Raw genomic sequence first — 54,082 nt, 5'->3', positions numbered from 1 at the left:
TAAAACAGCTCCTTGATGGTGGCGATCTTATCGAGCGAGCCGGGGTTGGCGAGTGCGTCCCGATTGACGATCGGGTCGCCGCTCAACAGCTTGGCGACGGCGAGCTCGACCTTCTTGCCACTGCGTGTATAGGGAATCTCATCGAGCTGGACGATCTTTGCCGGTACGTGGCGCGGACTGGCCCATTCGGAGATGCGTTGGCGTATCTTGTCGCGCAGCGCGTCGGTGAGCTCGTGGCCTTCATTGAGCACGACCATCAGGACTACCCGAATGTCCTCCCGCCAAGGTTGCCCTACCACGAGGCTGTCTGCGATCTCCGGAATCGTCTCCACCGGCCGGTAAATCTCCGCGGTTCCGATACGCACGCCGCCAGGGTTGAGCGTGGCATCGGAGCGGCCGTGAATCGTCGAGCCCCCGTGCGCATAGAAGGTAATGTAATCGCCATGGGCCCAGACACCGGGGTACGTGTCGAAATAGGCCTTACGATAGCGCGTCATGCCCGGATCGTTCCAGAATCCGATTGGCATGCTCGGCGCCGGTTGAGTGCAGACGAGCTCCCCTGGTTCGCCCACGATTTCATGCCCATTCGAGTCGAAGGCTTTGACGTCCATACCAAGCATCTTGCATTGGATCTCGCCGCGGCGAACCGGCAGGGTCGGGCTCGTGCCCACGAAGCAGGAGACGATATCGGTTCCTCCGGCGATCGAGCCGAGCAGCACATCGGTTTTGATGGCTCGATAAGCGTAGTCGAAATCCTCGTGGAGCAAGGGTGAGCCGGTGGAAAAAATCACTCGAAGCCGCTCGAGCTCGTGTGCTTGGCCCGGTCTCTGACCAGCATTACGGCAACTGCCGAGAAATTTGGCGCTGGTGCCGAAATGCGTTATGCGCTCGCGCTCGGCCAGCGCCCAGAGGACATCCAGGCTGGGGTAGGCCGGCGAGCCGTCGAAGAGGATCAATTCCGCCCCCGTCAGTAGTCCGGAGACGAGCCAGTTCCACATCATCCAACCCGTGGTCGTGTAATAGAAAAACGTCTCCCCTGAGCCAATGTCAGCGTGGAGTATCAGCTCCTTGCTATGCTGCAGCAGGGTGCCGCCGGCGCCGTGGACGAGGCATTTCGGTACCCCGGTGGTGCCGGAGGAGTAGAGGATGTAGAGCGGATGAGCGAAAGGCAGCTGCTCGAAAGTCGGCCGATGCCCCCGTCCCTCGGCCAGCGCGTCGTCCCAGCGCAGGAATTGCGGCTCTTCCGGAAAGGGCGGACCGGATAGGTTGTCGATGAGAACGACGGCCGTGACCGAAGGCATCCGCCGCTGCAGGGCGCGCACCTGGTCGAGGCGGACGAATGCCTTGCCACCGTGAACATAGCCGTTGTCCGCTATCAGGAGTTTTGGCTCGATCTGACCGAAGCGGTCCAGAATAGCGTTGACGCCAAATTCCGGCGAGACCGACGACCAGATGGCCCCGAGCGCGGCCGTGGCGAGCATCGCAATCAGCGCCTCTGGCGTGTTGGCGACGATGCCAGCGACGCGGTCGCCCGTTTTTACCCCTTGCGCCCGCAGAAAGCTCTGAAAGGCACCGACCTCGCCAGACAACTCGCCATAGGTCAATTGTCGCCGGGAGCGGGATTCGGAGAGGGCCGTAATCGCGGGTCTGCCCGGGTCGCCGTACAGCGCCTCGCGCAGGAGATTTTCAGCGAAATTGAGCTTTGCTCCGGGGAACCACTCGGTGCCGGGCATATGCCGCTCGCCGAGCACGCGGCTATGGCGCTGGCTTGCGAGCACGCCGGTAAAATCCCAGATGCTCTCCCAGAATCGCTCGAGATCGCGCACAGACCATTCATGGAGTTCTTGATAACTCTGGAATGGCCCATGACCCTGCGCCGTGAGCCAGTTTTGGTACCGCGCTATGTTGCTGTGCTGGAGATCCCGCGCCGTGGGTTGTCTGAGAATCGGGGCATCCACGCTCATGTCCACCTCTCGATCCCGGCGGCGTGCGCGGTCGGCTCGAAGGCGCTGCAAACGCCGGCCGCGGGGCTGAATCGGCGTTTGCCGCAACGAATTATAACAGCCATGCCATCACCCCGGCTCGTCGCTGCGCGACCCTGCCTTTCGCAATTCGTGCTTTTCAGCAATCGCGCGATGCGTGGTGACAATCAGAGCCGCTGCTCGATTTGCTGTCGTAGGCGCACGATGCGCGCGGTGTTGGCACCGAAATCCGCCGCCCCTATACGCGACGCCGAGCGCAAGCGCAGCGCGCTATCAGCGTTTTCGGTCGTTTTTACCCAAACCTCGACATCGTCTTTGAAACGCCACAACGGTGTCATCGCCACCGCGTGCAGGTAATGATTCCCGGGATCGATGCGGCGTATCTCCCAGCCGTTGGCGCGTGCGGCGGCAACGGCGGCTTCGAGCACGGCTTGCGCGGGGTGGGGGTAAACCTGCAGTCTTCGTTCGGGATAGGCCGAATCGGCCTCGGTCTGCACGACATGGCGGGTGAGGTAGGTGTGCAAGCGGGCCAACGGCCCCGGGCTCGAGCGCAACGGCGGGTGATTGTAGGCAATGACGGCAAGCGGCGTGCCCACCCCGAGGAGTAGCAAAGCCAGCAACAACCGGATCATAGCCGGCATGATTCGCCCATGACCATCGTTACCAGTCGGTGGGCTGGCCGTGTTTCAGAAATGCGCCGCTTGGCCCGTCGTCGCCCAGCGTTGCCGCTTCGACCACCCATTCGGCCGCTTCAGCCGGGCTGTACGTCGCTTGTGCGCCTCCCATGCGAGTGCGCACCCAGCCGGGGTCTACCGAGTTGACCTTGATGTTCTCGGACTCCAGTTCCGCCGCGACCAGGCAGGTGACGACATTGAGCATCGCCTTGGATAGGCGATAGGCGGGGAAGCCGCGCTCCATGCGTGCGAGTTGGCCGTAGCCGGAGGAGATGTTGACGATGCGCCCGTAGTCACGACGGCGCATTATGGGCACAAATGTCTGGATCAGACGCAGCGCGCCGAGCGTATTGGTCTGAAGGTTCTCGCGCAGCGATTCCAGAGGCATTTCGAGCACGCTCGGCGCGCCGCGAGCGCCCTGCGCGAGCGCCTGTTCCGGGAAAATGCCGGCATTGTTGATCAGTATATCGAGCCGCCCGAACGCGTTGTCCAGGAACTCGGTGAGGCGCTGCACGCTATCGGCGCGAGTGACATCGAGTGGGTGGTAGCCAACGCCCAGGGCCTCGCCCTGGAGCTTGTCGGCCGCCGCTTTTCCCTGTACGGCATCGCGGCTGGTGAGCACGGCCTTATAGCCGCGCCGCGCCAACTGTCGTGCGGTTTCCAGACCCAGCCCGCGGTTGGCGCCCGTGATGACGGCGATGCGGCGGTTTTCAGTCATGGTTGCGGTTTCCGGCTCAAATCCAACGTGAACTTAGTCGCCCCCTGCCGCGTGGTCAAGCGCGTCTCGCCGCTACCCGCGGCGCATCGCCCCATCATACGCACTCGCGAAGATAATAGCTTTGCAGCACGCTCAGATCGTCCCGGAGCTCATAGACGAGCGGCTCGCCCGTGGGGATTTCCACCCCGGGGATCGCCTCGTCGCTGACCGTGTCGAGGTGTTTGATCAGGGCACGCAGGCTGTTGCCGTGGGCGGAGACGAGCAGGGTCTTGTTCTCCCGCAGGCGCGGTATGATGCTGCCCTGCCAATACGGGAGCACCCGCTCCAGAGTACTTTTCAACGATTCGGTCGAAGGCAGCACTTTCGGGCGCAGCCCTGCATAACGCGGCTCGAAGCGGGGGTGGCGTGGGTCGTCCTCGGTCATCGGTGGCGGTGGAGTGGCGTAGCTGCGCCGCCAGACGTGAACCTGCTCGCTGCCGTATTCCGCGGCGGTTTCGGCCTTATTGAGGCCGGTGAGCGCTCCGTAGTGCCGTTCATTGAGCCGCCAGTCGTTGGTGATGGGTGCCCACATCTGATCCAGTGCGTCGAGCGTAATCCAGGTCGTGCGAATCGCCCGCTTGAGAACGGAGGTGTATACCCAGTCGAAGCGGAAATCATGACCGGCAAGTAACCGTCCGGCCTCGTATGCTTCTTCCCGGCCTTGCTCGCTCAGATCGACGTCTTGCCAGCCAGTGAAGCGGTTCTCCAGGTTCCAGGTACTCTGGCCGTGCCTGAGCAAGACGAGCTTCTTCATCGTCAGGCGACTCCTTCGGTTATAAATAGGCGTTGGCCTGGCGGCCCTCCTGCCCTTTGGCCATTTGCCCGCGCGTTCGAGCGCGGGCCGCGAGGCAGGCGCCGAGGCCGATTGCATCATACCAACTGTGAGCGCCGAGCGTCCCGCCTGCGCGGCGACGGATCACGCCATTTCCACGCTCGGTGGAGGCAAAGGAGCGAGGCGACGCCACCTGCGCCGGGCGCGTTGCTTCGCTGTGCGCTGGCCGCTAACGTTGCCTCGCGGGAGCGTTGTGGTCCTGATGCCGGCCGCGATTCAGCCCCGTGCGCCTTCTTCCCGATTCGATGCTAAGGGGCGAAGCAGGGCGCGCGCCGGCGCGCCGTCGGCGCCGGCAAGGCGAAGCGGCAGGCAAAGAAGCTCATAGAGGCCGGCTTTTACCGGGCGCAAATCGAGGCCTTCGATAATCCATATGCCGGCGGCCAATAGCGCACGATGCACTTCGTCACCCTCCTCGTTGCAGGGACCCACTGACAAGTAATCGATACCGAGCAGCCGTATCCGTCGCTCGGCGAGCCAGCGCGCCGCGGCAGCGCTCAATGCCGTGAAATCGGCAGCGAACTCGCGCCGGGGCCAGGGATGGTCCGAATTGCGCGTTTTGAGCAGCAGCCGTTCGCCGGCTTGGATGTCGGCGGATTCCAGCAAGTGCGGCGAAATCGGGCCCGGCGTGTCGAGCACCACCACTCGCGCTCGCCCAATGGTCGCCGCAAACGGAAGCGCATCCATGGTGGATGCGCCGGGGAGGTAGTGGACGGGTGCATCCATGTGCGTGCCGGTATGCGCGCTCATCGAGAGCTGCATCAGATTGACCGGGTCGCCGCGCTCAATAGCGTGTGATCGGCGCACCCGCACGTCCGGATCACCCGGCCAGTGCACCATCCCGTCGTGGACAGGAACCGAGACGTCTATCCAATCGGTGGGGTTCATGTCCTCACTTCCAGCCGGTGATCCTGGCTGCGCGGCGCGAGAACAATGCAAATTCCCGCGCCGGGCGCGCTCACGATACGCATCACCCACCGTTTGGCATAGCCATAGTACGCTCGCCACGAGCGCCTGCCGGCGTTCGGTCTTTCCGCAAACCCGGTCTTTCCGCAAACCCATGGCGATTGCAGCGCTTGGCTTGTCAAAGGCCTTACTTATTTCATGCGAACAACCAGCGCCCCGCCTCGGTGCGCCCGGTAGGGGTACCCGGGAATCCGCCCGATGCGGGGTCTTCGTTGCTCGCGCCTCGCGAACCGGGCGGGCTGCACTTTCGCGTGTACCGGTTAGAATAGGCTGAGTTGCCGATCGCGCAATAGGGAGGTGTCAGTGGCCACGGAGATTGAGCGCAAGTTCTTGGTGGTTTCCGACGACTGGCGGCGCGAGTCCGACGATGGGGTGACCTACAAACAAGGCTACCTCATCGGCTGCAGCACCTGCAGCGTACGTGTACGCATCGCCGGAGAACAGGCTTGGCTCAACATCAAAAGCGCTACGATGAGCGTCTCCCGTCGGGAATATGATTACGCGATCCCGGCCCGCGACGGTCACGAAATGCTTGCAGAGCTCTGCCACAAGCCATTGATCGAAAAGGTGCGCTACAGGGTCCGCGTGGGAGTTCACGTCTGGGAGGTGGACTGCTTTGAAGGCAACAACGCGGGGCTGGTCGTCGCTGAGGTCGAGCTGAATCACCCTGAGGAGCATTTCACGGTTCCTGCCTGGGCCGGCCACGAAGTATCCCATCTGCTGCGCTACTACAACGTCAACCTGGTGGACTATCCGTATCGTGACTGGACAGAGGCGGAGCGAGCCGGGTTTTAAGGGTGACGCGCGCTGGGTCCGTGTCGAGATCGGTACCCAGCAGCTTCATCTTTACCGCGCAAGTCAACGGCTATGCAGCTACTCCATATCAAGCGCGCGGAACGGGGTGGGTGAGCGCAACGGCAGTGGTTGTACCCCGCGGGGTTGGCATGCGGTCCGCGCCCGGATCGGGGCAAACCAGCCGCTGGGCGCCGTATTCGTCGGCCGCCGGCCAACGGGCGAGATTTATACCCGTGAACTGGCCGTGCGCCACCCCAAGCGCGACTGGATCCTGACCCGGATTCTTTGGCTAAGCGGTCTCGAACCCGGCTTCAACCGCTTGGGGGAGGTGGACACGATGCGCCGCTTTATCTATATCCATGGCGCAGCGCCCGATTCGGCTTTGGGGTCGCCGGTCTCCAAAGGTTGCATTAGAATGCAAGGCGCTGACATCGTTGAACTTTTCGAGCTTGTAACGCCGGGCACGCGGGTTTTGATCGAAGGCTAGTTGTTGGTTCAACATGTTATCTTGATGCGCATTCAGCATCCTGTATAGAGAGAAGGTCAAAATGAACAGGCAAGCGGCGGATCACTACCGCTTGCGCAGGCTCAATGATTCGTTCCGATTACGGTGGCCTATTGGACTGAGGTCGAGCTTTTCCGGCCCCGGGTGGGCGGAAACTCAGGAGGGAATAGCATTATGCCAACCCAAGAGAATCCTGGTGGCGTTTCACCTACGGAGCTCGGCAAACCTTACGGTCTGACCCCTCGGCAGGTGAATGAAATCCTGGTCGAGGCCGAGCTCCAGGAACGACGTGCCGGGCAGTCTGGCTGGGCGCCCACCGAGGCTGGGGCGGCGTTTGTTCATGAACCGCCGTCCAGTGGAGCCAAGCCCATCTCATGGCTCCCATGCGTGCACGACTTCATTGCCGATGCCGTCAGCCCGGTGATCCGGTTCATCGAGACTCAGTGCTATCTGTCCCAACATGCCAGAACACCGTTGCCAGAGCTTTGGGAAGCGTATCAGCAGTGGTCGCAGAGCGAGGGTATAGATCGCCCGCTCAGTCGCGGTATTTTTGACCAACTCGTGGCCAAGCACGGTGCAAAGTGCTACCCGTGCCCGGAAGGCCGGGTTGCCGTCGATCTCGCGCTGGTTGACGAGGCCTCCGAGCAGACGCGATTGGATGCCACTCAGCAGCAGGCGGCGTTGGATCAGATCGCCCAGTTCATCGAGACCCAGTGCCGCCGGTCTGCCACCAGGCGGACCCCGGCCGAGGTGTTCTACGATGCTTACAAGGATTGGACGCGGACCGAGAACAACGATCGTGCTGTCGGGTGCGAAGCATTTCTCGAGCGGTTGGAGTATTACGGCTATCCGCAGGAGCGGGATGCCCGCGGCGTACGGGTTGTGGTCGGCCTTCAGCTCATCGGCAGGCGACCGCGGCTCAAAGTCGTCTGAGCGCTAATCCGTTCACCGATCGTTGCATCACTCGCTGCCCGGATTGCGCGATGTCGGAGCGCAGGGTTTGCATGGCCTCACCCCACCGCCACAGCCGCGCGGGTGCTCGCACGCCGGCTGCCAAGCACTCACGTCAAAATGAGCTAATGCAATGACTTGCGTGTCACTCTTCATAAGGATTATACGCTGAGCGCTAGGAACATCATGCCCTTGGGGCCTGTGATGGTCGGTATTCGCGGTCTCTCGCTGAGCCCGGAGGAGCGCGAGCTGCTGGGTGATCCCCGCATTGGCGGCGTGCTTTTGTTCACCCGCAACTACGCCTGCCGGGAACAATTGAGCCAGCTTACCGAGGCCATTCACGCGATCCGCCGCCCGCCGTTGCTTGTTGCGGTCGACCAGGAAGGTGGCCGTGTTCAGCGCTTTCGCAACGGATTCACGGCGCTGCCGGGGGCCGGCCGTCTCGGCAGGCTCTACGAGCAAAACCGCGCTGAGGCGGTTGCCGCCGCCGAATCGCTTGGCTGGCTGATGGCTGTGGAGCTTCGCGCCAGCGGCGTCGATTTGAGTTTTGCTCCCGTGCTCGATGTCGAGCGTGGGGTGAGCCAGGTGATCGGCGATCGGGCGTTTCACCATTGCCCGCAAGCGGTCTCGGAGCTTGCGCTTGGCTGGATACGAGGGATGCGCGAGGCTGGGATGGCTGCGGTTGGCAAGCACTTCCCCGGTCACGGGGCCGTCGTTGCCGATTCCCACCATGAGTTACCCGTGGACGAGCGTTCCCTGGAGGCCATTGTCAGGGAGGATCTAGTCCCATTCGACCGGCTGATCGCGGCCGGATTGGAAGGAGTCATGACGGCCCACGTATGCTATCCACGGGTGGACCAGCGGCCAGCCACCTTCTCCCGCTTTTGGATAGGCGATGTGCTGCGAACAAGGCTCGGTTTCGCGGGGGCCGTTGTCAGTGACGATCTGGGCATGGAGGCCGCGGCTGGCGAGGGCGATGTGCACCAGCGCGTCAGCGCGGCTCTCGCCTCGGGTTGTGATTTGTTGTTGCTCGGCAACGCGGTGGACGCCGCGGCAGACCTCCTGGAGCGCATTCCGAATATCGAGCGTGCGGATTCCTCCGCGCGCCTGGCCGGCCTGCGTGGTAAGCAACGAGACGATACCCTAGCGCGGGAACGCGGCCCGCGTCGGCGTTCGGCGGTGACACTGGCGCTGCGGCTTTGCGAAGACTCGCCGCAATAAGGGCAGCGGCGGCCGCGACTGGCCTCAGGCGGTCCACACGCGCCTCGGAGCAAACGGCGGTGGGGACCGCGTCACGGGGGGTGGTTTCCCAGCAACGCGACACCTATAATTCTGGCTCTTTTGGCCAGGGCGTAAGCGTTGGGGGAAGCCTCGGTGGCAAATAAGCTGCTCATAATCATGGTGAATACCGACCCGACGAACGGCCCTGAGCTCGGGGCACCGGTACTGCAGGCGGCGGTCGCTGCAACGATGGAGTATGATGTGGAGGTCGTTTTCAGCGGAATCTCCGGACGACTTGCCTTGCGTGGCGTGGCCGAACATCTGCGCATCCACCAGAGTGCGGACAAGACCGTCTACGATTTGATTCGTGAGGCGGATACCGCGGGAGTGGTATTCAAAGTCTCATCCACCACGATCGATATGTGGGGCAGTGATTTGATCCCTGAAATCAGCGAGACGGTGGGCGGCGCCTATGTCATCAGCGAGGCCATGGACGACGATACAGTTGCACTTTCCTACTGAACAGCGGGACGGTTAAATGGCGACGCAGCAGCAGGTGACCCCTTCGCGCCTGGATGAGGTGCTCCGGACCGCTGACCGGATTCATACCGAGGCAGACGTCGAGCGGGCGCTCGACCACATGGCCGAAGGAATCGAAGCGGAGCTCGGCGGATCCATGCCGGTGATTCTCGGGGTGATGATCGGTGCGCTCGTCCCACTCGGCAAGCTGTTGCCGCGCCTGCAATTTCCGCTGGAAGTGGATTACATTCACGCAACCCGCTACCACCGCTCGACCCGCGGCTCGGATCTGGTCTGGCTCGCGCGGCCGCAGACGTCATTGCGCGAGCGTACGGTGCTCGTCGTCGATGATATTCTCGATGAGGGGCGCACTTTGGCCGGAATCATTGACGAATGCTATGAAGCCGGCGCGCACGAGGTGCTCGCAGCCGTGTTGGTGAACAAGCGCCATGACCGTCGATTCGAAGGGTTCGAGGCCAATTTCTACGGCTTGAATGTCGATGACCGGTACGTATTCGGTGCCGGCATGGACTACAAGGGCTATTTTCGGAACCTGACCGGAATTTACGCCGTCAAGCGGGAACTCGAGGACTGAGCCGTCGTCTGTCGGGCCGGAAGTGTCGCCTCCTGCTTCCCATCACAGCGCAAGGAGCCCGTGTATGACGCTTGCCATCATCGGCGGGACGGGGTTGACTTCTCTCAATGGGCTGGAGATCGAACGCCGTGAAATGGTGCACACGCCCTATGGCGAGCCTTCGGGGCCCATCACCCACGGCGTGCTGGACGGTAAACCGGTCATGTTTCTCGCCCGCCATGGCTCCGGCCACACCATTCCTCCCCATAAGGTCAATTATCGCGCCAATATATGGGCGCTCAAACGCCTGAACGCCAGCTGGGTCCTGGCCGTTGCGGCCGTTGGAGGCATTGCCGAGGATATGGCCCCGGGGCGGCTGGTATTTCCCGATCAGATCATCGATTACACTTATTGCCGGGATCATACGTTTTTCGGCGAGAACCTCGCGCAGGTCGTACACGTCGATTTCACGCAGCCCTACGACGCCGGACTGCGCGCGTTGCTGGTCGAATCCGCACGCGTTGTGGGAATCGAAGCAGTGGAGCGGGGGACTTACGGAGCGACACAGGGTCCGCGGCTGGAGACCGCTGCCGAGATTCGTCGCATGGCGCGCGACGGTTGCTCGATGGTCGGCATGACGGGTATGCCGGAGGTGGCACTGGCGCGGGAATTGGAGCTTCCCTATGCGACCTGCGCGGTCGTGGCGAATTGGGGGGCGGGGCTGCACGGGCAGAAGGTGGTCGAGATGGCGGAGATCGAGAGCACCTTGCGCACGGGAATGGGGCACGTGCGCCGACTGCTGACCGAGCTGATCCACAGGCTGTGACGCGCGGCAGCCGGCGGCGATACCTACGCTGGATCAACGATCGCGGTGGCTGTTGAATACTTACGAGTCAGCCACGCACGCCCCGTCCAGGCGATTGGCTCGCCCGCTTCTCCAGCGATGCGCTCGCCGCTCAATTGTGTTTGAGATCGCGCTCCGGATTTAGCTTCCGTGCCTGTACCATGAGACCGAGCACGGGATGGTCGAGATAGTGGATCTCTCCCGGGCGCATGCGGCGGCTTTGGGTCATTGAATAGACCTGCGCCGCTTCCTCCGCGGCTGCCCCGCCGATGCCGTCGCGGCGATAGCGCAAATCCGCCTCAAAGTGCAGATAGCGTTTTTGGACCAGTCGCAACGTTCCCCAGAGCCGAGTGCCTTGCGGCAGATGATCGAACGGGGATTGGCTCGAGGGTGTCTTTGAGGCGCTGGTTTCCACCGCAGCCGACGGGGGTTGGGACCCATTCAGCGGCAGCAGGATCGCAGCGGAGCGGTCGGCTTGCGAAGCCGGTTGCCGCCAGCCGATGTGCAGTAGGACCTCGTAATCCGAGGAGTCCGTCAGGCGTTCATGGATTCCGGCGAGATGCAGCTTCGCATCCGGCAGTCGGCTGAATGCCGAAGTATCGCGATCGTCGACTGTGGGCGGGCCCAGCGTGATCAGGCGTTGCGTTGCGAGACGCACGATCGGCGGTGGGCGGTCGGGCCAAAACTCCGCATCGTCGCCTGGGGCTTCCCAATGGCGGAAGATGACCACCTCCACGGCGTACGCATTCTGCGCGCTGGCTGGGGCGCAGACCACGACGAGGCCTAGTGCGAGCGTTGCCGCGAAGCGGTGGATGAGATGGCGTGGGTGATCCATAGGCTTAGGCGGCTTCCCGCTCCGCCAGCGTGTCCAGGAGCTTCGTGACGATCGTGATCCGCTGTTCGGCGTCTTCCATCGGCTCACGGAACTGCAATCGTTCCTGGCCTTCGAGGCGATAAGTCTTAGGATTTTCATGGATCAGCCGGACGAGTGTTGCCGGGCTGACATCGGGCTGCGCGCCGAAGACCAAGGCCCCACCCCGCGGGCCAGCCTCGACCTTGATGATTCCGATGCGCTCGGCACGCAGCCTGATCTCAGCTTGGCGAAACAGATTTTTGACCGGCTGGGGGAAAAGACCGAAACGATCGATCATCTCCACTTGCAACTCCCGCAGCGCCTCCTCGCTCCGTGCGCTGGCGATGCGTTTGTACATCACCAGCCGGGCATGAATATCCGGCAGGTAATCCTCCGGCAGCAGCGCGGGGATGCGCAGATCCACCTCGGGAGTGCCTCCGCTCTGGCTATCGAGCACGGGCTCGCGCCCGGCACGTAGGCTTCGCACGGCACGTTCCAGCAGCTCGGCATAAAGAGCAAACCCGACCTCCTGAATCTGGCCGCTTTGCTCATCGCCGAGCAGTTCGCCGGCACCCCGGATTTCCAAATCATGGCTGGCGAGGGAAAAGCCGACGCCGAGATCCTCCAGCGAGGCAATGGCTTCCAGGCGCTTGACTGCGTCCGGAGTCATCAAGCTCTGCGGCGGGGCGATGAGGTAGGCGTAGGCGCGATGATGGGAGCGCCCGACCCGACCGCGCAGCTGGTAGAGTCGCGCCAGCCCCAGGCGATCGGCGCGGTTGATAATGATCGTGTTCGCGCTGGGGACGTCGATGCCGCTTTCGATAATGGTCGTACAGACCAGCACGTTGAATCGTTGATGGTAAAAATCCGACATAACGCGTTCGAGCTGGCTCTCGCGCATCTGACCGTGGGCGATGCGCACACGGGCGTCGGGGATCAGGTCGCTGATCTGACGCGCGATGCGCTCAATGCTGCGGATCTCGTTGTGCAGGAAGTAGACCTGACCGCCGCGATGCAGCTCGCGCAGGCAGGCTTCCTGTATCAGCGCGTCGTTCCATTGCGTGACGGATGTCTTGACGGCGAGCCGACGTGCCGGGGGCGTTGCGATGATCGACAAGTCACGGATTCCCGAAAGCGCCATGTTCAGGGTTCGCGGAATCGGCGTCGCGGTCAGCATGAGCACGTCCACGTTCGCCCGCAGGCTCTTTAGCTTCTCCTTTTGCCGGACCCCGAAGCGATGCTCCTCATCGATGATCAGCAAGCCCAGGTTTTTAAAACGCACGCTGTCCTGCAGCAGCTTGTGGGTGCCTATGACGATGTCCACCTTGCCTGCCGCCAGGTCCTGCAGTGCGGCCGCTTGTTCTTTGTGATTGCGAAAGCGCGAGAGCTGTTCGATCCGTACGGGCCAGTCGGCGAAGCGGTCACGGAAGTTGCGGTAGTGCTGCTGAGCAAGGAGGGTGGTGGGAACCAACACCGCGACTTGGCGACCGTCCTGCACGCCCATGAACGCGGCGCGCATCGCCACTTCGGTTTTGCCGAAGCCGACATCGCCGCAGACGACGCGATCCATGGGCTGGCTTGATTCCAGGTCGCCGAGCACGGCGTCGATGGCTTGCTGCTGATCAGGGGTCTCCTCGAAGGGAAACTGGCTGGAGAAGGCCTCATATTCGTGACGGGGGCAGTGGAAGGCGTGTCCTTGCGCCGCGGCCCGTCGGGCATAGATTTCCAGCAGCTCGGCGGCGACGTCACGGGCGCGTTCCGCGGCGCGTCGGCGCGCCCGCTCCCATTGTTCTCCACCGAGGCGGTGCAGTGGTGCGTTCTCGGGATCCATCCCCGTATAACGCGAGACCAGGTGCAGCGCCGAGACCGGAGCGTAGAGCTTGTCGCCGCCGGCGTATTCGATCGTTAGGAACTCCGTGGCCAAGCCGCCCACTTCGATGATCTGCAGCCCGCGGTAGCGACCCACGCCGTGGTCTTTGTGTACCACCGGCGCGCCGAGGTGGAGATCGGTCAAATCACGGATGATCGTTTCCGGGTCGCGCTCGGCGGGCTGACGGCGGCGCCGTTGCTGGACCCGGCCGGCAAACAGGGCCGCCTCCGGAATCAGCGCGAGCGGCGGTTCATCGAGCTGCACGCCGGCCTCGAGCGGGGCGACGGCAATCGCGAACCGGGCCTTCTGGTTCAGGAAGTCGGACCAGCCTTCGACGGGCTGAGGTTGGATCGCAATGCCTTGCAGGCGGGCCAATAAATCCTCGCGCCGACCGGCAGATTCGGCAATGAACAGCACTCGCCCGGAATAGCCCTGCACGAACTGCTTCACTCGCCCCAGCGGTTCGGCCTGTTGCGGTTCCATGCGCAGGTCGCCCAGCGCAGTGGCGGCAAATCGGATCCGACCGGAGCGGCCGTCCTCGGGCGCATGCTCATGACAGCCCACCCGGCGGAAATGCTTGAGCCGCGCGCGCAGCTCGTCGGGCGCGAGATAAAGCGAGCCGGGCGGAAGCACGGGGCGCTCCCGGTCATGGCGGCGTTGCTCATAGCGTTCCTGAATATGCCGCCAATTCGCTTCGAGTTCCGCGCTCACCTCCCCGACGAGCACGGTGATCGTGTCGCTGGGCAGATAGTCAAAGAGCGTTGCCGTCTCGTCGAAAAACAGCGGCAAGTAGTACTCGATGCCGTTGGGCAGGCGCCCGGCGCTCACTTCCCGGTAAATCAGGCCGGCGGTGGGATCGCCCTCGAAGAGCCGGCGATAATTGCCGCGGAAGCGGGTGATCGCCTCCTCGTCGGTGGGGAACTCGCGCGCCGGCAGCAACTCGATGTGATCGATGCGCTCGCGGCTGCGCTGGCTTTCCGGATCGAAGGTGCGAATGGAGTCGATCTCATCGTCGAACAGATCGATTCGAAAAGGCGCATCGCTGCCCATGGGGAACAAATCCAGGATCGAGCCCCGCGCGGCGAACTCGCCATGCTCCATGACCTGGGAGACGCACCGGTAGCCGGCGCGCTCCAGGCGCGCGCGCATGTCATCGAGCACCATGTTCTCGCCGGCGCGAAGAACAAAGGCGCGCCCCTCCAAGTAGTTCGCCGGGGCGATGCGCTGGATCAACGTCGCGACGGGGACAATGAGCACCGAGCGTCGTACGGCGGGCAGGCGGTAAAGCGTGAGCAGGCGTTGCGAGACGATATCCTGATGCGGCGAGAATACGTCGTATGGGAGGGTCTCCCAATCCGGCATGATCTGCACATCGAGCGATTCCCCGCCGAAGAAGCGCAGCTCCGTTTCCAGTTGCTGCGCCAATTGCGAGCTCGCCGTGGCAACCAGCGTCAGATTCGGCCCGGCCGCATTGGCGATGGCCAGTGCCGGCGCGGCGCCGGGCAGATCGTACCAATCCAGGCGTTGCCCCGGTTTGTCCGGTAACTGCGGTGTCAACAGGGACACAAGATTCGAGGTCATGGTCCGTTGGATGGTTTACGAGTAAGACCGGTAGCGTCGCGCTTGGCGAGGCGAATGCCGAGGCTGGATGCGCAATGCCGGGCCAAGTGTAATCAATCAGCGTCCCAGGGGGAACCGTGTAATCCGCGCCACGTGATCTTGGTACACTGTCGGTACGTCGTGCTGTGAGGTTAGAGTGGTTCAATGCCGAATCGTTTCACCCGCTTGGATGGACGTGGTCTGAGGCGGCGCAGCTCGAGCGCAAGCGGCGAGCCGAGCGAGGGAGCTGCAAACAAGTAATGACGAAAGCCATGCGTGATGAGGGGACGCTGGCGGCCGTAGCATGCTGCCGCGGTCGGGATTGGTCGGCGTTTACCCGATTGTACGAGCAAGCCTTTCCGGTTTGGGAACGTGAGCCGCTGTCCAGGATTGCGAGCCGAGTCTGCAGTGGGCGCTATCGGCTCACGGTGTTGCGTTGCGCCGATGAGCCGGTTGCCGGCTTCCATCTGCTCGATCAGGTCGCGGTACTGAACTACGCTGTGCTGACGTTTCTGGCCGTGCGCGAGCCACTGCGCGGCCGCGGTTTGGGGCAAAGATTACTGCGCGATGCGGTTTGCGGCTTTCGGAGCCGGCCCGCCCCGGCCTGGTTGTTCGTCGAAGCCAAGGCAGGAGCCGCGCGATTTTACCAGTCATTGGGATTTCGTCGGCTGGCGTTGGACTATGAAATCCCTCATTACGGCAGCGCAGTGGCGATGCAGCCCATGACACTGCTCGCGCTGCACCGTGACGGTTCGCCGGGGGGCGTAGACGGCGAGCTGATCCGCCGCGTCATCGGGCACCTTTTCACTGACGGCTATGAAGTCCCTCCGACAGACCCACGCCTGACGTTGCAGCTGCGGCGCGTGCCGGACGCCGTGGGAGTGCTCTGAGCATGTTGAGCTACAGCCAGAACAGCGATGATGGCGATCGGGTGACCCGCCCGATTGTCGAGGTGCTCGCTCAGGGGCGGACGGATTATCAGGAGTACCTCTTTTTCCGTTCCCCGGCGCACGGGATTTGCGTCGTACTCGACGGTGACATCCAGTCCTGCGAGTCCGACGAAGCCATCTATCACGAGGCGCTCGTTCATCCGGCGCTACTTGTTCACCCGGCGCCGCGCGACGTGCTGATCATGGGAGGTGGCGAAGGGGCGACGGCGAGGGAGGTGCTGCGGCATCGGAGTGTCGAGCGGGTGGTCATGGTGGATATCGACCGGGAGTTCGTCGAGCTCTGCCGGCGCCACCTCGGCGAGTGGAACCGGGAGGCGTTCGCGGATCCCCGCCTGGATCTGCAATGCCGCGATATCAACGACTACCTGCGCGAGAGCGGCGCGCGCTTCGATGTCGTTATCGGCGATTTGGTCGATTTCTCGGACCGGCATTCGCCGGCGGCCACGCTCTATAGCCGCGAGTTCTATGCCAAGTTGCGTGATCACCTCAACGACGGGGCGGTGCTCGCGACTCAGGCGGGCGGTCTTAGCGCCAGCCAAGTCGAAGGTCACCGCTGGGTTCGTGCCACCCTGGAAGCGGAATTCCGCCATGCGGCAAGCTACGCCATCGTGGTGCCGAGCTTTTACCATCTGTGGAGCTATGTGATTGCCTCCGACGAGCCGCTGCCCAACCCGGATGTGCCGCCGCTGCAGCTTTTTGACGAGCGCGGGAGGCAGCGGCGACTTGCGCTGCCGGCAACTGGGCCGATGGCGCTGGCGGGGGCTTTCTCCTTCCCAGCGCGGCTTCGTTCGCGGATCTTCAACGCATCGGATAGGAAGTGAGATGCCCGAACCGCGCTACCAGCTGTTGCCGAACCGCTCGCTCGAGGACACCGATGTGGTCGTGTTGCCGGTCCCTTACGAACGCACGGTCTGCTATAAGCCGGGAACGGCGGGCGGACCCGCGGCGATTCTGGCAGCGACCGAGCAGCTCGAATACTACGATGAAGACCAGCGCTGGTCGCCATTCAAGCATATGGGCATCACCGTGTTGCCCCCTTTCGAAAGAGGCCCAAGCGAGGAAGAGGATGCATTTCACCGCCGCCTGCAGCGCTATTCGGCTGCGCTGCCAAGCCGTCCGTTACTGCTGGCGCTCGGCGGCGAACACTCGATTACTCCCGCTCTGGTATCCGGGCGTATGTCCGAGCCGGGGACCGTCGTGGTGCTCGATGCCCATGCCGACCTGCGCCGGGAATTCGAAGGCACGCCGTTTAGCCACGCTTGCCCCATGCACCACGTCCGTGAAGCCGGTCACGAGATCCTGATGGCCGGGGTGCGTTCCCTGCTCGACGAGGAGGCGGCGCGCATCGAGGGTGATCCGGGCATCCGCTGCTTTCTCGATCGGCAGCTGCAACACCCGGAGCACTGGCGTTCCCTGCTCGATGCGCTTGCGGGCCTGAGTGGTCCGGTTTGGCTCACGATCGACATGGACGCGTTCGACCCCGGGGCGGTTCCCGGGGTCGGCACGCCGCAACCCGGTGGATTGTCCTGGTACCAAGTGCTGGCCATCATTGAGGCTTGCCTGTTCAATCAACGCCTGGCGCTGCGTGGCTGTGACCTCGTCGAGCTGGTGCCCGACCCATCCGGTGTCTCCGATATGACCGCCGCCAAGCTCAGCCACAAGCTCATCTCGTGGTGGGGCCGAAGTCAGCGGTTGGACGAACGCCCGGAGCAGGGCAGCCAAACCGAAATCGCTTACCATTGACTCTCAGCACAGCGCGCCGGCTACGCCATGAGCCCCTGCGAAGCGGTTGGGTTGAGTATGAAACAGGCAAGCCTGGTGCGGCGGTGACCCGTAAGGGCTTCGCGTGCCGCCTAGCGCCGGGCGTTGAAGACCGAGCGCAACAGCGACTGACACCGGTATTTTACCTCCTTCCACCGGTCGGCGAGCGGCGAATCCTGCTTCTCGCCGCGGCTCAGCACCTCGATCAGGTGGTAACCGAACTGGGTACGCACCGGCCCGTGGACTTTGTTCAACTCGCCGTTGAACGCCACCTCGTCGAACTGCGGGACCATGCGTCCCTCACCGAATTCGCCCAGATCACCGCCGCGGTGGCCGGATGGGCAGTGGGAGAAGCGATTGGCAACGGTGGCAAAGTCCTCACCCTTATCGATGCGCTCCTTCAGCTCACGGCAGCGCTCTTCTTCAGGCACCAATATATGTCGCACATGTGCTTTGATCATCGTTGTACTCCGAACATCGCAAGAATCATCCTCCCGATCTCTGCTGGCGTAGCGGTTGATGTGTCCTGAAGGGGGGGTCACGAAAAAGCGCCGGTGGGGCGTTACCCCAGTCACGCTGCCGCTCCGCGTGCCTTTCCTGGCGTACCCGGCATGTCTGCCTTCCGGCCAGCCGTGGCGGGACCGTTTCCCGGTTCAGTCAGTGCGATCGAGGATTTCCAGCAGGTGATAACCGAACTGCGTGCGCACGGGACCATGAACTTCGTTCAGCGCATCGCTGAAAACGACCCTGTCGAATTCGGGAACCATCTGCCCTTGGCTGAACTCGCCGAGATCACCCCCGTTCTGGCCCGAGGGGCACTTGGAATGCGCTCGGGCAACGGCCGCGAAATCCTCGCCGTTTTCGATGCGCTCTTTGAGTTCCAGACACTGCTCTTCCTCTGGCACCAGGATATGGCGCGCACGTGCTTTGGCCATGGTTCTTCTCCGGCTACGATGAGTAGTGACAGAGAGCGAGTGCTTTCTGACCCTTGCCAGCTTAGCGGTTCGTCCCTTTCTAGGCAAAGCGCGCCACGGGTGACATGGGCGGCTCCGCGCTGCGAAACGCTCACCGAGGCCCACTTCGGCGCAGAGCACTGACCCACCTTTCTCGGGCCGCGTCCCGGGTAGTCGGTGTCGCTGGCATCGTGGCGTTGCAGTTCGCTCAGGCGGGACAGCTCAAAGGCGTCTCGGCCGCAAGGGCGCTACCGCGAAAAGGTCTCTGAATGGATGCGCGAACGCAACGGAATTTCTCGCCAGGCAAGCACCGCGAAGGTCTTGTCCCGCACGGCCTTCGCGTACCTGCGAAACCGTCCGCACGGATCATGGCGTGCGCCTCAGGCGGGTGCAGGGTCAACGTATGACGCCGCCTCCCACAGTCGAGCCCTCGGAGTGCTTGCGCGGTGATGACCGAGCGGGCGCCGTTGGGCCCTTGCTGTTCGCCCGCGGCTTGCGCGGTGGCCGGTTGCAGCTCGCGGCATTGCTGATTCGTCCGGCGCAGACGTCGGTCGGAAAGCTCATTACCCGAGACGGCCAGTTTCCCGCGCAAATGCTCTACCGGCGGGGTGGTCTGCGCGTCTGGCGCTATACGTTCTCGCTGCCGGCAACCGTCGAAGCCGAGTACTGTCTCGAGGGCGAGCGCTATGCGGTCAACGCCGCCGTCGATTCCGACCTGCGCTTGGCCTACGTATCGTGCGATGGCATGGAATATGGTGATCGTGATCGCGCCGTGGCCGAGCGAAACACGCTCTGGCGGCGGCTGGCTAAACAGCACGCCGAGCGCCCGTTTCAGCTGCTGCTGCAGGGGGGTGATCAGCTCTACGCCGACGAGATGCTCGATATTCACCCGGCGCTGCGCGCCTGGCGCAAGCAACGCCGTTGCACTGCCGTTGCCTCTGGCTCCGGAGACGTGACCGAGGCGCTGCGCGACTATCTCCTTGCGCGTCACCTCGAACTATTGCGTCAACCGGCCACTGGCTGGCTGATGGCCCGAATCCCTTCGCTTGCCATGTGGGATGATCACGATATCTGTGACGGCTGGGGTTCTCTGCCCAGCGTCAAACTCGACTCACCCATCGGCCGAAGCGTTTTCCGGGTCGCTCGGGAGTTTTTCCTGCTCTTTCAGCTTGGTGCCACCGACGATGATCTACCCGAAATCATGGTCGAGCGCAGCGGCGCGACTTTGACCTGGGTGCTGCACTTGCCGGGGCTCCAGCTCATCGCGCCCGATCTGCGCTCCGAGCGCCGCCCGAACCGTGTGCTCGGCGAGCGCGGCTGGTTGGCTTTGCGCCGTGCGCTCGGCGCCGTCACCAATGAGTATGTGTTCGTGCTCTCGAGCGTGCCGGCGCTGGGGCCGCGGCTTTCGTGGCTGGAAGCCGCCATGAGGGTATTCCCACACGTGCAGAAGTACGAGGACGACCTGCGAGATCAATGGCAGAGTCGGGCACACAGGAGCGAATGGCGGGCGTTCCTCACGGCGCTGCTCGAGGTTCATGAGCGCCCCGGTGCCCGTGTGAGCGTTTTGTCCGGCGAAATCCATCTGGCCACGCGCGGCACTTTGCAAACCCGTTGCGGGCCGTTGCATCAACTCGTGGCCTCGGGCATCGCCCACCCGCCGCCTCCTACGGCCTATGCACGCGGGCTCGGCATGCTCGCGCGCCTGGGTGAAGCACCGTTGCCCGATCACCCCATCCGCCTGCACCCGCTCCCCGGGCAGCGGGCCATCTACACGGGGCAGCGCAACTACCTCATCCTCGAGCGCCGCGCCGGTCGCTGGTGCGCCCGATGGGAGTTGGAGCGCAGCGGCACGACGCCTTGCCTCGATTTGTAACCCGTGAGGTTGTGGTCCCCACGCAAAGGCTCACCGAATTGCCCGGCCCGCCCGTGCGGTTGCGGTTTCCGTCGGCGGGCGGAACGAATCCGGTGTTATCGGCCGGGGAATGGATCGAATAGCGGGCGGCAATCCCGGTTCGCGTCGGTCTCAGTCATGCGGATTGGCCATGCCTTCCGGCGCGGATGAAGTCGCCTTGGTCAACTCCTCAAGGGCCACGAGCAGCGCCTGGATATCCGTCGCGGTGATCTCGCCCATCGTCGCGATGCGAAAGATTTCCTGTGCCAGACGGCCCTGGCCGGCATAGATCACGAAGCCGCGCGCCTTGAGCCCATGGTGCAAGCTCGCATAAGACAAGCGGGTCGGCAGACGGTAGGCGCGCAGAACCACCGAGGAGGCGGCCTGCGGCAGTAGTGGCTCGATACCGAGTGCCGCGAGCCCCTGGGCGGCCTCTCGCGCGAGCGACTCGTAGCGGCGGCGGCGCGCCCGCCAGCCGCCGCCCTCGGCATGCTCCCGCAAGGCTTCGGCAAGCGCGTAGAATATCGGCACGGCCGGTGTAAACAGGCAATCGCCGGCGTCCTGAGCGCGGCAGTAGGCGCCGAGATCGAGATACAGGCTCGAGGCGACAGCCTGGGGCGGCGGCAGGGCCGCTCGGCGCGTCACCACGAAGGCCGCTCCCGGGGCGCCGTGCAGGCATTTGTTGGCCGACCCGGCGCAGGCGGTGATGCCCCAACCTTCGAAATCCAAGGCTTCGGCGCCAAAGCTGGAGACCGCATCGACGAGCAGCTCGGCGCCGAGCTCGCGGCAAAGCGCGCCGATTGCGGCCAGATCGTTGAGCCGACCCGTGGTGGTCTCGTGATGCACGACCAGGACGTGCGTGGGGGGCGGCGCGCTGGCCAGATGCCGCTCCACGGCCTCCAGATCGACGGCGGCTTCCCATGGGTGCGCCGATGTTTTCACGGGCAGGCGGTGGCGGCGTGCGATCTCGGCCGCCCGCTCGCCGTAGACCCCATTGGCCACCACCAGCAACTCTCCGGAGGCCGGGACCAGGCTGGCCAGCATGGCCTCGAGGGCCGAGGTGCCCGAGCCGGTGATCGGCACCGCCGCCCACTGCTCGGGGTCGAGATCGTAGACGGCCAGTAGATTGCGGCGAATCTCGGATTGCAGTTCACCGAATTCCGGCTCGCGATGACAGAGGTCGGGTCCGGCCAGCGCCGTGCGCACCCGCTCGCTCAAGTTGACCGGTCCGGGGTTCAACAGAATCACGCTGGGTTCCCCATGTGCGCCATCAGGCGCTCCTTGACCGCTTGCGGCTCCAGTGTCGGGCGCGGCAAATCACTCGGCGTCCCGGGGCTGATGCGCAAGTGTGCGAATACCGGCCCATGGCTGCGCGCGTGCAATGCCTGATCGAGCACATCGGTGCTCTGGCCGGCGAATACCGCGGCATAACCGCAGGCAGCCGCAATGCCGGCGAACGACACCCCCGCCGAGAGCGTGTCCTGGCCCCCGGTGGACTCGTGGATGCCGTTGTCGAGCAACAAGTGCACGAGATTCGATGCGCCGTAGGTTGCAACGACGGCGAAGTTCCCGAGTCGCATCAACGCCGCGCCGTCGCCGTCCGCCACCACGACCCGAAAGTCCGGCCGCGCCATGGCCAACCCCAGGCCGAGCGCGGAGGCGCAGCCCATGGAACCGACCATGTACAAATGGTTGGGCCGGTCTGCCAGGGCATAGAGCTCGCGTCCGGTGTAGCCAGTGGTTGCTATGAGCACCGTGTCGGCTGGGGGCGTGCGCTCGATGAGCGCCGCCAACGCCTCGGCGCGGCGTAAGGTTGGCTCGGGCGATGACCCCGGTGCGGGGGCCTCGATGGGTGCCTCGGGCGCCGGCGTTCGGCGGTTGGCGGTCAGGGGATAGGGCGCCACCGTGCCCTTACGCATGAGCAGGGCATAAGGCCGCCCGGTCTCCGCCATGTATTCGCTCGCGCGTGCGAGCGCCGGCCCGATCTGCGCCGCCTGCGTCGGGAAGATCTCCCAGGGGATTTCCATTGACTCCAGCAGTCCGGGAGTGATCGCACCCATGAGTCGATGCTGGGGTTCATCATCGACGTCCGGCGCCCCGCGCCAGGTCACGATCAACAGCAACGGCAAACGAAACGGCCACGCAAGCGAAGTCAGCGGATTGACAGCGTTGCCCAGCCCCGAGTTCTGCATCATCGCCACGCCGCGTCCGCCGCCTAGCGCCACGCCGGCCGCTGCCGCTACCGCATCGCCTTCATTGGGCGCGCTGACATAGCTCAAGCCCGGCGCCTCGATCACGGCGTTGATCAACGGCGTGAAAAACGAACACGGTACACCGCCATACCAGGCAAAGCCGCGCGCCCGGGCCGCCGCGATGAACTCTTCTGCCTCAATCATGGCCGAGCACCAAATGCGAAGTCACCGGCGCGGCGCAGGTCCTCCATGTCGTTGACGTTAAGCCAGCGGCCGGTGGTATAGAGCACGCGCACGGTCTTGCCGCGTGCGATCAGATGATTGAGCAGGTCCGGCAGACCCAGACGATGGAAGGCCGGGCTCGCGCGCAGCTCCGCGAGCGCCTCGTTGATCCACCGCCGGCCCTCGCCACGTACCCGCAGCATGCCAACCCAGCACCCACGCGGTGGTCCTTTTACCGCACCGGCCTCGCCCACGTGCTCCAAGGTGACTTCCTGCTGGAACACGGCATGGTCGTCCGGCGCGCTGCACCACACCGGGTCGTGAGTCGCGCCCCCTTCGCTGGCGCGCGGCATGGAGTCGACGACCACCACCAACTCGCCCGTCGCCTCCAGTAGGTCGCCGAGGATGTGGCTGCGGAAGAGCAAATCGCCGTAAAGCACCACGGTGTCCTCGCCCAGCCGTGTTTCGGCATACGCCAGCGAGGCGAGCTCGCCGGTTTCGTTATACTCCGGGTTATCGATGCGCTCGATCCCCTCTACGGTGATCGCATCCGATCGATAGCCGGCAACCACGGTGATCGCGTTGACGCGCTGGCGGCGCAATGTCTCGACCAGACGTTGCAATACCGGCTTGCCGGCGACGTCCAGCATGGCCTTGGGCCGGTCGGCCGTCAGCGCCTCCAGATCCGCGCCTCGGCTGGCGGCGAGGATGACGGCATTGGTCGGGCCCGCCGCACCCGCGTAAATGCGCTCGGCGGCCTTGAGCTCGTCCGCCCCCTGCAGGCGAAATATCTCACTGACCGGAGTGATCCAGTCCTCGCTGTCGGCCACGGTGCCGTTTTGCGCTACCTCGGCGGCCAACCGCTGCATGGCCGCCGCGCCCGCGCGCAGCATATGATTGGCCCAAATCACCAGGCTGATGCCGGCTTGACGGTAGACGGCGGTGGGTGTGCTGTAGTACTTGGTCGGCACGATAACCAGCGGCGCGCGGTTGGCCCACTCGCGCGCAAAGCTCAGCACCTCGTCGGCACGGCTGAGCTTGCTGTGGATGAGGATGGCGTCGGCTCCGGCGGCCCGATAAGCTTCGGCGCGGCGCAGCGCCTCGCCCATCCCCCAGCCGGTGATCAAGGCTTCCACTCGCGCCACGATGCAGAAATCGCTGTCCGTCTGGGCGTCCTTGCCCGCTTTGATCTTGCCGCAGAACTCATCGATGGGCGCCAGCGGCTGACGCTCGCCGGCGATGAAACTATTGGTCTTGGGAAAGACCTTGTCCTCGATGCATACGCCGGCCACATTGCGGTTTTCGAGCTTGTACACCATCCGGCGCATGTTGTTGAAATTACCGTAGCCGGTATCGCCGTCGAGCAGGATCGGGATCGTGGTGGCGTCCGCCATGAACTCGACCATCTCCAGTACCTGGGTCCAGCTCGCCTCGTTGGAGTCACGAACCCCATACTGGGCCGACAGCGCCAGTCCGCTGGCCCAGATGCCGGAGAAGCCCGCCTCCTCGACGATACGCGCGGATAAACCATTGTGCGCCTCCAATAAGTATTCCAGGCGCGGCGAGTACAATAACTCGCGCAGTGCTCGGCACCGGCTGTGGGGCGGTTTCGGCGGGAACGTCGTCATTGCAGATTACCTATTCCTTCGGTAAGCCGCGGCAGGATTTCGGCTTCGGCTCGGGCGAGGTCTTCCGGGAAATCGATCTCAATCCAGGGTAGGCCGGTAATGTCCTCGAAGGCGAAGTCTTGCGGCGCGGCCAACAATAGATCACGCACGGCTTCTTCGTGCGGCGTGTCCGGGGGCCCGGCTTCGATATACTCGTGAACGGCGGTAGCGAGATGCCGCGCCTTCGCGGGCGAGAAGCGAAAGAAACCCACCGATTCGCCGCTGTAATCGTATTCCAATCGCGAGTCGATCCGTTTGCGAAATTCCACCAGCCGGTCCTGCCGCACGCAGAGTTTAACGGGCTCGGCGCCGGGCTCGTAGTCACGATCGAGCAGAAAGCAATCCGTATGTTCGGAGCGGCGCAGGCGCTCTAGAATGCGGATATCATAGAGGACATCGGCGTCCATGAGCAGTATCGGCTGCTCGAGGGTCAGCCATTGCCGGGCGGCCCAAAGGCTCGCCATGCTGCCTTGTTCGTAATCGGAGTTGTGCACGAGGCGCGGTTGCGGCACGCGAGCGAGGCGGGCGGTTTCGGCTTCGATGAGCTCGTGGCGATAACCGGTGACGAGAACCACCTCGGCAACGTCGCATCGCTGCAGGGATTCCAGGTGGCGCTGCAAGAGCGTCTTGCCCGCGAACGAGAGCAGGCACTTGGGTATTCGATCGCCGCCGATCGGTCCTAGCCGCTTGCCGACGCCGGCTGCGAGTATCACCGCAATCATGTCACCCCCACGCGGTTTTTCCTCAGTCCTGCAGACCTCGCAGGCGTCGCCAGCCGGTTCGACTCTCGAGCGCTTGCCATACCACCAAACCGGGAATGCCGAGGGCGAGCTCGCGCACCCGCTTGACCAACGATAGCGCCAATGCCACATCGGGGCTGATGCCGAGCAGACTGCCGATCAGCACGAACCCGCCTTCCTGCACGCCCAGCGCCGCCGGCACCAGGAAGGCCATCCCGCGCACCGCCTGGCCCAAACTCTCCAGAATCAGCGCTTCGACCGGGCCCACCGGAGCGCCAATGAAATAAAGCGCCAGCCAAACCTCACCGGCACCGGCCAACCAGCCGGTCAGCCGCCATGCCGCGGCGCGCGCCACGGCTGCACGTCGGATGTAGATCGCCGTGAGCGTGGCATCGAGATCCCGGGCCCCGGTCGCCGGTGCCAGCCGATCGGTGCCGATCAGGATTTCCAGGCGTCCTGCCACGGCCGCGAACAGACCACGTCGCTGGGCAAAGTAAAACGCCGTTGCCAGCATGGCCATCAGCAGCGCGGCGCCGAGCGCCGGCCAAATCCACTGGCCGGTGCCGAGCGTGGCCAAGAGCAGACCGATGCCGAGCAGCGTGAAGGCGATCTGCGTGAACAGGCCAAGCGTCACGTCGGCGACTACGGCCGCGCCGGCGTGGCTGGCGGGTATACCGCGCAGCGCCAAGAGTCGGCTGCGGATCACCTCCCCGCCAATCTGGGCCACTGGCAACAAGGTATTAACCGACTCGCCCAGCCATCGGACCCAGGTCAGAGTGATGAAACTCGGTCGTGGGGTCGCGGCGAACAGGGGCCGCCAGGCATAGGCATCCGCGATCATTGGCACCAGGTGGTAGGCCGCCACCAGCGCCAAGCCCCAACCCGCCGTCGCGAACGCGGTCCACACGTCGCTCACGCCCTGCTGCAGCACCAGGGCAATCAGCAACGTGGTGCCGGCGGCGAGCGAAAAAGGTAACCAGACCTCGGCAATGCCGGCCTTGGTGCGGGGCCACCAACTCGGGCGGCTGCCGGACTGAATGGCGATCGGGGTCAGGTCTTTACGCTGGCTCATGCTGCCCCCGGCCGGTACCCGACCGCCGGCTGGCGCTGCCGGGGCGCGCTGACGTGCGTGGGGGTGGGGCTCCGGTACACGGTCATGTTGCGCCGCGGAAGGGGTCGCTGTCGCGGCGGAACTGCCAGGCGAGCCAGAGGGCGAACGCGGGGGCGCCGAATCCGGCAGCGATCAAAAACGGCTGCAGGGCACCCAGCCAGGTAATGGGGCCCACGAGATACATGATGTCCTCGAGCTCGAAGCCGCTTGCGCTCGGCTGGACGAAGCTGTTGCGACCGCGGCTGCGCTCCATCGCGAAGCGTAAGGTGAATATACCCGCGACCCCCAGACCGGCGGCGATACCCAAAGCGATGGCAGGCGGACCGAGCTCGGTGCGCAAGCCCACCCCCATACCGGAGAAGAGCACAACGTAGGTCACCGCGCCCGAGAGATGGTCGTAATAGTAACCGAAAGCGGCGCCTTTGTTCGTCATGCGCGCGAGCTCGCCGTCGGCGTGGTCGAGCAGGGCGGCGATCAGGAACAGCGCGGCGCCCAGGTCGGCGGCCAGCGCATTGCCGCTCGCGTACAAACCGCCGGCCGCCAGGCCGGCGAGCAGCGCGAGCGTGGTGATGTGATTGGGTGTGAATGGGGTATTGCGCAGCGCCATCGCCAGCCATCTGGCCAGACGAGCATCGAAGGGTCTGCGCGCGGCGCTCGTCGCTTCACCCATCAGCTAAGATCTCGCCGATGAACGTCCGCCACTTGCAACAGGGCGAATACGGATACGATGGCAGCCCGGGTCGACAGCATGCCCATGCTCGCTATGGTGTGATGGTTGGAAGACGTCGGTTGTTCAACGGTGACCGCTGGGGTCGCCGCGATGCTCGACCAGATGGATGCCGTAGTCAACCCCGTGAAAAGGGCAGGGGGCTTGAGCGAGCCGCTGATTACGGCACGGCGTGGGTGATATGCCTTTGTTTGGATGCGGGACCATCAGGGTAGCGCCGCGGCGTTGCACCGCGTGGCAAGAGCGCTTTATGAGACGTCAGCGCGCGCCGCCGGCCAAATATTCTCCGTGAAGAGATCGCCTTGTGCGCTAAATTGATCGGCATCGACCAGCCCCGATAAGCCGACACCGACTAGGCGGTAGCGCGTGTTTTCGGGAAGGCCGACTCGGCTGCGCAGCCCCCAGGCGAGGTCTGCAACATCGTGCGCCGTGGTGGGAGGAAGGCGCAGGGTAAGACGGCGCGTGAGCGTTTTGAATTGCGCCGTCTTAAGCTTGAGCACGACAACCCGCGCCACCCGCGCTGAGTGCTTTTGATAGGCAAGCCATGTCTTTTCGGCGAGTCGGCGGATATGCGGCTCGGTCTCGTTTAGCCGCAGATCGCGTTCGAATGTATCTTCGGCGGATACCTGTAGCGCCGGGCGCTGCGTGGTCACCGCCCGCTCGTCGATGCCACGGGAGAGCTCGTGCAGTCGACGGCCCCATTGGCCGAAGCGAGATTCCAATGCGGCCAGCGGTACCCTGCGCAACTCGCCCACCGTGGCGACTCCCATTTGCGCTAACCTCTGATCCATGACTTTGCCGACACCCGGAAGACAGCCGACGCGAAGGGGAGTGAGGAACGTCGTCACCTGCTGGGGCCGAATTACGAACAGGCCGTTGGGCTTGCGCCAATCCGATGCGATTTTTGCGAGAAACTTGTTGGGGGCGACGCCGGCGGAGGCCGCAAGAGAGAGTTCCTGGCGGATCGCGGCGCGAATCGATTCGGCAACCGCGGTCGCACTGCCGAGTTCCTGCTTATCGGTCGTAACGTCCAGGTACGCCTCATCGAGGGATAGGGGTTCCATCAAGTCGGTGTGACGGGAAAAGATCTCGCGAATCTGCCGCGATACGGCCTTGTATCGAATGAAGTCCGGCGCAACGAAAATAGCCTGTGGACACAGCCTTTCCGCTTGGGCCGCCGGCATCGCGGATCGCACACCGAAGCGGCGTGCCTCATAGCTTGCCGCACAGACGACGGAGCGCGCGCCTTGCCAGGCCACGATGACGGGTTTTCCCCTCAGTTTCGGGTCGTCGCGCTGCTCGACGGACGCATAGTATGCATCCATATCGATATGAACAATTTTGCGTGTCGGCTCATGCATTAAAGTGAGAATGGCAGCTTCACATTCCCCAAACTCCACGAATGACGATACCACATGGCAGGGGAGCCTTATCCACATGGATCGATGCGCGAAGCAAGTATCGTTCCCGTCTACGGCGGTTGCCGGGACGGTGCTGGCGGCGGCCGTGCTGGGTGCGAGCGGCTGCAGCACACCAGAGGCCGTGGATCTGACGGTCAGTGCCGTGCACCGCGACGTTCGTCTGTCGATCGAAGGCCGGGCGAATCTCCCGGACGGCGCCTGGATCGTTTATGTGGCCTACCTCGAGACCGAGCCGCTGCATCGCTTGCGGGGAGCCGCGCAGATGCACAAGGGTGTCTACCAAGCGGAGCGCCGCGTGGCAGACTGGCCGGCGGAGCCGATCGTCGTCGACGTGCACTTCCAGACTCGCAGCGAGGGTCTCTTTCAGCCGTCACGAGTGCGCGAGCGATATGGGTTGGGGGGTGGGTCAATGACGGGACCCGGCGTGATCCAGGCCGGCGAGGGCTCGCGAGTAGCCGTTGCCACGACCATCGTCGGTAGGCCCTAGCATGGGTGCCCGGTGGTGGCTCACGCCACGGTCAGCTCGCGCAGTGAGTACCGTGCTCGGTGCGATCATTGCCTTCGGGGTCGGATGGCTGGCGATGCCGGCCGAGGCCAGCTACGCGTTCTACGTGGGGCGCGAGCTCAGCGCGCAAGGCAGCGTGCTGGTGGGCGGCAATGGCGAGGAAGTCTCCAGCCACTGGCTGGAAATCGTTCCGCGCCGTGAGTACCCGCACGGGGCGACACTCGAGGTGGGTGTTACATCCGAGGCCCGCATTCCCGGTGAGCGAACCACAATTCCCCAGGTTCGCGAAACCTTCCGTTATATCTCGATGTTTTACAGTGACTTCGCCGGCTTTCCCCCGCCACTGACCAATGGCGGGCTGAACGAGCACCAAGTCGCTGTGCGCGACGTTTGGGCGCCGACGCGCCGGGAGTTGGTGGCGATGACGCCCACGCCCCAGCGCGGGCTCAGCTACAGTGACTTGGCGCGGCTCGTGCTCGAGCGCGCGAAGACGGCCCGGGAAGCCGTTGCCTTGATCGGGGCTCTCGTGGCGCACTACGGCTACGCTACCTACGGCGGCAATACGCATCTCATCGCGGATCCCAAGGAAGGGTGGGTGGTCTGGGAGCTTGCCGGTGGTCAGGGGCTGTGGGTGGCGGAACGCCTCGGTCCGCACGCGGTGCGAGCGCTCTATCCGGGCTATATCGAAAGGGTGCCGCTGGATTTCCGCGACAACCCCGACTACATGGGCGCGAAGCACCTGATCGATTTCGCCGTAAAGCAAGGCTGGTACGAGCCGGCCAGTGGCAAGCCGTTCAACGTGCATGCGGTTTACGGGCGCCAGGGTGCGCCGGCGCGTGAGCCGGGGCTCAAGTACCTGTCGCCCAAGGTGCTGGAAGAGCGCCTCGAGGCGCTGGCGCCGGTCACGGTGAAAGAGTTGATGGCGTTGGTACGCGACCCGCGTCTGTCAGACGACGAGGCCGGCTACGGTGAGGTGGCGGCCCTGCGCTCCAATGTTCCGGCCGAGCTCGCACTGCTGTGGGTGGCGCCCACCGGCGCAATTACCGCGCCGTTTTTGCCCTGGTGGATCGGGGTGCGCGACGTGCCACCCGAGTATGCCCAGCATCGTTACCTTACCAAGAATGCCGCACGCACCTTTCTCAACCCGGATTTTCAGATGCAGGAGGCGAGCGTGTTCGTTGGGCGGGTCTACAAGCGGCTTTTGTATTACACGTGCCGACACCCGCGTGCTTTTCTGCAGCCGGTGACGCAGACGCTGGAGGGGTTCGAGGCGAGCCTCCTGGCGGATCAGGCGAGCGAGGAGGCGACCGCGCGCCGACTCATCGAGGCGGGGCGGCGGGATCTGGCCGTGCGCCATCTCACCCTCTACAGCCACAGCAAGGCCGCGGCCGCGCTTGCTCTGGGCGAGTCGCTAGTGGGCGGCATCGAGGCGATGTCGCGGGCACGATTCGGGATGGGTCCGCCGCCTCGCGGAGAAATCAACCTGCCTGATGGTCAGACGGTGAACTGCCTTCCCGATGCAGACCCGGATCGTCCGGGAACGCGGCACGGCTCTTGGCGGTCGAGCGGATATCGGCAAGAATCTTCCTGCGAGCAAGAAAACTGTGCCAATAACAACCTTGGAGCGCGGCCATGAGTGTTGAAGTGACTGGATTTTTCGGATTCATCCTCTTGGTGCTCGATGTGTGGGCGATCATTTCCATCGTACAAAGCGCCGCCTCGACCGGGGCCAAGGTCTTCTGGGTGATCTTGGTCATGCTGCTGCCGCTGCTCGGTTTGATTATCTGGTTTTTCGTGGGGCCCAAGGGGCGCTGACCGCTGTGTGTTCGGGTCGTTCACAGGGCTTGCGGCGTGCGATTGCGTCGTCCTGAAGCGCCCTGCGGGCAAGCGCTCGGGCGGGCTTGCGAGGCGACGGGCCCGCCTTGAAATCGCAAGATCACCGTGCTCGTCTCGCGCACGCCGGCGCGTTCGAAGTCATGCCTTTTGGGGTGAACTATGGTGTAGCTGTTCGCGCTGATACGCAGAGCCCGAAAAGAAGAGCGCAGAGGCTGCCCATGAAGAAAAAGAGCATTTGTATCGCTCTGCTGCTGTGTTCGATTGTTTCCACGCCGCGCTTGCCAGCCCGATATTCAGTCAGTTGGTGGTGTTCGGCGACAGCCTTTCGGATACCGGTAACAACGCGGTGCTATTCGACCGCCTCGCCGCCGGGGCGCGGACCTCGGTTCCATTGACACCCACCGATCTCGTCCCCTCATCGCCCTATCGATCCGATCGCTATTCCAACGGTCCCGTATGGGTGGCACCCTTTGCCGATGCCTTCGGCTTGAGCGCGCGGGCTTCACTACTGGGCGGCAGCAACTATGCGCATGGCGGCGCGCGTGTCGGGCCGGACGGTGCGACGCAACCGCCGTTACTGCTCAGCCAAGTCAGTCAGTTCCTCGCAGATTCCGCCGGGCAGGCGGCCGCGGACGGCTTGTATGTGATCGAGGGCGGCGGGTGATGACGCTCGGGATGCGCTGGCGGCGGTAATTGCGGCGGCCGGCTGGCGCGGCACACGCCGGGCGGCCGTTCTTCCTCTGAAAAGCGTGCGCCGGCAACGGTGCGTCCCACTAACGAAGCCGAATGGCGGTTACGCCGACGGGCGTAACGCGCCGCTCAAGCACTGAGAAGCGCAGCAGCGAATACCCGCAGTCGCCGCGGCACGAGCGTCGGGTCCATGGTTTGCCGATTTCGCCCCCCTGTCTCGGTGAAAGCCCACCGTGCGCGAGCTATTATTTGGTGTGATTCCTGTCAAAATGACGTGTTTTAGAGAACATTAATAATGACGTGCGGTGGGTGCAACGATGACTAGGTACTTGATTTCGATACTTGGTGTATCGGCGTTGTTCTTGCTACACGGTTGTGCGACCACTCCCGAACCGGAACCGCAGCCGGCACCGCCGCCGCGGGCCGAGCCCGTGAGCAAGCCGCCCGCAGCCGTTACCCAGCCAGCCGTCATCCGCCGACCCGCCGACACCGGGATTGCATGGGTCACAAATACATCCGACCTGAAATCGCGGCACAAGTTCCAGCTCGCCCAGCATATTGTTGAGGTGGACGAGGCCACGCGCTATTACGGCGGCTCGGTCGAGGATATTGAGGTGGGGGCGCGCCTGCGCGCGGTCGGTATCTACCGCGACGACGTGATCGCGGCGGATACCATCTACATCGAGCGCGCGGCGGGTTCGCCACCGGCGCAAGCGCTCGAAGACAAAGCGGGCGGCGGGGCAACGGTGACACGGCGGCAAGCGCCCGACGCCTCAGAGGTGGAATCCAGTCGCGCACCGGAGGCCGGCGCTGGCAAAAGCGGGCCGGACGTGCTCAAGCGCGAAGCTTCACAGAGCACGGCGCGGCGTGCGGACACCGGGGAGAAATCCGATAAACCCCCGGCCGAGCGCGCCCGCCCTGCTACGACCGAAACGCAAGATACGCCGCCGTCGAAGTCAAAGGCGCCTGCGCCGGCGGTCGGGTCGGAGAGTCGGGCGGCCACGAAGACGGCGTCCGGCGAGACGGAAAAGGCAAGCCGCGGCTCGACGGAAAGCGAGACGAAGCCCGGCGCGAGCGAGTCCGGAACGAAGCCGCCGTCGACGAGTCCGGAGTCCTCGGAGAAGGAAGCTGGCGAGCCGCCGAGCGCGCCGCCTCCCGCCCCGGCGACCCGCGATTTCAGCCACCTGGTCTTCGATGACCGGATATTACCGATGTCGTTGGATCATGGCTGGATGCTTGATCGGCAACCGGACGTCGTGGACGGGACAAACCGATGTGTCCTGCTCTCGCCGACGGTTACGATTTTCGACGGCTATTACCCCGCCAAGATGTGGTTGCGCATCAATACGGTACGGGCTTGGGTGAGGAGCGATTCGAACCTCGACACGAGCTACCCGAAGCAGGGGTTGCGTGTCGACGGTCGGACGCTGGCGCCGTTCGCGGAACAGTTGCTTGATGAGCAAACCGCATATACCAAGGCTCCTGTGCTATCGGGCATGGCTGAAGGCCGTACGCTGACGGTGGCACTCGGGTTCTGGCCGACATGGCCGAAGACCAAGACGCAGACGGCGAGCGTCGATCTCGCCGGGTTTGCCAATGCCTATGCGGCATTACGGGCATGTTCCAAACAACAACAGGCCGCACGCGATTGACGCGGCCTTGAGGGGAGTGACACGCGACCCATGAGCCTGCGACTTAAATTCAACCTTGCACTGAGCTTCGCCATATTGGTCGGCATCGGCCTGGCGTCGCTATTCAGCTATCGCTTCCTCGAGCAGAAGGCCAAGGACGAAGTGCTCGATGCCGCTCGTATCATGCTGCAAAGTGCGCTGTCGGTCAGGCAGTACACGGTGGCGGAAATTCGTCCGCTGCTGGCTCTGCAGCAAAAGCGCGCATTCCGGCCACAAACCGTGCCGGCCTATTCGGCGCGGAAGTACATCGAGCAGCTGCAGAAAAAATATCCGGACTATAGCTATCGGGAAGCGACTTTGAATCCGACCAATCCGGTGGATCGGGCGACAGCGTGGGAGGCGGACATTGTCAACTGGTACCGCAATAATAACAAGGAAGACGAGCTTATCGGCGTACGCTCCACCGCAACCGGACCGGCGATGTATCTCAGCCGGCCCATCAGGATTACCAACCCGGCATGCTTAACCTGCCACGGTGCGCCGGCGACGGCTCCGCCGACGATGATCGAAAGCTATGGATCGGCGAACGGCTTCGGCTGGAAGCAAGGCGAGGTGGTTGGAGCGCAGATCGTCACGGTGCCCATGTCGGTGCCCCTCGAGAGGGCGCACAAGACGTTCTTGGTATTCGTCGGCGCGCTGTTCGTGGTTTTCCTGCTGGTGGCGATCTTGCTGAACGTCATGCTGGAGTTTGTAATTATTCGTCCGGTGAAAGTGATGTCGCGCAAGGCCTCCGAGATCAGCATGGGTGCTTTGAACGTGGCGGAGCTGGAAATCAGCGGCAAGGACGAGATCGCACAGCTGGGCCGGTCCTTTAACCGGATGCATCGCAGCCTCGCTAATGCGGTGAAGATGTTGGACGAGACAAACAGCTAGGCTACGGCTTGGCCGTTGCGGTGAAGCACTGACGCTGACCCACGCCGCGAGGCCTCGCCTGGTGTATCCGATAAAAACGTGGCGGGCTCGAGGGCCTTGCCCTTGCGATCATGAGGGCAAGACCGTAAGGCCAGAGGATGGCTCGATGGCCGAAATCGACCAGGAAAGATAATGGTACCCGACAAGGTAGGCAAGTACGAGCTCCAATCCGTCATTGGGCAGGGCGGAATGGGCATGGTCTACAAAGGCTACGATCGGGACATCGATCGAATCGTGGCGATCAAGGTCATGCATCCATACCTGGCGGCGCAGAGCGCGGGATTGGACCTCATGCAGCGCTTCAAGCAGGAGGCTCGGGCGGCAGCGCGGTGTGTGCACAACAACATCGTAACCGTGTTCGACTACGGGATCAGCCACGATTCCCCCTACATCGTAATGGAGTATGTCGAGGGTCTGGATCTGCATTCCTTCATGAAGGCGGAGCAAATGCTTCCGTTGCGCCAGATCGGGGACATCATTCTGCAGACACTGGCTGCTCTGGATTACGCGCACCGCTGCGGCGTGATTCATCGAGATATCAAACCCGCGAACATCCTCCTGCTGGAGAGCGGCCTGGTTAAGGTGGCCGATTTCGGCATCGCCAAGCTCGAGACTTCCGAGCTGACGGCGCCAGGCGATATCATCGGTACGCCGATATACATGTCCCCCGAAGCGAGAAAGGGCATGCCGACCGATGCGCGCACCGATCTCTACGCAGTGGGGATGGTTTTGCTGCGGCTCATCAGCGGTAAGAGCCTGATGCAGGGCAATGGCGCTACACCCGACCTCGCGGCGTTGCCGCCGCCCTCCGAGCTGGGCCCCGCCGAGCAGGCCCAGTTTCAGAATCTCCTGAAGACGGCGCTCGCTCTGCATCCGGAGGAGCGTTTTCAAAGCGCGCACGATTTCAGCCGCCAGCTCAAGCACATTTTGGCACCCCATACCGTCTATGAGTCGCCAGCCGAAGAGCTGGCGGTAACGGTCGTCAAGACCAGGCGCTGGGTGAGCCAGCAACGCGCCAAGCAAGCCATCGACGCCGCAACCACCACCCCGGCCAGCCATCCGTCCCATTACCTGACGCCCCACGCGGCGAATCTGCTCAACGATGAGCTCGCGAGCTATCTCGGCCCGGTTTCCTCACGATTGATCCTGGCGACAGCTGCCAAATCCAGGACCCTGGATGAGCTCATCGATCGGCTCACCAAACACATTCCGAGCGAGGTTGAGCGTAAAGCGTTCATGCGTGGTGTCGAGCACAAGGGGGTGCGTCGATTGAGCATACTGGCGAGTGCGCGGGAACGTAGCGGCTCGCGAACGGGTGATTCGAGCGACTTCCAGGCGCTCGGCACGCCGGCCTCCGCCGATGGCGGCTCGCGTCGACCGGAGCATCGCGGGACGGGCGGTGCCACGTTGGAGGAGCTTTCTACCGTTACGGAGCAGTTGGCTGTTCATATCGGCCCACTGGCCTCGTATCTGGTGAAGCGCACCGCGAACAAAGCCGCTAGTCTGGGGCATCTGTATGAACTCCTCGCGGCACACATCGAGGATCCGGAAGAGCGTAAGCAGTTTCTCAGCAAGCGGCCTTAGAGCGCAGGCCGCGGTACTTCCATCCCAGCGGAGCTTCAACGCTGTACCCGAGAAACTGAAGGAGGGTGGCTGCCGGCCCCAAACCCCTGGGTGAATTTCTGGGTGCCGTCCGGCGCGGTGCTGGCGTCCAGCAGCGGTGGGTTTTCGGGCGCGGGCGGTTGTTGCAGGCCGGCCCTAGTGGACTGCTTGAGCGCCTCGGCGACGGCCGGATCAAAGCCGTTCTGACAGCAGCGATCGACCCGCATGAAGGCAGGGGCCGTAATGGCGTCGCGCAGCAGGCCGCGAGCACTCGCCGAGACGCGGGAGGCGGCCGATTGAACGGCCGCGCTGCGCAAGTGCCGCCCGAAGGAGTGAGATCTGCCGTAGAGGGGCTGAGCCGGCCGCCGGCGCGCATTATAAAGCCCGGTAAGCGCAGTCCCGCACGGGCGGGAATACGACGCTCAATTCGACGAGACGTATTTCTCCCGGCGCACGTTAGGCATCGAAAATCCGCTTTCGGTCAAAAGGGCGGTGGCCTCGTCGATCATGGTCGGGTTGCCGCAAAGGTAGACGATATCGCGCTCCGGGTTGAGCCCCATGTGCGGCAGTAGCCCCTGCACATAACCGCTGTGCTCGAATTCGCCGGCTCGTTCCGGCATCTCGCGGCTGTAGCAGGCGCGAAAGGTGAAACCGCTGCATTGGTTGGCGAACCCAACGAACTCCTCGCCATAGAGGAGATCCTCCGGGGCGCGCACACCGAGTAGCAGTTCGACCCGGAAACCCTCCAAATCGATACGTCGCTCGAGCTCGGGCAGCATCGCTCGGTAAGGTGTCACGCCGGTGCCGGTGGCGACCAGCAGGTAACGCCCCGGCGGGTCTTCGCGCAACACGAGCCGGCCAAAGGGACCCATCGCCTCGATGCGTTCACCGGGTTCCATCGCGAACAGCCGCGCCGTCGCCCGCCCCCCGTCGACAAAGGTCGCCGCGATGCGCACCTCGTTCGGCTCGCTGCCCGGAATGCTGGCGATGCTGTAGCTGCGCCGCAGGCGCTGGCCGTCGGCCTCGACGAACAGCGTGATGAACTGCCCCGGTGTGTAATCCAACGGGCTCCGGTCCTCGCGTACGAGCGTCAGCTCACGCACGCGCGGTGTGATCATGCGAGCGGCTTGCAGAACGAGCTGGAACTGTTTCTGTGCCATGTTTGTGAATGCCACCTCGACCGTCCAACCCAAAAGGATAACATTACCAAGGCGGCGCGGTCGCGCACCGCGAGGTTGCTGCGGGTGACGCAAGTGCCAAGTGCGATCAGCGGGTATCGACGCCGCCGTGGTGATGCGGCGAAACCAGCATCAGCACCGCCGGGAGCACGATAAGCGTGCAAATTAAGACCCAGCCGAGCGCAATGCTCAGCGTGCAGCCGAGCATCGCCACTCCGGGGTCGGGGGCAAGTGCCAGACTGCCGAAGGAGCTCATGGTGGTCAGCGCGCTGAACAAAATCGCGGCCGGCGTGCTGCTCAACAGCACTTCGCCCATGGGCTCGCCGCTTCGCCAGCGCAGCACGAAGTAGATGCCGTAGGCGACACCCAACCCGACCAGCAGCGGCAGCACGATGATGTTGGCCAGATTGAAGGAGATCGCCAGCATCTCCATGCTGGCCACCGTGAGTAAACCAGCGAGTCCCAGAGGCGCCAGGGCGAGCACGGTATCCCAAGGGTCACGCAGGACCACCAGCAGTAGCACAACGATTGCGGCGGCGGCAATCAGCGAGGCTTGGCGAAATGCCGCGATCACGGCATCACCGCTTTCCTTGAGCAGTATCGGCGTGCCCGTTGCCTGTGGAGCGAGTCTCTGCACCTGCGTGACGAATTGGCGCAGCTCCGGGATGCGATTGAGATCAAGGCTCGAGAAGACCTGAGCGCGCGCGCGGCCGTCGCTGCTGAGATAGCGCTCGCGAAGCTCACCCGGAAGGTCATCCAAGGTGATCTCGTGCGCTTGCAGGGAAAGCCGCAGGCGATCCAGCTCGGCGGGCAGCGTGCCGATGACGCGCCGCTGCAGCTCTTCGATTTTCTCCGGGGCGTTGCCGAAGCGAACCACGTAGGCGTCGATTGCCCGGCGCAGGGCGCCGATGGCGTCGGACAATTCCGAGGGCTCCTCCGGCCATTGCGCCAGGCGGTCTCGGAAATCACCCAAGGCCGCTTGCAGAACACGGGTGTCCGGAGGGTCATCCATTGGTAATGGGAGCAGGGTGTACGGCGGAATGACGATTGCGATGCGCTCTATGATATCCAGCTTGTCCCTTTGCGCTTCGGGCACGAAGCTCGCCAGCGTTACGGTGTGTGCCACGGCCGGCAGTGCCGAGAGACGGGCGGCGAGCGCATTCGCCGCGGCGAGACTGGGGCGCAAGAATTCTATGGTGTACGGTGAATACTCACTCTCGGCGAGCAGTGCCCGAAACGTCTCGACGGCTTCGGCATTGGGGTCCTGCAGATGCATGGGATCGAAGTCGAAATGAATCCGGCTCACCAGCGGGATGGCGGCCACGCCGGCCAGCACGGCCGCCGCGGTAATTCCCAATGCGCTGTGTCGTAGAAGTATCGGGGCGTAGCGTAGCCGTTGCCTGAAGTGGCTTGCGCTCGGAGTGATGCGAAGCACCCTCATCAGAGCGGGAAGGAGCGTGAGGTTGGCGAGCAGTGCGATCAGCATCCCCGTGCCGGCGATGATGCCCAGATCGATGATGCCGGCATAGCTAGTCGGGACGAAGGAGTAGAAGCTCGCCGCGGCGGCGACCGCCGCCAGAGTGAGCGCCCCGCCCATATTGCGCGCGGATAGACGCAGCGCGGTGCTCAGCCTGTGCGTATAGCTGAAGTCCTCGCGGTAGCGCATGCAGAATTGAATGCCGAAATCGATGCCGATGCCGATGAACAAAACGGCGAAGGCGACGGAGATGACGTTGAACGGCCCGACCGCGGCAACGGCGAACGCCGTTGTCCATAACAGGCCGACGATGAGCGTGACGAGCGTCGCCAAGACGAACCGCCAGTTGCGCAGGCCAAGCAGCAGCAGACCGAGAACCAGTCCGAACGAGAGCACGATGGCGAAGGTCATCCCGGTGGCGGCTGTTTCGAGCTGATCGTTGTCGAGTACGGCATCGCCAGTAAGGCGCACACGCACGCCGGGGGTATCTTCGAGGCCCAGCGAGCGCACGGCTTGCTGAGTGGCAGTAATGGCGTGCTGTAAAGGCTGAATGGCGTTTGGCTGCGGTCGCGGTTTGACCAGGATCAGCTGCCGCTGCTGGCGCTCCAGCCGGGCCTCACCGAACACCAATCGCTCCCAGGGCAGCAGATAAAATGCGTTGTCTGTCAGCGCATGAACCGTTCGCGTGAGTTCCTGGATGACGGTCGTGAGGCCGGGCAGCGATTCGTTGTGCTCAGCCTGACGCTCGAGGGCCTGCCCGAGCAGCTCGAAAAGACTCCGCAGGCTGGGTTCCTGCGCGAGACGCGCGATGAACGGCTGAGCTTGGGAGAGCCGGTCGCCGAGCTCTTCCAGCGCTTTCGGTTCAAGGTAGAGCAGTCCGTTTCGGGCGAAGAATTCGCCGGTAGTCGGCTGATATATATCCGAAAACAGCTCGGGATGTTGTTCGAACCAGCGCGTCAGCCGCACGGCCGCCTTGCGCGCGAGTCCCCCCGTTTGCCCGTCGATCACGACGACGATGTTCTGGCTGAGCTGGGGGAAAGCGCGATCGAATTCGGCATCCAGCTGCAGAAAGGGCAGATCGCGCGAGAGCATGCCACTGGTATCGGGGTTGATGGCAAAGTGGGTAGCGATATAAGCGCCCAAGCCCGCGGTTAGCAACAGGGTGCTCAAAAGCACTCGATTCGCGTGGCGCCGCGAGCGGTCGACCAGCCAGCATAGGCAACGAATATAGGCGTTGCCGAGCGCTAGGATGAGCTTCTCGGCACGATTGGACTTATCCGAGGTCACTGAATCCGATCCTGGTATTGTAGGCGAGGGAGGCGCATCGCAGACGCTTTCTCAACAGCCGTAGCCTGGGACTCAGAAAGAGCGCACGGCTAGGCCGCTGAGATGAACGGCAGCTCACCCAGGTTCTCGAGGACGGCACGCGCGGCATCATGGATGATCCGGCCGCTGACATTCTTGTGGCTCAGGCCGTGGTTCGTGCCGAGCGCCCGGCCTTCGGCGCCCTCCTTGATAGAGAAATCGAACTCCTCGCGCGCAACGAAATCGATTGCCGCGCTCGCCCCCAGGGATGCCTCCGGCTCCACGGCGACCCGGGCGCCGACCATGCCGATCGGAAGGCTTGCGTTTTCCTCCTTGAGTGCCTCGGCGACGTTCGCATCGGTGGGAAACGACGGCGAGCTCGTGTGCATCACGATAAGATCGTATTGGCGGGCCAGCGGCAGGATGTCGGCCAGGCGCAGCCCGTCCGCCGGGGCGTCGATGAGCCTGCTCTCGGGCAGCAGCGCCGCGGGTTGCGCGAGCCAGGTGGGGTACCAGAAGGAGCGGATTTCCCGTTTCGCCTGATAGCGGGCGCCGGCCCCGCCGTCAAAGCCGTCGAATGACGATGGATGCAAGAACAGCGTTCTCACGGTGAATCCCCCGATCGGTTGCGAGCGGAACCGTCCGCTTGAATATCAATCCGTTGCTGGCGCCACCAGATACTTCGGGAGCCGAAACCCGCGCACCAGGCGAGGAAGGTCAAGACATCCCGCGCCGGAGTCAACCACGGCTGCGCTCGTTCACTGCTCCAGGAGAACTAATTGATTTGGTAATGTAGCATAAGGCGGATAGCCGACGAGAGTGCGAGCAGCACCCAGAGCGGCGCTTGCCACCCGGCGCTAAGTATCCCGAGCAGGCACAGCGCCAGCGGATCATTCAAAAACGCTGAGCGCATAACCTTTCGGCTGCAGCGCGCGGATCGTGCGCAGCCAGCGTAGTTCGTGCTGCCACAAGCGAACGGACAGCGGGGAATTCCCGACGCAGCTGATGGACTACCTGCAGCGCCGGATCGTTGGGGGCGCGCACCCCGAAGAGGAGCTGAAAATCGGGGTAATCCTGCGTGCAGAAAGAACGCAGGCTCGCGTATAGCCCGGGCTCGTCACCGCACAGTGGCTTGAGAACGGTGCCGGGGGTCTGCGGGGACAAATTCCGGCGTAATCGCGCTGGTTGTTCGAGGCGCCAGCGGGAGGTCGCTATGAGTGCCAGGCACTGATAGCCTACCGCCAACGCACAGATCGCGTCGCTGATCATGCTAAGAATCGGGGCGGTAACCGGTTCCATAACAGAACAGACACGCGTTGGCGGCCAGCGCGCTAGCGCGGAGTTCGCCAGAACGGCTGAAACTGCCTCGCTGAAGGTTCCGCGCGCTTGGTTGGAACGAGGGGCATGATCTCGTCCCGACCACACGCGCCCAGCCTGCCCGCCCCCCGAAACCGCTCCGCTGCGTGCACACTCTCAAGGACTGCCAGCGCCGGAGTGCGGGCAAGAATAACTCAGGCGCGGTGAATACCGCGGAGGAGGTGCGCCAGAGATGGCTCCTGTATTACTCACCGGCGCGAGCGGTTTTGTCGGCTCGGCCATATTGCGCAGGCTGCAGGCGGCGGGGTACGAGGTGCGGGTGCTGGTCCGACCGAGCAGCGACCGGCGCAACCTCGCCGGGCTGGACGTCGAGGTGTGCACCGGCGATCTCACGGACCCCGCCAGCCTCCTGCGGGCGGCGCGCGGCTGCCGGGCGCTGTTTCATACGGCGGCGGATTATCGGCTCTGGACGCGCGATCCACAGGTGCTCTATCGCAGCAACGTGGACGGGACCCGATTCATTCTAGAGGCCGCGCTCGAGGCGGGGGTCGAGCGGGTCGTCTATACCAGCAGCGTGGCGACCCTCGGTGTCCGAGCCGATCATACGCCCGCCGACGAGGCCACGCCGGCCTCACTGGATGATATGGTGGGGCACTACAAGCGCTCGAAATACCTGGCCGAGGAGGAGGCCAGGCGACTGATCGGCGAAACGGGTTTGCCGGTGGTGATCGTCAATCCTTCGGCGCCGGTCGGGCCGCGTGACGTCAAGCCCACCCCGACCGGACAGATGGTGCTCGATGCCGCCGCCGGCCGCATGCCCGCCTATGTCGACACCGGGCTCAATATCGTGCACGTGGATGACGTGGCCCACGGCCATTTGTTGGCTTTCGAGCGCGGACAGCCGGGGGAGCGCTATATTCTGGGCGGCACCAACATGAGTCTGCGGGAAATTCTGGTGAAGATCGCAGGCTTTGTCGGCCGGCCGCCGCCACGGCTGCGCCTGCCCCATAACCTGGTGTTGCCGATCGCCTACGCCGCCGAAGCCTGGGCGCGGCTCAGCCAGCGGGAACCGCGGGTCAACGTGGACGGTGTGCGTATGGCGAAGAAGCGCATGTATTTCTCGAGCGTCAAGGCCCGGCAAGCGCTGGGCTACTCGCCACGGCCTGGCGAAGCGGCACTCGAGGACGCGATTATTTGGTTCGGGGAGCAAGGCTATCTGCCGTAGCGGTCTTTTGCTATTGGTCGCGCATTCGCCGCCACACAAAGCCATTGTGCTATTGAAAGAGCTGTGATCGCCCCCTCGTCGCAAGGCTCGCGATGACCATGGCGAACAGGCCGGTGATGAAGATGCCGTCAAACATGCCGGCACCGCCGATCGATGCGGTTGAGGTGCTCAGGCTGTGGATGCGGCCCAGATTGAGCAGGTCCCCGCCGATCAGCGTACCGAGGCTGCCGCAGATATATGCAAGGGGTGCTGCATGGGTTCTGGATATCAGCAACGCGGTTGCCGCAGCCGCGAGCGGTGGTATGAATACCGGCACGGCGATGCCCGTTCCCGGCACGGGGGAGGCGAGTATCAGCACGATTGTGGAGACCACCGTCACACCGAGCGCCGAAGTGAGATAAAGCTTCTTTTTTATCAGCAAACCAATCGACACTACCGTCGGAATCAGGGCTCCGCCGACATTGACGGCGATGAGCGTACCGGGTGCGTTGACGAGGACCGGCGTCACGTATTTCATTCCGAAGAAGAAAAATTCATGTTGCTCGATATATTCCCGGGATGGGATTTCCGCGAGGGGAATGTCGATATAGCTACCGAGCCACGACAGGAGCAGCATCACGAGGATGTAGCGGCGATTAACGGCAGTTCGGGAACCGGCGAGGCGCAAAATCCTTATTTCAATCAGAATGAGCGCTGCGATGAGCGCGCCGAATAGCAGATACAAAAAGGTGGGCGCAAGTATGAAGTAGTCCATTCCTTTTTCCTGGTGTGCTCGGACTATCTTAAACCAGCCCCCGCTTCGTGGTCCGCTCCGTCGGCCGGCCGAGCCCAACGGACCGCTTCAGCGGTGAACACCGACGGGCGCATCGTTAGCCCAAAGCCGAAATGGCCCTACGCTCATAGAGCCGGCCGTGTCCGCGTGGCGCTTGTCAGTATCTCACGGGCGAGGGCGTGGCGGGCTAGCGATTATCGATGGAAGGGGGCAGCTTGACGCGCCCGGTGCACTCTCGCGGCGCGGTCCGGCACCGCGGACGCGGCGCGAGCCGCGTTGCACCGCTGTGGCAATCTAGCGGTGTGCCTGTTTGCCGGTGGGCTTGTCCGAGTTCGGGCTCTCCGGTGAAAGGCCAATGACCTTGTCGCGCAAATGCAGGTCGCGCTGCGGAAACGGGATCTCGATGCCCTCCTGACGAAACGCGTCATCCACCGCGAAGTGAAGGTCGCTGAGCGTGGGCAGGAAATAATCGGTATCGTAGACGTAGCAACGCAGCTCGAAGTTCAGTGAGGAATCACCGAAGGCGAGGAAATAGGCGGCTGCAGTCGGATAGCGCAGCACGTGGCGGTGTGCCTGGGCGCAGCGCAGCAGCGTCGCCGCCACCTTTTTCGTGTCGCTGCCGTAAGCGACCCCCACCCGCACACGCACACGCGCGAGCCGGTTCTTGTAAGTCCAATTGGTGACCGGTGAAGAGATGAACTCGGAATTCGGTACGATCACGGAGGAGCGGTCGAAGGTCTCTATTTCGGTAGAGCGGACCGAAATGCGCTTCACGGTGCCTTCGGTGGCGCCGACGATGATCCAGTCACCGACCTTGACCGGCCGTTCGATCAGCATCAGCAGGCCCGCCACGAAATTCTGAACCACGTTCTGGAGGCCGAAACCGATACCGACGCCGAGTGCGCCCGCGACTAGGGCAAGGCTTGAGAAATCGACCCCCAGCGTAGAGATCGCGATCAGCAACACGATGGCTAAACCGAGGTAGCCGCTTGCCGAGGCGATCGAGTTGCGGGCGCCGATATCCAGTCGCGTATTGGGCAGCACGCGATTCGCGAGCCAATGTCGTAAGAGGTTGGTGACGATCACGCCGACGATCAGCACCAGGATCGCGAGCAGCATCGCCCCCAAGGAAATGGAGACGCTGCCGATCTCGATACCGGAGAGCAGTTGACCGATCCACAGCTGCAGGGTTGTGCCGGGAATGCCGCTGAGGAGCAGAAGCACGTAGATCAGCGGCAAAAAGATGCACAGACTTACGGCCATGCCGATCCAGAACATGGTTCCATTGAGTCGGCGCTCTTCCGCCTCGGTTTTTTTTTGTGCCGCCCCGCTCGGCATCAAGCGTCGGCGGGAGAGCCAGCGCTCGATCATCTCTCCGAGCGCCAAGCGCAAAAGGAGGGCGAAGCCGAACAGTACCGCGGCGGCCACCAGGCGCGACTGGATGAAAAAGCCTAATCGGCCGTAGCCCGCCAGGGCAAGGAACGGCAGGAGAACCATGACCACGCGCACGGCTTTGCGGGCCCGGTCGAACCAGGAACGCGGGGAAATCTCTTCCTCCTCCGTTGTCTCCCCTTCCTCTGCGCCGGCCGAAGGCTCCTCCTCCTCGGGTTCATCGGGCTGCTCCACGCTGCCGGCACTCTGCGATTTCTCCAGGGAGGTCTCCCAATAGGTAGGCGAGAGCGCCCAGACGACGAGGGCACTGGTCAAGGGGACTTGGATCAGGAAAAAGACGGCCTCCAACTCCGGGGTCAGCAGTTTGCCGTAGTAAGCCGTGCCGAGCAGCGCCAACGCGAGCAGCAGGCTCGCGGTGACGCCGCGAATCGCTGTCAGCAGGCGGAAGACGTAAGTCGGCTGGACGGGGGCGATTCGCCAGGCCACCAGATGCGGAGACGCGGCGGCGCGGGCAAGGCCCATGATCATGAGAAACGCCGCAAGCGCCGCACCGCCGGCGTAGAGCAGCAAAGCGAAAAGGCTCGTCAACACGCCGCTTTGGAGATACAAAATCAGCAGCGTCACCGCGACGAGCGCCGCGGGTATGACAGCGTTCGCCAAACCATCGGCAAAGGCGGCAATGATCCGCCGGGTGTAGGTCGGCTCCAGTTCCGTACCATCACGTCCGAAGCGCCGCGTCAGCCAGCTCCGGGTGGGCCAACTGATGGCCAGACCCACGATGAGCACACCGAGCAGGGGGCCGAACAGCCGCCACGTGTTCTGGTGGGACAACCGCGTGTTCCACCACGTGAGCGGCGCCGCAAGCGCTTCTATGATAAAAGTCAGGGCATCGGCGCCGGCTTTCTGCCAGACCTGAAAGCTAAACGGGAGGGGGCTGCGCTTGAGTATGGTCGAGCGGACCTGAGCCTGCTCCCAGGCGGCTATCGAACCCAGAAGGTCGTTCGCGTGGTCAATGATCAGATTGGTCTGGGTCACCTGGGAATGCAGCTTCGCCACCCGATCCTGCATCTCCTTGCGCAAGGCCTTGAGCTGCGGAGTTTCTTCTGGCGCCTGCGTCGTCTCGGCATCACCCTCCTCGGTTTTCTTGGGCTCGGAGGCGGGCGCCAGACTCGCGAGTCGTTCCGCGGCGGTTTCCTTGCGTGCGAGGGCCTGGCCGCGGGCCTGGCGCGCGGATTCCAGTGTGGCGTGCAGCTTGTCGCGGACCTCGCCCGCTTCGACGGTGGCGAAGTCACTTTTAAGCGCCGTCTCGGCCGTCTGAATGGTTTGCTTCCACTGCGCGAGGAGCTCCTCGAAGGGCACGCTCGCCGATTCATCACCTTGTGCATTGCCTACCCCTAGCGGGGCCAGAAGCACAACAAGCATGATGGCCCGCATGGCGTGAGCGAGAGCGTGTGCTGCAATTGCAGGAAATTGGCGACGAGGGTCCCGGCCGTCCATAGGCGTGCCTGTCCGTAGCGGCTATAGTGGGGGGCACCCGAAGAGTACTACCATCGGCGACGGTTAGCCAAGGCCGTGAGGCGCCGACCCGAGCCGACCACGACGTTGCGAGCTATATCAGGCGGCGCCCCTGAGGTGATCAAGGGCATGAACGATCGGGCCGAACAGTTGGCGCGGGCGCTGGAATTGGCGCCGCATCCGGAAGGCGGTCGGTTCCGGCGCGTTTTCACCTCGGAGGCGAGCGTCGTCCGCCACGCCGGGGGCGTATCCCGCCCGGCGCTCAGTTGTATTTACTACCTGCTGCGCCGCGGTGAAGTCAGCCGCTGGCACCGCGTCGCCGCGGATGAAATCTGGCACTGGTACGAGGGGGGAGCACTGACCCTATACCAGGTCGATCCCGAATTTCGCGAATGCACGCGCCGCCGCCTCGGGCCGTTCGGCGCCGACGCATGGCCTAGTGTCGCGGTGCCCGCTGGCTGGTGGCAGGCGGCCTGTCCCGAGCGCGACTACGTCCTGGCGGGTTGCACCGTCGCTCCCGGATTCGATTATGCCGATTTCGAGCTCTTGTCGGATGTTCCGCAAGCGCTTGCCGCGCTGCGCCTCTTGGCACCGGAGCGGCTCGATCTGGTCTAGCTTGGCGATGCGGCGAGGTAAACGGCCGCTGCCGATAAGAGTCGAAACCGTTACCGGCAGCGGCCTATGACCATGGGATTACTGGGTCAGCCCCTTGAGCTTGTCCCGCAGTTTCTCCTGGGCCTTTTGCTTGAATTGCTCGGTCCCCTGCTTCAGCACTTCACTTTGAGCTTTTTGCAGCGCCTTATCGACCATCGGGCGCAGTAGCTCTTCGGTGAGCTCAGCGGCGGTGACACCCCCTGAAGCACTGCCGATGTCCTGGACTTCGAACGCCGGGAGCTCCACGGTGCGGCTCGCCTGGGCGACATCCGAAGAAGCTATGACTTCACCGCCCGTGAAACGAAACGCTTTGACAATGAATTTCCGGGGCTTTCCCGGCTGTGCCTCGCCCTCCTGGTCGGCTTGCGTCGCTGTGCCGGAGGACTGTTTCACGTTGTCGAGGATTTGCTGAAGGTTGCTCCTCGTGCCCTTGAACTGGGCATGCAGGCGCGCGCCACCAATCAGGATCTCCTCTATCACGACAGTCTCGTCACGGAGCGTGTCCGGAACGAGTGCGACTTTTACATCGTCGAGCTTGAAGGCGTAATCGCCGTCAAATCCCTCGGGATTGCCGATCTCGAGGCCGTGCAGCTCCCCGGCGCCGGAGAAGGGCGAAACATCGACCTCGTTCAGGTTCACCGTCGTGCCGGTTATCGAGGGACCGTATTCCTCGACCCCGTATTTCAGCAATCGATTGAGGTTGGTGAAAACCACGGCAACGGCAATGATGGCGAGCACGATCAGCGTGCCGACGAAGCCGAGTACGATCTTGCCAGGTCTGCTCATTTACTACTCCTTGCATGGTGCAGAGATTTTGGCGAGCCGCTTGTCATGACGGCGTCAACCGCCTGTTCTTCTGATGATTGCTTGTACAGATGGATTTTGCCGAATTTCCGATACCGCCTGGCGCCGTGTCCAATGGGTTCATCATGCGAAATCGACGGGGTTCAGCGGGGACGACGCGACAACGCGGGAGGAGAGGAATGCCCGCTGCGCCTTTTCCATCGCTTCGAACGGCCGTGGGGGTGCGGCCGCGCACCGCGGTTTGAGGCACGGTTGACGTCGTAAGCCGGCAAGAGTGTTTTCGCAATAACAGGCAACGGCCTCATGTATCCCGCATCCGCGCTCGTGCCCCCACAACGTGCAGGAAGAAGGCACAGCATAGGAAATCCATGCTGCAATTGCGAGAATCATGGGGCCGCCGCGTCCCCGCCGAATCGGGCGTTGCCGTGCTGCGCCGCGTTGATGGGCTATTTTTCGTCTTGTACCGCGATGTCGATGTGCTGGGTTTTGCCGGCTGCCCCGCCTTTGAGAACGATCTCCAACAGTCCGTTTTCGAAGCTTGCGGTGATGTCGTCCTTATCGATCCCCTCGGGAAGGATCATGCTGCGGCGAAATGCGCCGTAATAGCGCTCCTGCGTATAGTAGGTCACCGCCTCCTCCTCGGCTATGGGCTCGCGTGCGCCGGAGATGGTCAGCACACCGTTGGCGACAGTCACGTCCACGTCCGGGCGAGTCAGCCCGGCGAGCTCGCAGCGAATGATCAGATCGCGGTGGCTGGCGTATATGTCAGCGGGCGGCACCCAGGCGCTGGCGTGAGTGCGGGGCGAGTCCGCCGGCTCAGCCTCTTTGCGCGACATCCAGTGGTGTTGCAGGCGGTTCATCTCGCTCATGACGTCGAGAAAACCCTTGAATGGATTCCGCCGCGGCGTGCTCATCGACCCCTCCCGGCAGCGTTGCCCGTCGATCGGTGACGAGTTTCCTCGGATTCGCGCCGCGTCGCCCCGAGTTGCCGCTCGGGCGAACGGTGTTGCGCCAAGCGAGGAGGGTCCGGCCGTGTGACCGCCTCCTTCGTCTGGACACGCTCGTCCGGGCGCGGTACGTGGCCCCTCGAGCGTTCCTGAGCCAGCGCTTTGTAGAGCGTGTAACACATGAGCAGGAGCACGGCGCAGAAGGGCAATCCCGTGGTGACCGCCCCGGTTTGCAGTGCCCCGAGGGCATCGCCGCCGGTCGCCGCGCCGGCGATCAGCAGCACCGCCGCAACCAGGCCCTCCATGACGGCCCAGAAGAGCCGTTGTTGCCATATCGGATGCGGATCGCCGCCGTTGGTGAGGATATCGACCACGAGCGATCCGGAATCGGAGGATGTGGCAAAGAACAGCGTCACGACGATGATCGCGACCACCGAGGCGGTGATTGCGATCAGCCCGCTGGTCGGCAATTGCTGGAGCAGGACGAAAATGGCCTTGGGGGCGCTGGCGTTCATCAAGGCGGCGTTGCCGCCATCGAGCAGCGCCTCGAGCGCGGTGCGACCGAAGACGACGAACCAGACGATCGAGGCGCCCGTGGGAATGAGCAACGTGCCCGCAATGAACTGACGAATCGTGTAACCGTAGGAGATCCGCGCGATGAACATTCCCACGAAAGGCGACCAGGATATCCACCAGCCCCAGTAGAACAAGGTCCAGGTCGACTGAAACTCGGCGCCTTCGCCGTTGACGAATACGGTGAGGCTGGTCTGCGGCAAATGCTGCAGATAATAGCCGGTGTCGCTCACCAGGGAGTTGAGCACATAGAGGGTGGGGCCGAGCGCGAATACGAAGGCGCACAGAGCGAGAGCAAGCCACATATTGAGCACGGACAGGCGCCTGATGCCGGCGTCGATCCCCAGCATGATGCTGGTGATGGCGACTGCCTCGACTATGCCGATCACCAGAAGCTGCACGGTGAGATCGTTCGGCACACCGAACAGCACGTTCAGCCCGGCGGTGATCTGGGTGGCGCCGAACCCGATCGAGGTCGCCAGCCCGAACAGTGTGCCGAACACCGCCAGGATGTCGATCCCATGACCGATCGGGCCGTAGATGCGATCGCCCAGCACGGGATAGAACGCGGCCGCCGGCTTGAGCGGCAGTCCTTTGCGGAACGAGAAATAGCCCAGGGCCAGGCCGAGCAAGCTGTAGAGCGCCCAGGGATGGAAGCCCCAATGGAAGACCGTGTAGTTCATGGCGTCGACGGCCGCCTGCTCGGTACCGCCGGCGATGAGGGGCGGATTCTTGAAGTGGGCGATGGGTTCGGCAACGCTGTAGTAGACGAGGCCGATTCCCATGCCGGCAGTGAACATCATGCATACCCAGGACCAGGTGTCGTAATCGGGCTTCGCATCGTCCGGGCCGAGCCGGATGTTGCCGTAGCGGCTGAACATGAGCAGCACCACGAACAGCAGGATGAACGTCGTGCCCAGGATGTAGAACCAGCCGAAATAGGTGGTGATGAAGTCCTGGATATGATTTGCAACGCCGCCGAATCGGCGCGGAAATGCCACGGCAAGCGCGACCAGCAGGAGCATCACCAGCCCGGAGGTGACGAAGACCGGGGGGTTGGTATGCTCATTGAGATAGGCGCGTAGCTTCTCTTGCATGGACATTCCTCTTCGCGCTCGCTCGACTTGCCCTCGGTCTTGCGGGAGGGCCATCGAGGCGGACTCGAGACGCGCGACAAACGGCGTGGCCGTGCGTTTGCGCGCACGGGCATCGCGTGGCTGCGGTGCTGCACGACAGCGGGTGAACCGTTGAGCTTGCTCGGAAGGTGAGGAAACGTCAAATGCGCGGGCGCCAGCGCTTGCGCTGCGCGGGTGCGTCCGGGCGTGGCCCGATGCCCGGCACGCCGCCCGATCGGCCGAACAGACCGCTCGGCGGGCGGAGGCCGGGCATGGAGTTCCGGTGCATCCTTATCGGACAGGCTGAGTCAGGATCTGAACGCGATCACCGACCCGGAACGGCGGCTGTGTCGACTGGGTGATCGCCTGTGTCCCGCCATTGTCGAGCCTGATGCTCACCCGATACTCGTTGCCGCCATACATGCCATCCGTGCTGTCAATTGAGGTGATGGTCCCGCAACCGGTGCAGTCGGCGCTGGGCGCCGCCGCCAGGGCGGGCTGGGTTTCGTAAGTGGTGGTGTTGCGTGGCGTGCAGCCAAGCAATGCCAAAGCACTGCCGACCCACAGCCCAGCCACGAGCGCCAGAGACAATTTCCGTTTCATTGGCTTTACCTACCTTCCAAGCATGAGCCCCGCTGCTGCCCTCAGGATCTCCATTTTATTGAGACCCTCGAGGAGGGTAGGCAGTTCAAAGCACGGCCGCAAGAAAATCGCAACGCGCCGGCCGGCCTATTCGTCGCGGCTTTCGATCGCGGATTCCGGCCTGTTGCCCACTGCCGGAAATGCTGCCGCGAAGACTCGAGATAGAAAACGAGAAATTCATCACGTTTATCGATTGGCTATCGGGCAACGGGGCGATGTTGCCGACTGCGTCTCGGTCGTGCGCACGCGTGAGCCCGAAGATTTGCTCGAAGCGATCCAAAAAACCAATCGAGCAGCGCGGATCCTCAGGGAATCCGGCCGGAGGATTTCTCAACATGAAGCGTTTTTATTCAAGGCCTGAAGCGAAGACGATTACGAGCCGCAGGCTCGTCCGTCCCGCCGGAAACCGGGGCTCGTGCTGGCAGGCGCTCGCGAGGGGGGGCGTCGCCGCGGCTGTTGCTTTGTTGCTCGCCGTGCCGGCCGGGGCGCAGCCGGCCGAGCGCTGGGCGAGCGGGCGCATTCTGGTGCAGCCGCGCAGCGGCCTGCCTCAGCAGGCTCTGGAGAGGATTCTCAGCCGGGCCGGCGCGCGTGCCTCCCGTGCCGCGAGCCGGCTGGAGGAGCTGCGGGTGCGGCGGGTCGAGGTTCCGCCGCACGCGGAGCAGGCGGTGGCTCGAGCATTGGCGCGCAACCCGCACATCAAGTTCGCGGAGGTCGATGCGCTGGTCCCGATCAGTCAAACGCTGCCGGACGATCCGAACTACTCCAAGGCCTGGCACCTACCCAAGATCGAGGCCCCGAGCGCCTGGGACAGCACGCGGGGCGAGGGGGTGACCGTGGCCGTGCTCGACACGGGAGTGGATTCCTTTCACCTGGATCTCGCAGAGAATATCGTTGGCGGTTGGAACGTCGTTTCCAACAACGCCGATGTCCAGGACGTCTACGGTCACGGCACGAAGGTCGCTGGCACGGTTGCGGCGGTCAGCAACAACGGCATCGGCGTTACCGCCGTCGCCTGGCATGTTCGCCTCATGCCGGTGCGGGTCACCAACCGCTCCGATGGCTGGGCCTATCTCAGCGATATCGCCAACGGCATCGTCTGGGCGGCAGACCACGGCGCGCGAGTCGCGAATATCAGCTATGACGCCAGCGGCAGCCCGACCATCGACAACGCGGCCAACTACATGAAGAACCACGGCGGCGTGGTGGTCGTGGCGGCCGGCAACAGCGGGCGCAACCCCGGTTATGGCGCCGAAGCCTCGGTCATTGCCGTATCGGCGACCACCAGCAGTGACACCCGGCCGAGCTGGTCGAATTACGGGCAGTACATCGACGTATCCGCCCCGGGCGTCGGCATCTGGACGACCAGCCGCGGGGGCGGTTACGGGGCGCCTTCCGGAACGTCGTTTGCCAGTCCCATTACGGCGGGCGTGGCGGCACTGATCGGCAGCGTCAACAACGCTTTGTCGCCCGACCAGATCGCCGCCGTGCTGATGCAGAGCGCGGAAGACCTCGGCAATGCCGGGTGGGACCCATACTACGGCCATGGTCGTGTCAACGCCGCCGCCGCCGTGGCGCTTGCCGAGGAGTCCTCACCGGCCGACGATGAGGCGCCGGCGGTCTCCATTGCCTCGCCCGGTGCCGGCAGTACCGTCTCGGGTCTGGTGGACGTCAGCGTCAGCGCCACCGACAACCTGGGTGTCAGTCATGTCGAGCTCTATGCCGCCAATCAGTCCGTCGGCACGTCGAGCACGGCCCCCTATGCATTCACTTGGGATTCGACGCAGGCCGAAGACGGCGACGCGGAATTGCTGGCCTACGCCTACGACGAGGCGGGTAACCGCGGCGAGTCCGCGGCCGCCACGGTCGTGGTCGCCAATGACTCGGGTCCGGATACGGTGGCGCCGCAGGTGAGCATTTCGAGCCCGGCCGACGGTGCCAGCGTGAGCGGTCACCAGACCCTGTCGGCTTCCGCGACCGATGACAACGAGGTGGCCGAAGTCCGGATTTACCTCGACGGCGCGCTGAAATGCGTCGGCACGCCGAGCGCCTCCTGTGGCTGGAATACCAAGAAGGCGGGCGCGGGCGCGCATCGCGTCAGCGCCATCGCCGCCGATGCCGAGGGCAACACCGCCGGCGCCTCCGTGACGGTCACGGTTGATGACAGTGGCCGTGTGAGCGGCCGCGGCAACGGTCGCGGCAAGCGGAAATAGTCGGCTCGGGGTCGGTGCGAAGCCAAGAAAAAAGGGGCACCGGCACGGTGCCCCTTCCAACTTTCACCCTGCCGCCGAAGCGGTGCAGCGGCGTATGAGCCGGCACGCCCGAGAGACACGGGCTCGAGCGGGGCTCGCTCTTTATTGCTTCTTGTTAAGCCTTCCGTCGTCCCATCCGGCTCATGCCCAGCAGCCCGATGCCGAACAGCAGCAGCGTGGCCGGTGCCGGTATGCCGCTCGGCGGCCTGCCGGGATCCTTTACATAGGCTGAAATAAAGGAGACCTCCCGGGGGTTTTGAACGTTGAAAGGCGGGTTCTCGAAGGGCGAGAGCCAATCACCCGAGCACACGCCGCCGCTGCAGCTCACATCGGCATTGTTCTCCATGAGATAGCCGACCAGGGTCGTATCATCGCCGTCTTTGAACAGCAGCATGATGTCCCAGGTGGTGAAGGCGCTCTCGGCGATGCTCCACGTGCCGCTGGTGGGCGGGGTGTCGAACGTGGCGCCAAAGCCGATGTCAATCGCTGCGGCGTCCGAAGACCCATCTTCATTCTCGCGCCCGGCATGCATCCAGTTGTCCATTCCGAAGAACTCCTCGGAGTTCACGAAACTGGTCACCGTCGCGGGGTTGTTGTTGGCGGGGTTGGTATCGCTGTATTCACAGTCGACACCGCCATCGACGTTATCCGCGATATTCGCGGGACATGCCATGACGGTAGCCGCGGCATTGCCCGACGCCATCACCCCCAATACCAAGACTGATAAGAAACAAAGATTTCGCATTTTCATTGTTGAAACCTTTAATGACCCAAGGGAAAGCCCGTTTTCCTTGGCAGAACGCAGCGATCCATCGCGAAATTTCGCAATCCATGCTGAAAGTCAAGACGTAATGGTCCTAGCAATAAATGCGCCATTAGCTCTTCGTTGCGAAGTTACTGTGAAAACACACGTTTCTTCCGGCGGTTAGGCATTCAGGGGGCGCCGGTCGCCTGGCGACGGTGAGCCTGTGTGTCATAAATGCCGACAAGCGAAGCGGGACACGGCTTCCGCCGGCGGGGGCGTTGCCTGTGGATTCAGCCGAAGTCGCTGGTGGCGGGCGTAGGCATCGAATGGAAAGTATCGGCCATGAAATTGAGCGAGGCTGT

51 protein-coding genes and 1 pseudogene are annotated in these 54,082 nt (G+C 63.6%); 23 read left to right on the top strand and 29 right to left on the bottom strand.

Annotation, left to right across the window (positions count from 1 at the left end):
* From AC52Q4_RS13555 to AC52Q4_RS13535, 5 genes are all read right to left on the bottom strand, one after another.
* Nucleotides 1-1,964: acetoacetate--CoA ligase (locus AC52Q4_RS13555; protein WP_495537329.1), on the bottom strand; the 1,964-nt coding region annotated here is incomplete at its 3' end.
* 185 nt (nt 1,965-2,149) lie between these two features.
* Nucleotides 2,150-2,623: a DUF1499 domain-containing protein gene (locus AC52Q4_RS13550; RefSeq protein ID WP_495537328.1), complete on the bottom strand. Its 474-nt coding sequence runs from the start codon at nt 2,621-2,623 to the stop codon at nt 2,150-2,152.
* Between the two features lie 19 nt (nt 2,624-2,642).
* The gene (locus AC52Q4_RS13545) at nt 2,643-3,374 is read right to left on the bottom strand and encodes an SDR family NAD(P)-dependent oxidoreductase (RefSeq protein ID WP_495537327.1); all 732 of its coding nucleotides are present in this window, start codon (nt 3,372-3,374) and stop codon (nt 2,643-2,645) included.
* Between the two features lie 94 nt (nt 3,375-3,468).
* Nucleotides 3,469-4,167 carry a 2,3-diphosphoglycerate-dependent phosphoglycerate mutase gene (gpmA, locus tag AC52Q4_RS13540; protein WP_495537326.1) on the bottom strand — a complete coding sequence of 233 codons (699 nt, stop codon included), beginning with the start codon at nt 4,165-4,167 and terminating at the stop codon, nt 3,469-3,471.
* Between the two features lie 294 nt (nt 4,168-4,461).
* Entirely contained in the window at nt 4,462-5,130 is a 669-nt protein-coding gene (locus tag AC52Q4_RS13535) for a cyclase family protein (RefSeq protein WP_495537325.1), read from the bottom strand.
* Between the two features lie 381 nt (nt 5,131-5,511).
* Between AC52Q4_RS13535 and AC52Q4_RS13530 the strand changes: the two genes are divergently transcribed.
* From AC52Q4_RS13530 to AC52Q4_RS13500, 7 genes are all read left to right on the top strand, one after another.
* A complete protein-coding gene (locus AC52Q4_RS13530) occupies nt 5,512-6,003 on the top strand; it encodes a CYTH domain-containing protein (protein ID WP_495537324.1) in 492 nt (163 codons plus the stop codon).
* Nucleotides 5,969-6,490 carry a L,D-transpeptidase family protein gene (locus tag AC52Q4_RS13525; RefSeq protein WP_495537323.1) on the top strand — a complete coding sequence of 174 codons (522 nt, stop codon included), beginning with the start codon at nt 5,969-5,971 and terminating at the stop codon, nt 6,488-6,490. Before AC52Q4_RS13530 ends, AC52Q4_RS13525 begins: the two co-directional genes overlap by 35 nt.
* A 192-nt stretch (nt 6,491-6,682) precedes the next feature.
* Nucleotides 6,683-7,441: a hypothetical protein gene (locus tag AC52Q4_RS13520; RefSeq protein ID WP_495537322.1), complete on the top strand. Its 759-nt coding sequence runs from the start codon at nt 6,683-6,685 to the stop codon at nt 7,439-7,441.
* Between the two features lie 222 nt (nt 7,442-7,663).
* Nucleotides 7,664-8,680 (top strand): beta-N-acetylhexosaminidase, encoded by a 1,017-nt coding sequence (gene nagZ, locus AC52Q4_RS13515; RefSeq protein ID WP_495537321.1) that lies wholly within the window; start codon nt 7,664-7,666, stop codon nt 8,678-8,680.
* Nucleotides 8,681-8,833: 153 nt separating this feature from the next.
* The gene (locus AC52Q4_RS13510; RefSeq protein WP_495537320.1) at nt 8,834-9,202 is read left to right on the top strand and encodes a DsrE family protein; all 369 of its coding nucleotides are present in this window, start codon (nt 8,834-8,836) and stop codon (nt 9,200-9,202) included.
* A gap of 16 nt (nt 9,203-9,218) precedes the next feature.
* Entirely contained in the window at nt 9,219-9,794 is a 576-nt protein-coding gene (locus AC52Q4_RS13505) for a hypoxanthine-guanine phosphoribosyltransferase (protein WP_495537319.1), read from the top strand.
* Nucleotides 9,795-9,858: 64 nt separating this feature from the next.
* Nucleotides 9,859-10,599, top strand: a complete 741-nt coding sequence (locus AC52Q4_RS13500; RefSeq protein WP_495537318.1) for an S-methyl-5'-thioinosine phosphorylase — start codon at nt 9,859-9,861, stop codon at nt 10,597-10,599.
* A 130-nt stretch (nt 10,600-10,729) separates the two neighbouring features.
* Here AC52Q4_RS13500 and AC52Q4_RS13495 read toward each other — a convergent pair whose 3' ends face one another.
* A complete protein-coding gene (locus tag AC52Q4_RS13495; protein ID WP_495537317.1) occupies nt 10,730-11,452 on the bottom strand; it encodes a CsiV family protein in 723 nt (240 codons plus the stop codon).
* Nucleotides 11,453-11,456: 4 nt separating this feature from the next.
* Nucleotides 11,457-14,921, bottom strand: coding sequence for a transcription-repair coupling factor (gene mfd, locus AC52Q4_RS13490; protein ID WP_495537316.1), 3,465 nt, complete (start codon nt 14,919-14,921; stop codon nt 11,457-11,459).
* 278 nt (nt 14,922-15,199) lie between these two features.
* Here mfd and AC52Q4_RS13485 point away from each other — a divergent pair, with 278 nt between their 5' ends.
* From AC52Q4_RS13485 to speB, 3 genes are read left to right on the top strand one after another with little or no spacing between them, the layout of a single operon-like run.
* Complete coding sequence (locus tag AC52Q4_RS13485) at nt 15,200-15,829, top strand: GNAT family N-acetyltransferase (protein WP_495537315.1); 630 nt, start codon at nt 15,200-15,202, stop codon at nt 15,827-15,829.
* 2 nt (nt 15,830-15,831) lie between these two features.
* Complete coding sequence (locus AC52Q4_RS13480; protein WP_495537314.1) at nt 15,832-16,710, top strand: spermine/spermidine synthase domain-containing protein; 879 nt, start codon at nt 15,832-15,834, stop codon at nt 16,708-16,710.
* Nucleotide 16,711: 1 nt separating this feature from the next.
* A complete protein-coding gene (speB, locus tag AC52Q4_RS13475; protein ID WP_495537313.1) occupies nt 16,712-17,632 on the top strand; it encodes an agmatinase in 921 nt (306 codons plus the stop codon).
* Nucleotides 17,633-17,742: 110 nt separating this feature from the next.
* Here speB and AC52Q4_RS13470 read toward each other — a convergent pair whose 3' ends face one another.
* Nucleotides 17,743-18,111: a peptidylprolyl isomerase gene (locus AC52Q4_RS13470; RefSeq protein ID WP_495537312.1), complete on the bottom strand. Its 369-nt coding sequence runs from the start codon at nt 18,109-18,111 to the stop codon at nt 17,743-17,745.
* 192 nt (nt 18,112-18,303) lie between these two features.
* A complete protein-coding gene (locus AC52Q4_RS13465; RefSeq protein ID WP_495537311.1) occupies nt 18,304-18,585 on the bottom strand; it encodes a peptidylprolyl isomerase in 282 nt (93 codons plus the stop codon).
* A 421-nt stretch (nt 18,586-19,006) separates the two neighbouring features.
* Here AC52Q4_RS13465 and AC52Q4_RS13460 point away from each other — a divergent pair, with 421 nt between their 5' ends.
* Nucleotides 19,007-20,476, top strand: a complete 1,470-nt coding sequence (locus AC52Q4_RS13460) for an alkaline phosphatase D family protein (RefSeq protein WP_495537310.1) — start codon at nt 19,007-19,009, stop codon at nt 20,474-20,476.
* 150 nt (nt 20,477-20,626) lie between these two features.
* Here the strand turns inward: AC52Q4_RS13460 and AC52Q4_RS13455 are convergent, their stop codons facing one another.
* The 7 genes from AC52Q4_RS13455 to dinB all read right to left on the bottom strand — a co-directional run bounded on the left by AC52Q4_RS13455 (nt 20,627) and on the right by dinB (nt 28,514).
* The gene (locus tag AC52Q4_RS13455) at nt 20,627-21,742 is read right to left on the bottom strand and encodes a 2-aminoethylphosphonate aminotransferase (RefSeq protein ID WP_495537309.1); all 1,116 of its coding nucleotides are present in this window, start codon (nt 21,740-21,742) and stop codon (nt 20,627-20,629) included.
* Complete coding sequence (gene aepY / locus AC52Q4_RS13450) at nt 21,739-22,890, bottom strand: phosphonopyruvate decarboxylase (RefSeq protein WP_495537308.1); 1,152 nt, start codon at nt 22,888-22,890, stop codon at nt 21,739-21,741. Before aepY ends, AC52Q4_RS13455 begins: the two co-directional genes overlap by 4 nt.
* A complete protein-coding gene (gene aepX / locus AC52Q4_RS13445; protein ID WP_495537307.1) occupies nt 22,887-24,536 on the bottom strand; it encodes a phosphoenolpyruvate mutase in 1,650 nt (549 codons plus the stop codon). The genes aepY and aepX overlap by 4 nt, the downstream gene beginning before the upstream one ends.
* Nucleotides 24,533-25,297 (bottom strand): phosphocholine cytidylyltransferase family protein, encoded by a 765-nt coding sequence (locus AC52Q4_RS13440; RefSeq protein WP_495537306.1) that lies wholly within the window; start codon nt 25,295-25,297, stop codon nt 24,533-24,535. The genes aepX and AC52Q4_RS13440 overlap by 4 nt, the downstream gene beginning before the upstream one ends.
* A 22-nt stretch (nt 25,298-25,319) precedes the next feature.
* On the bottom strand, nt 25,320-26,387 hold the full coding sequence (locus tag AC52Q4_RS13435) for a lysylphosphatidylglycerol synthase domain-containing protein (protein ID WP_495537305.1): 1,068 nt from the start codon (nt 26,385-26,387) through the stop codon (nt 25,320-25,322).
* A gap of 82 nt (nt 26,388-26,469) precedes the next feature.
* The gene (locus AC52Q4_RS13430) at nt 26,470-27,096 is read right to left on the bottom strand and encodes a CDP-alcohol phosphatidyltransferase family protein (protein ID WP_495537304.1); all 627 of its coding nucleotides are present in this window, start codon (nt 27,094-27,096) and stop codon (nt 26,470-26,472) included.
* 305 nt (nt 27,097-27,401) lie between these two features.
* Nucleotides 27,402-28,514: a DNA polymerase IV gene (gene dinB / locus AC52Q4_RS13425; protein WP_495537303.1), complete on the bottom strand. Its 1,113-nt coding sequence runs from the start codon at nt 28,512-28,514 to the stop codon at nt 27,402-27,404.
* Nucleotides 28,515-28,590: 76 nt separating this feature from the next.
* Here dinB and AC52Q4_RS13420 point away from each other — a divergent pair, with 76 nt between their 5' ends.
* The 7 genes from AC52Q4_RS13420 to AC52Q4_RS13390 all read left to right on the top strand — a co-directional run bounded on the left by AC52Q4_RS13420 (nt 28,591) and on the right by AC52Q4_RS13390 (nt 35,792).
* The gene (locus AC52Q4_RS13420) at nt 28,591-29,061 is read left to right on the top strand and encodes a hypothetical protein (protein WP_495537302.1); all 471 of its coding nucleotides are present in this window, start codon (nt 28,591-28,593) and stop codon (nt 29,059-29,061) included.
* Between the two features lie 43 nt (nt 29,062-29,104).
* Nucleotides 29,105-30,715, top strand: a complete 1,611-nt coding sequence (locus tag AC52Q4_RS13415; RefSeq protein ID WP_495537301.1) for a C69 family dipeptidase — start codon at nt 29,105-29,107, stop codon at nt 30,713-30,715.
* Nucleotides 30,712-30,894: a PLDc N-terminal domain-containing protein gene (locus AC52Q4_RS13410; RefSeq protein WP_495537300.1), complete on the top strand. Its 183-nt coding sequence runs from the start codon at nt 30,712-30,714 to the stop codon at nt 30,892-30,894. Before AC52Q4_RS13415 ends, AC52Q4_RS13410 begins: the two co-directional genes overlap by 4 nt.
* A 256-nt stretch (nt 30,895-31,150) precedes the next feature.
* Complete coding sequence (locus AC52Q4_RS13405; RefSeq protein WP_495537299.1) at nt 31,151-31,579, top strand: SGNH/GDSL hydrolase family protein; 429 nt, start codon at nt 31,151-31,153, stop codon at nt 31,577-31,579.
* Nucleotides 31,580-31,922: 343 nt separating this feature from the next.
* Nucleotides 31,923-33,257: a hypothetical protein gene (locus AC52Q4_RS13400; RefSeq protein ID WP_495537298.1), complete on the top strand. Its 1,335-nt coding sequence runs from the start codon at nt 31,923-31,925 to the stop codon at nt 33,255-33,257.
* A 75-nt stretch (nt 33,258-33,332) separates the two neighbouring features.
* Nucleotides 33,333-34,169, top strand: a complete 837-nt coding sequence (locus AC52Q4_RS13395) for a c-type heme family protein (protein ID WP_495537297.1) — start codon at nt 33,333-33,335, stop codon at nt 34,167-34,169.
* A 171-nt stretch (nt 34,170-34,340) separates the two neighbouring features.
* The gene (locus AC52Q4_RS13390; protein WP_495537296.1) at nt 34,341-35,792 is read left to right on the top strand and encodes a serine/threonine-protein kinase; all 1,452 of its coding nucleotides are present in this window, start codon (nt 34,341-34,343) and stop codon (nt 35,790-35,792) included.
* A gap of 35 nt (nt 35,793-35,827) precedes the next feature.
* On the opposite strand, the gene AC52Q4_RS13385 is transcribed toward AC52Q4_RS13390, so the two are convergent.
* From AC52Q4_RS13385 to AC52Q4_RS13360, 6 genes and pseudogenes are all read right to left on the bottom strand, one after another.
* On the bottom strand, nt 35,828-36,037 hold the full coding sequence (locus AC52Q4_RS13385; protein WP_495537295.1) for a hypothetical protein: 210 nt from the start codon (nt 36,035-36,037) through the stop codon (nt 35,828-35,830).
* 195 nt (nt 36,038-36,232) lie between these two features.
* Entirely contained in the window at nt 36,233-36,970 is a 738-nt protein-coding gene (locus AC52Q4_RS13380) for a ferredoxin--NADP reductase (RefSeq protein ID WP_495537294.1), read from the bottom strand.
* Between the two features lie 106 nt (nt 36,971-37,076).
* On the bottom strand, nt 37,077-39,752 hold the full coding sequence (locus AC52Q4_RS13375) for an MMPL family transporter (RefSeq protein WP_495537293.1): 2,676 nt from the start codon (nt 39,750-39,752) through the stop codon (nt 37,077-37,079).
* Nucleotides 39,753-39,841: 89 nt separating this feature from the next.
* On the bottom strand, nt 39,842-40,378 hold the full coding sequence (locus AC52Q4_RS13370) for a hopanoid biosynthesis associated radical SAM protein HpnJ (RefSeq protein WP_495537292.1): 537 nt from the start codon (nt 40,376-40,378) through the stop codon (nt 39,842-39,844).
* Nucleotides 40,375-40,515 (bottom strand): annotated as a pseudogene (locus AC52Q4_RS13365) (hypothetical protein); the annotation flags it as partial. The gene AC52Q4_RS13370 and the pseudogene AC52Q4_RS13365, both read right to left, overlap by 4 nt.
* Before the next feature lie 149 nt (nt 40,516-40,664).
* Nucleotides 40,665-41,069, bottom strand: a complete 405-nt coding sequence (locus AC52Q4_RS13360) for a glycosyltransferase (RefSeq protein ID WP_495537291.1) — start codon at nt 41,067-41,069, stop codon at nt 40,665-40,667.
* A 250-nt stretch (nt 41,070-41,319) separates the two neighbouring features.
* Here AC52Q4_RS13360 and hpnA point away from each other — a divergent pair, with 250 nt between their 5' ends.
* Nucleotides 41,320-42,312, top strand: coding sequence for a hopanoid-associated sugar epimerase (gene hpnA / locus AC52Q4_RS13355; RefSeq protein ID WP_495537290.1), 993 nt, complete (start codon nt 41,320-41,322; stop codon nt 42,310-42,312).
* A 49-nt stretch (nt 42,313-42,361) separates the two neighbouring features.
* Here the strand turns inward: hpnA and AC52Q4_RS13350 are convergent, their stop codons facing one another.
* Nucleotides 42,362-43,036 carry a DUF1614 domain-containing protein gene (locus AC52Q4_RS13350; RefSeq protein ID WP_495537289.1) on the bottom strand — a complete coding sequence of 225 codons (675 nt, stop codon included), beginning with the start codon at nt 43,034-43,036 and terminating at the stop codon, nt 42,362-42,364.
* A gap of 342 nt (nt 43,037-43,378) precedes the next feature.
* On the bottom strand, nt 43,379-45,898 hold the full coding sequence (locus AC52Q4_RS13345) for a mechanosensitive ion channel family protein (protein WP_495537288.1): 2,520 nt from the start codon (nt 45,896-45,898) through the stop codon (nt 43,379-43,381).
* 222 nt (nt 45,899-46,120) lie between these two features.
* Between AC52Q4_RS13345 and AC52Q4_RS13340 the strand changes: the two genes are divergently transcribed.
* Nucleotides 46,121-46,606: a cupin domain-containing protein gene (locus tag AC52Q4_RS13340; RefSeq protein ID WP_495537287.1), complete on the top strand. Its 486-nt coding sequence runs from the start codon at nt 46,121-46,123 to the stop codon at nt 46,604-46,606.
* Nucleotides 46,607-46,684: 78 nt separating this feature from the next.
* Here the strand turns inward: AC52Q4_RS13340 and AC52Q4_RS13335 are convergent, their stop codons facing one another.
* The 4 genes from AC52Q4_RS13335 to AC52Q4_RS13320 all read right to left on the bottom strand — a co-directional run bounded on the left by AC52Q4_RS13335 (nt 46,685) and on the right by AC52Q4_RS13320 (nt 50,687).
* A complete protein-coding gene (locus tag AC52Q4_RS13335) occupies nt 46,685-47,431 on the bottom strand; it encodes a DUF748 domain-containing protein (RefSeq protein WP_495537286.1) in 747 nt (248 codons plus the stop codon).
* A 464-nt stretch (nt 47,432-47,895) separates the two neighbouring features.
* The gene (locus tag AC52Q4_RS13330; protein ID WP_495537285.1) at nt 47,896-48,363 is read right to left on the bottom strand and encodes an Hsp20/alpha crystallin family protein; all 468 of its coding nucleotides are present in this window, start codon (nt 48,361-48,363) and stop codon (nt 47,896-47,898) included.
* Nucleotides 48,360-50,066, bottom strand: coding sequence for a BCCT family transporter (locus AC52Q4_RS13325; RefSeq protein ID WP_495537284.1), 1,707 nt, complete (start codon nt 50,064-50,066; stop codon nt 48,360-48,362). The genes AC52Q4_RS13330 and AC52Q4_RS13325 overlap by 4 nt, the downstream gene beginning before the upstream one ends.
* A 309-nt stretch (nt 50,067-50,375) precedes the next feature.
* A complete protein-coding gene (locus AC52Q4_RS13320) occupies nt 50,376-50,687 on the bottom strand; it encodes a hypothetical protein (RefSeq protein ID WP_495537283.1) in 312 nt (103 codons plus the stop codon).
* 22 nt (nt 50,688-50,709) lie between these two features.
* On the opposite strand from AC52Q4_RS13320, the gene AC52Q4_RS13315 reads away from it, so the two are divergent.
* Complete coding sequence (locus tag AC52Q4_RS13315) at nt 50,710-51,087, top strand: hypothetical protein (RefSeq protein WP_495537282.1); 378 nt, start codon at nt 50,710-50,712, stop codon at nt 51,085-51,087.
* Nucleotides 51,062-52,936, top strand: coding sequence for a S8 family serine peptidase (locus AC52Q4_RS13310; RefSeq protein WP_495537281.1), 1,875 nt, complete (start codon nt 51,062-51,064; stop codon nt 52,934-52,936). Before AC52Q4_RS13315 ends, AC52Q4_RS13310 begins: the two co-directional genes overlap by 26 nt.
* A 154-nt stretch (nt 52,937-53,090) precedes the next feature.
* Here the strand turns inward: AC52Q4_RS13310 and AC52Q4_RS13305 are convergent, their stop codons facing one another.
* On the bottom strand, nt 53,091-53,648 hold the full coding sequence (locus AC52Q4_RS13305; RefSeq protein ID WP_495537280.1) for a PEP-CTERM sorting domain-containing protein: 558 nt from the start codon (nt 53,646-53,648) through the stop codon (nt 53,091-53,093).
* On the opposite strand from AC52Q4_RS13305, the gene AC52Q4_RS13300 reads away from it, so the two are divergent.
* Complete coding sequence (locus AC52Q4_RS13300) at nt 53,647-53,904, top strand: hypothetical protein (RefSeq protein ID WP_495537279.1); 258 nt, start codon at nt 53,647-53,649, stop codon at nt 53,902-53,904. The two genes, AC52Q4_RS13305 and AC52Q4_RS13300, sit on opposite strands and share 2 nt — an antisense overlap.
* Nucleotides 53,905-54,082: the final 178 nt, after the last annotated feature.

It is taken from the genome of Nitrococcus sp. (assembly GCF_059432795.1).
Note: the sequence above shows the minus strand (reverse complement) of the source record. Positions and strands in the feature narration are given on the sequence as shown.

What these genes read in the sequence shown, in the direction of transcription:
- AC52Q4_RS13550 (WP_495537328.1), bottom strand. Translation starts at nt 2,623, where the DNA reads ATGCCGGCTATGATCCGGTTGTTGCTGGCTTTGCTACTCCTCGGGGTG.
- AC52Q4_RS13545 (WP_495537327.1), bottom strand. Translation starts at nt 3,374, where the DNA reads ATGACTGAAAACCGCCGCATCGCCGTCATCACGGGCGCCAACCGCGGG.
- gpmA (WP_495537326.1), bottom strand. Translation starts at nt 4,167, where the DNA reads ATGAAGAAGCTCGTCTTGCTCAGGCACGGCCAGAGTACCTGGAACCTG.
- AC52Q4_RS13535 (WP_495537325.1), bottom strand. Translation starts at nt 5,130, where the DNA reads ATGAACCCCACCGATTGGATAGACGTCTCGGTTCCTGTCCACGACGGG.
- AC52Q4_RS13520 (WP_495537322.1), top strand. Translation starts at nt 6,683, where the DNA reads ATGCCAACCCAAGAGAATCCTGGTGGCGTTTCACCTACGGAGCTCGGC.
- nagZ (WP_495537321.1), top strand. Translation starts at nt 7,664, where the DNA reads ATGGTCGGTATTCGCGGTCTCTCGCTGAGCCCGGAGGAGCGCGAGCTG.
- AC52Q4_RS13505 (WP_495537319.1), top strand. Translation starts at nt 9,219, where the DNA reads ATGGCGACGCAGCAGCAGGTGACCCCTTCGCGCCTGGATGAGGTGCTC.
- AC52Q4_RS13500 (WP_495537318.1), top strand. Translation starts at nt 9,859, where the DNA reads ATGACGCTTGCCATCATCGGCGGGACGGGGTTGACTTCTCTCAATGGG.
- AC52Q4_RS13495 (WP_495537317.1), bottom strand. Translation starts at nt 11,452, where the DNA reads ATGGATCACCCACGCCATCTCATCCACCGCTTCGCGGCAACGCTCGCA.
- mfd (WP_495537316.1), bottom strand. Translation starts at nt 14,921, where the DNA reads ATGACCTCGAATCTTGTGTCCCTGTTGACACCGCAGTTACCGGACAAA.
- AC52Q4_RS13485 (WP_495537315.1), top strand. Translation starts at nt 15,200, where the DNA reads ATGACGAAAGCCATGCGTGATGAGGGGACGCTGGCGGCCGTAGCATGC.
- AC52Q4_RS13480 (WP_495537314.1), top strand. Translation starts at nt 15,832, where the DNA reads ATGTTGAGCTACAGCCAGAACAGCGATGATGGCGATCGGGTGACCCGC.
- speB (WP_495537313.1), top strand. Translation starts at nt 16,712, where the DNA reads ATGCCCGAACCGCGCTACCAGCTGTTGCCGAACCGCTCGCTCGAGGAC.
- AC52Q4_RS13470 (WP_495537312.1), bottom strand. Translation starts at nt 18,111, where the DNA reads ATGATCAAAGCACATGTGCGACATATATTGGTGCCTGAAGAAGAGCGC.
- AC52Q4_RS13465 (WP_495537311.1), bottom strand. Translation starts at nt 18,585, where the DNA reads ATGGCCAAAGCACGTGCGCGCCATATCCTGGTGCCAGAGGAAGAGCAG.
- AC52Q4_RS13460 (WP_495537310.1), top strand. Translation starts at nt 19,007, where the DNA reads ATGACGCCGCCTCCCACAGTCGAGCCCTCGGAGTGCTTGCGCGGTGAT.
- aepY (WP_495537308.1), bottom strand. Translation starts at nt 22,890, where the DNA reads ATGATTGAGGCAGAAGAGTTCATCGCGGCGGCCCGGGCGCGCGGCTTT.
- aepX (WP_495537307.1), bottom strand. Translation starts at nt 24,536, where the DNA reads ATGACGACGTTCCCGCCGAAACCGCCCCACAGCCGGTGCCGAGCACTG.
- AC52Q4_RS13440 (WP_495537306.1), bottom strand. Translation starts at nt 25,297, where the DNA reads ATGATTGCGGTGATACTCGCAGCCGGCGTCGGCAAGCGGCTAGGACCG.
- AC52Q4_RS13435 (WP_495537305.1), bottom strand. Translation starts at nt 26,387, where the DNA reads ATGAGCCAGCGTAAAGACCTGACCCCGATCGCCATTCAGTCCGGCAGC.
- AC52Q4_RS13430 (WP_495537304.1), bottom strand. Translation starts at nt 27,096, where the DNA reads ATGGGTGAAGCGACGAGCGCCGCGCGCAGACCCTTCGATGCTCGTCTG.
- dinB (WP_495537303.1), bottom strand. Translation starts at nt 28,514, where the DNA reads ATGCATGAGCCGACACGCAAAATTGTTCATATCGATATGGATGCATAC.
- AC52Q4_RS13420 (WP_495537302.1), top strand. Translation starts at nt 28,591, where the DNA reads ATGGATCGATGCGCGAAGCAAGTATCGTTCCCGTCTACGGCGGTTGCC.
- AC52Q4_RS13410 (WP_495537300.1), top strand. Translation starts at nt 30,712, where the DNA reads ATGAGTGTTGAAGTGACTGGATTTTTCGGATTCATCCTCTTGGTGCTC.
- AC52Q4_RS13400 (WP_495537298.1), top strand. Translation starts at nt 31,923, where the DNA reads ATGACTAGGTACTTGATTTCGATACTTGGTGTATCGGCGTTGTTCTTG.
- AC52Q4_RS13390 (WP_495537296.1), top strand. Translation starts at nt 34,341, where the DNA reads ATGGTACCCGACAAGGTAGGCAAGTACGAGCTCCAATCCGTCATTGGG.
- AC52Q4_RS13385 (WP_495537295.1), bottom strand. Translation starts at nt 36,037, where the DNA reads ATGCGGGTCGATCGCTGCTGTCAGAACGGCTTTGATCCGGCCGTCGCC.
- AC52Q4_RS13380 (WP_495537294.1), bottom strand. Translation starts at nt 36,970, where the DNA reads ATGGCACAGAAACAGTTCCAGCTCGTTCTGCAAGCCGCTCGCATGATC.
- AC52Q4_RS13360 (WP_495537291.1), bottom strand. Translation starts at nt 41,069, where the DNA reads ATGGAACCGGTTACCGCCCCGATTCTTAGCATGATCAGCGACGCGATC.
- hpnA (WP_495537290.1), top strand. Translation starts at nt 41,320, where the DNA reads ATGGCTCCTGTATTACTCACCGGCGCGAGCGGTTTTGTCGGCTCGGCC.
- AC52Q4_RS13345 (WP_495537288.1), bottom strand. Translation starts at nt 45,898, where the DNA reads ATGCTTGTTGTGCTTCTGGCCCCGCTAGGGGTAGGCAATGCACAAGGT.
- AC52Q4_RS13340 (WP_495537287.1), top strand. Translation starts at nt 46,121, where the DNA reads ATGAACGATCGGGCCGAACAGTTGGCGCGGGCGCTGGAATTGGCGCCG.
- AC52Q4_RS13335 (WP_495537286.1), bottom strand. Translation starts at nt 47,431, where the DNA reads ATGAGCAGACCTGGCAAGATCGTACTCGGCTTCGTCGGCACGCTGATC.
- AC52Q4_RS13330 (WP_495537285.1), bottom strand. Translation starts at nt 48,363, where the DNA reads ATGAGCACGCCGCGGCGGAATCCATTCAAGGGTTTTCTCGACGTCATG.
- AC52Q4_RS13325 (WP_495537284.1), bottom strand. Translation starts at nt 50,066, where the DNA reads ATGCAAGAGAAGCTACGCGCCTATCTCAATGAGCATACCAACCCCCCG.
- AC52Q4_RS13320 (WP_495537283.1), bottom strand. Translation starts at nt 50,687, where the DNA reads ATGAAACGGAAATTGTCTCTGGCGCTCGTGGCTGGGCTGTGGGTCGGC.
- AC52Q4_RS13315 (WP_495537282.1), top strand. Translation starts at nt 50,710, where the DNA reads ATGAGCCCCGCTGCTGCCCTCAGGATCTCCATTTTATTGAGACCCTCG.
- AC52Q4_RS13310 (WP_495537281.1), top strand. Translation starts at nt 51,062, where the DNA reads ATGAAGCGTTTTTATTCAAGGCCTGAAGCGAAGACGATTACGAGCCGC.
- AC52Q4_RS13300 (WP_495537279.1), top strand. Translation starts at nt 53,647, where the DNA reads ATGACGGTAGCCGCGGCATTGCCCGACGCCATCACCCCCAATACCAAG.
- AC52Q4_RS13305 (WP_495537280.1), bottom strand. Translation starts at nt 53,648, where the DNA reads ATGGCATGTCCCGCGAATATCGCGGATAACGTCGATGGCGGTGTCGAC.